A 55,670-nucleotide genomic window follows, 5' to 3' on the forward strand; every position below is an offset into this window, starting at 1 on the left:
CGCTGCCGGGACGGGAAGAGCCCTTGCCGACCGCCACGCATCACTTCGTCAACGGCAATCCGCTGAAGGGCTCGTATCCTGACCATCTCCATGTGGCCTATCTGGGCATGGGCTGCTTCTGGGGTGCCGAGCGGCTGTTCTGGAAAATCCCGGGCGTTTGGGTGACGGCTGTTGGTTATCAGGGCGGCATTACCAAAAACCCCACCTATCACGAGACCACAACCGGCATGACCGGACATGCCGAAATTGTGAAGGTCGTCTTCGACCCCTCCGTGGTGAGCTACGAGACCCTGTTGAAAACCTTCTTCGAGGAGCATGATCCGACCCAGGGCATGCGCCAGGGCAATGACATCGGCACCACCTATCGTTCGGCGATCTACACGACCACGCCGGAGCAGCTCGAAACCGCCAGAGCCACAAGGGATCGCTTCCAGCAAGCGCTGCAAGCCGCCGGTAAAACCTCCAAAATTACGACGGAGATCGCTCCTGCCGAGGAGTTCTATTATGCGGAGGATTACCATCAGCAGTATCTGGCCAAGAATCCGGGCGGATATTGTGGTCTGCGCGGCACCGGCGTTTCGTGCCCGGTGGGTGCTTAACCGGCACGATGCTGAAGCGGGTGCCGCCCTCTTGTGCAGTGCTGAACAATAGTTTGCGCAGCATTTCTTCAAGTCGGGCCTTTTTTACCAGATGAAAAATTTCTGGTGAATTTCGATTGAAGCCATGCAAGGATAAGGCCTCGCCAGGCATAATGAAAAACGCTGGCATCCGCAGAAAGGCCCTGATGGGCGTGCGGGGGGACCCATGATGAACTGTAAAAATAATAGGGCTGCACGATGAAGAAATCGCTTCTTACTCTCCTTGCGATGGCCGCGCTTTCCACCACGGCACTGGCTGCCGATGTGAAGCCGGCGCTGGTTTATGGCACCGGCGGCAAGTTCGACAAATCCTTCAACGAGGCGGCCTATCAGGGTGCCGAGAAGTTCAAGAAGGAAACCGGCACCGATTATCGCGATTTCGAACCGACCAGCGATACGCAGGGCGAGCAGGCTATCCGTAACTTTGCCTCCAAGGGTTTCAACCCGGTTGTGGCTGTCTCCTTTGCCTGGACATCGGCCATGGAGAAGGTTGCCGGAGAATTCCCTGACACCAAGTTCGTAATCGTGGATTCCGTCGTGAACCTGCCGAATGTTCGCTCCGTCGTCTACAAGGAAGAAGAAGGCTCCTACCTCGTTGGCGTTCTGGCGGGCATGGCATCTAAATCCGGCAAGGTTGGTTTTGTCGGCGGCATGGACATTCCGTTGATCCGCAAGTTCGCCTGCGGCTATGCGCAGGGTGCGAAGGCGGCCAATCCGAAGATCGAATATCTTCAGAACATGATCGGCACCACGGGCGCTGCATGGAACGATCCGGTGCGCGGCGGTGAGCTGACGAAGAACCAGATCGACCAGGGTGCAGACGTGATCTACGCGGCAGCGGGCGCAAGCGGCCTCGGTGTGCTGCAGACCGCAGCCGACAACAAGAAATACTCCATCGGCGTCGATTCCAACCAGAACCACCTGCATCCGGGTTCGGTTCTGACCTCCATGGTCAAGCGCGTCGATCTGGCTGTTTACAATGCCTACAAGGACACGGCTGACGGCAAGTTCTCCGGCGGCATCCAGAGCAATGGTGTGAAGGAAGACGGCGTTGCCTACGCCCTCGACGACAACAATGGCAAGCTGATCACACCTGAAATGAAGACTGCGGTTGAAAAGGCCAAGGCGGACATCATTTCCGGCGCCGTCAAGGTTCACGACTATATGTCGGACAACAGCTGCCCGATGTAAGAGAGAACAAGGGGCGTATGGTGTCATTTGCATCATACGCCCTCTTCATGTCCGGTTTCCGGGAAGAAAGGCAGTGCGCGTGAGCCAGCATCCAGCGATCGAACTGGTGGGCATCGACAAGAGTTTCGGTGCCGTTCATGCCAACAGGAACATCAATCTGAAGGTGGAGAAGGGGACGATCCACGGCATCATCGGCGAGAACGGTGCCGGGAAATCCACGCTCATGTCCATCCTCTACGGATTCTATCAGGCCGATAGCGGTGAAATCCGCATCAATGGCCAGCCGCAAACCATTCGCGATAGCCAGGCAGCCATTGCCACGGGCATTGGCATGGTGCACCAGCACTTCATGCTCGTCGAAAATTTCACCGTGCTGGAAAACATCATGCTGGGCGCCGAGGGCGGTCAGTTGCTGGCCAAAGGTGTTACGGCAGCGCGCAAGGAATTGAAGCGCCTTGAGGACGAATACGACCTGAAGGTGAACCCGGACGCGGTTGTCGAGGATCTGCCGGTTGGAACTCAGCAGCGTGTGGAGATCCTGAAGGCGCTCTATCGTGGCGCGGATATTCTGATCCTCGATGAGCCGACCGGCGTTCTGACACCGGCCGAAGCCGATCACCTGTTCAAAGTGCTGAAGGTGCTGCGCGACCAGGGCAAGACGATCATTCTCATCACGCACAAGCTGCGCGAGATCATGGCCATCACCGATGAGGTCTCCGTCATGCGGCGCGGCGAGATGGTTGCCACCTGCAAGACCGCTGAAACGACCGTGGAAGAGCTGGCAGAGCTGATGGTGGGCCGTCGTGTTCTTCTGCGCGTGGAGAAGGGCGAAGCCAAACCCGGCAAGGTGCTCTTGTCAGTCAGGAACCTGACGGTGAAGGACAGCCGCGGCGTCATCATGGTCGATAATGTTTCCTTCGATGTGCGGGAAGGGGAGATTGTCGGCATTGCGGGCGTGGCCGGAAATGGTCAGTCGGAACTTTTGGAGGCCATAGCCGGAATTCGAAAACCCTCTTCCGGGGAAATCCTGATCGATGGCAAACCCATAGCCGGGTCCGATCCGGCGCGTCTTCGGGAGCTGGGTCTTGCCCACATTCCGGAAGACCGGCACCACATGGGCCTCGTCTTGAAATTCGAAGAATATGAAAACGCGGTGCTCGGCTATCACCGCGATCCGAAATACGGCAAAGGTGCGCTGCTCGATCTGAAGGCCATTGAAGCCGAGGCCGTGGAGAAGATCGAGAAATACGATATTCGCCCGCCGAACCCGCATTTGAAAACGGCCAACTTCTCTGGCGGTAACCAGCAGAAGATCGTGGTGGCGCGCGAGATCGAGCGCGACCCGAAGGCACTGATCATTGGCCAGCCGACACGCGGTGTCGATATCGGCGCTATCGAATTCATTCATCGCCGTATCGTGGATATGCGCGATGCCGGGAAAGCCGTTCTTCTGGTTTCTGTCGAGCTTGACGAAATCCGCTCCCTGTCCGACCGCATCATTGTGATGTTTGCAGGCAAGGTTGTGGGCGAGAAGACCGCCGATACGGGCGAGCAGACGCTGGGCCTGATGATGGCAGGGATTGCCGCATGAGCGGGAAAAGCCGTTTTTCGGAGCCTGGCTCCATCACAATTTTCATTTTCAGCAATGAGCCGTCGGGCGCGGACGTGACTTCCCACGGGCTTTTGCTTTTCAGGACAAACTGCCCATGAGCACCGCGTCGGTACCTCTGCCTAACTGGATCACCTTCGGATTGATGCCGCTGCTCAATCTGATCGTGGCCCTTTTCATTTCCGGCGTCGTTGTCTGGTGGATTGGCGAGAACCCGATCGAGGCGCTGAGGCTTCTCGTCGAAGGCGCGCTCGGCCGTGGCGATGCGATCGGCTTCACGCTGTTCTACACCACAAGCTTTATCTTCACCGGCCTCTCCGTGGCGGTGGCCTTCCACGCAGGTCTGTTCAATATCGGTTCCGAGGGGCAGGCCTATATTGGGGGTCTGGGTGCAGCACTCGTAGCGCTTTCGCTCGATCATTATGTGCCCTGGTATGTAACCATGCCGTTTGCCGTGATCGGCGCTGCGGTTTTTGGTGCCGGTTGGGCCTTTATTCCCGCCTGGCTTCAGGCCAAGCGCGGCAGCCATGTCGTCATCACTACCATCATGTTCAACTTCATCGCTGCGGCCCTGATGGTGTATCTGCTGGTGAATGTGTTCATCGTTCCGGGCAAGATGGCGCCGGAAACACGCACCTTCCTGCCGGGCGGGCAATTGCCGAAGCTGGACTGGCTGATGGCGCTCTTTGGGGCGAAGCTCGGCCCTGCGCCCTTCAATGTCTCCTTCATCATTGCACTGGTGATGTGCTTCCTCGTCTGGCTGCTGATCTGGCGCACCAAGCTTGGCTATGAAATGCGTACGCTCGGCATCAGCCCCTCGGCGGCCGTCTATGCGGGCATTCCCTATTCGCGCACGGTCATCATCGCCATGCTCATTTCCGGCGGTCTCGCGGGCATGATGGCGCTCAATCCGGTCATGGGAGCCTCGGCCCGTCTTCAGGTGGAATTCGTCGGCGGGGCAGGCTTTGTCGGCATCGCGGTGTCACTCATGGGCCGTAGTCATCCGGTGGGGATCATCTTTGCGGCGCTGTTGTTCGGCATTCTCTATCAGGGGGGCGCCGATCTTTCTTTCGAGATGCCCAATATTACCCGTGAAATGATCGTGGTGATCCAGGGTTTGGTGATCCTTTTCGCCGGTGCTCTGGAATATATGTTCCGGCCGGCCATGGTAACGCTGTACCAGCGTTTCAAACGAGCCTGAGGAGGACGTCATGGATTTCTTCGATATCGTCGTCAGTATCCTCGGCTCGACAGTGCGTCTGTCGATCCCCTTGCTGTTCACCGCCCTTGCGGGTCTGTTTTCCGAGCGTGCGGGTGTCTTCGACATCGGCCTGGAAGGAAAAATGCTGGCTGCGGCCTTTGCCTCCGCCTGTGTTGCCTATGTGACCGGAAACCCCTGGCTCGGCCTTCTGGGCGGCATTGGCGTTTCCATCTTCTTTTCGCTGATCCACGGCTTTGCCTCGATCACCAATCGCGGCAACCAGATCGTTTCCGGCGTGGCGCTGAACTTCGTGGCAGCGGGCCTGACCATCGTTCTGGGGCAAGCCTGGTTCGGACAGGGCGGCCGAACGCCCCAGCTTGCGGGTGACGCACGCTTTTCGCCGATCATCCTGCCCTTTGCAGATGCCATGCGAGATGTGCCCTTCATTGGACCGCTCTATGCCAATGTCATTTCCGGCAACAATATTCTGACCTATCTTGCCTTTGCGGCCGTGCCGATTTCCTGGTGGGTTCTCTTCCGCACCCGGTTCGGCCTGCGCCTGCGTGCCGTGGGGGAAAATCCCGGCGCCGTCGATACGGCAGGCATTTCCGTCACCTGGCTTCGCTATCGCGCGGTCATCGTCGCAGGCTTCCTCTGCGGCTTCTCCGGTGCCTATCTCGCGATTGCGCAGTCGGCTGCCTTCATCAAGGATATGTCGGCGGGCAAGGGCTATATCGCGCTTGCGGCCCTCATCTTTGCCAAGTGGAAGCCGGTTCCGGTGATGTTTGCCTGCCTCCTGTTCGGTTTCCTCGATGCTTTTGCCAACTTCATGCAGGGCAAGGCCGTGCCGGGAATCGGTGAAGTTCCGGTACAGATTTTCCAGGCGCTGCCCTACATCCTCACCTGCATTCTGCTGGCAGGTTTCATTGGCATCGCGCATCCGCCCAAGGCCGGTGGCGTGCCCTATACGAAGGAGCGTTGAGTTTTCATGTCCCACGATCTTTTCGAAGCGGCACGCGATGCAATGTCGAAGGCCTATGCGCCTTACTCCAAGTTTCCGGTCGGCGCGGCGATCCGCGCCGATGACGGCAAGGTCTATGTGGGCGCAAACATCGAGAACCTGTCCTTCCCGCAAGGCTGGTGCGCCGAGCCGACCGCCATTGGCAACATGGTCATGGGCGGCGGTCGCAAGATCGTGGAAATGGCCGTAATCGCGGAAAAGCTGGCACTATGCCCGCCCTGTGGCGGCTGTCGCCAGAAGATCGCAGAATTCGCCGGGCCCGACACGCGGGTTTACCTCTGCGATGAAGTGGGCGTTCAAAAGACCATGACGATGGAAGAACTGCTACCATTCTCCTTCAAGACAGAGATCCTCGGATGAAATCGGTTATCGATCTTCTGGTCGATCGCTTCGACGGCCTGATGCCGCGTCACGCCATTGTTCTAGGCTCCGGGCTTGGCTCGCTGGTCAGCGAAATCGCCGATCCGATCCGCCTCTCCTATTCGGAACTGCCCGGTTTCCCGATGAGCGGTGTGACGGGACATGCTGGCGAACTGGTGGCGGGCATTCTGGGGAAGCACCCTGTCATCATGCTGTCCGGTCGTGCCCATTACTATGAGTATGGCGATGCGGCGGCCATGCGCTTTCCCATCGAAGTGCTGCAGGGTTTGGGTGTTCAATCGCTCATCCTGACCAATTCCGCCGGATCGCTGCGTGAAGACATGCCGCCCGGCTCGGTGATGCAGCTGACCGACCATATCAACTTTTCCGGCATGAACCCGCTGATCGGGACCGGCGGGGATCGCCGCTTCGTGGGCATGACCAACGCCTATGACGAAGCGCTATCTCTCAGCATTCGCAACGCCTCGATCCGGGCGGGAACGCCCCTCTTCCAGGGCGTCTACATGTGGTTCTCTGGTCCCAGCTTCGAGACGCCCGCAGAGATCCGCATGGCCCGGCTTCTGGGCGCGGACGCCGTTGGCATGTCCACCGTGCCGGAGGTGATCCTGGCCCGGCATGTGGGCTTGCGGGTTGCTGCCTGCTCCGTCATCACCAATTATGGAGCGGGCATGACCGGAAACGAATTGTCGCATGAAGAGACAAAGGAAATGGCGCCGAAGGGTGGAAAGCGGCTGGCCGAAATTCTAAAACTGATGTTCGGACAGGAACAACTCGCCTGAACTGTGACTTCGCTGACTGAGTGAAGTCGTCTTAGTCCCCAAGCGCACCGGGTTGCGCGCCTAATCGATTAAAGGTTAAAAATGCATTCTCCGACGAAGCCGGGAGGGATCACCATGGAACTGCTGAGCCCGCGTGAGGTTGCCGCTTTTGCGCTGTCACTACTTGATCTGACCAACCTGCGCGATGACTGCGATTCCGGCGCGATTGAAACGCTGTGCAAACGCGCACAGGGACCGAACGGCCATAGCGCGGCCATCTGCATTTGGCCGCGCTTTGTGGCGCAGGCGCGTGGCATTCTTGGCAGCTCCAGCCCTGTCCGCATCGCAACCGTGGTGAATTTCCCCTCCGGCAATCTTGCCGTGGAGACTGTCGTTGCGGAAACCCGCAAGGCGATTGAAGACGGTGCGGACGAGATCGATCTCGTGATCCCCTACCAGAAGTTCATGGCCGGCGATGAGGCAAGCGTGAGCGAGATGGTGCGTGCCGTGCGCGCAGCCTGCCCCAAGGCGTGCCTGAAGGTCATTCTGGAAACCGGCGAGCTGAAAGAGGCTGGTCTGATCCGTCGGGCCTCGGAGCTGGCAATTGCCGAGGGCGCGGATTTCATCAAGACTTCCACCGGCAAGGTGCAGGTCAATGCCACTCTGGAGGCCGCGGATATCATGCTGCAAGCCATTCGCGACAGTCGCCGGAAGGTTGGTTTCAAGCCCGCCGGAGGCATATCCACCGTTGCGGATGCCGATCTTTACCTCAGGCTTGCCGAGACAATCATGGGCGCAAACTGGTTGATGCCGTCCACCTTCCGCTTTGGCGCATCCGGCCTTCTGGACGATATTCAGGCGGTGCTCAACGGATCGAGCGCTCCACGCCCATCGAGCGGATACTAAGCCCATGCTGATGCAGGAAATCATTCGTCGCAAGCGTGACGGCCAAACCCTTTCCGTCGAGGAAATCCGCGAACTCATCGCAGCGCTGACGAACGAGACCATGACCGAAGGGCAGGTTGCTGCCTTCGCCATGGCTGTGTTTTTTCAGGGAATGAGCCGTGAGGAAACCATTGCGCTGACGCTTGCCATGCGCGATTCCGGTGAGATTCTGCAATGGGAACGCACAAGACCGCTGTGTGACAAGCATTCGACAGGCGGCGTGGGCGACAATGTGTCCCTGATGCTGGCCCCCATTGCCGCGGCCTGTGGCCTTTCCGTGCCGATGATTTCCGGGCGGGGGCTCGGCCATACGGGCGGCACGCTGGACAAGCTGCAATCCATCCCCGGCTACCAGATCATGCCCAGCACGGAGATGCTGCAAAAGACGATCAAGGATGTCGGATGCGCCATCATCGGCCAGACGAGCAGTCTGGCGCCTGCCGATCGCCGCCTTTATGCCGTTCGCGATGTGACGGCCACGGTGGACTCCATCCCCTTGATTACCGCGTCCATCCTTTCCAAGAAGCTGGCGGAAGGGCTGGATAGCCTGGTGCTGGATGTGAAGTTTGGCAATGGCGCCTTCATGCAGAAACCCGATGACGCCGAGGCGCTGGCCAAGGCGCTGGTGGAAGTGGCCAACGGCGCCGGGGTCAGGGCGTCCGCCATGCTGACCGATATGAACGAACCTCTCGCCGATGCGGCGGGCAATGCGCTGGAAGTGGTTCACTGCGTCGAGTTCCTGGAAGGCAAGAAGGAAGGCACGCGGATTGAGACCGTAACACTTGCCTTTGCAGCGGAAATGCTTCTGCAGGTGGGTGTGGTGGATAGCCTTGAAGCAGGCCGCGAAAAGGCGAAGAAAGCCGTGACCACCGGTCGCGCATTGGAGAGCTTCGCGCGCATGGTGCATGCGCTGGGCGGCCCGATGGATTTCGTGCGTCACCCGCAGGATCACATGTTCCGCGCTCCCTTCATCACCGCCGTGACCGCCCCGGAAGCGGGGTACCTCGCAGCCTGCGACACACGCGGCATTGGCCTTGCCATCGTCGAGCTGGGTGGCGGACGTCTTCGCCCCTCCGACGAGATCGATCACCGCGTCGGGCTGGATCGCATTCTTCCGCTCGGAACAAGGGTCGAGAAGGGCGAGCCCATTGCCTATGTTCATGCGGCCGATCAGGAATCCGCTGACCGCGCAGCCGCACGGGTTGCCGGTCTTTACACGCTGAGTGATGTTCCGGTGCTGGCGCGTCCTGTCGTTGCGAAGAAGATAAGCTGAGTGAGAGCATTTACCTGAGAAAAGTGTGCAGCGGTTTTCCGACCGGGAACGCGTCATAACAAAGAGTTAGAGCATTTTCAGGAAAAGTGTGCGGCGGTTTTCCGTCCGGAAATGCGTCATAACAAAGAGTAGTTGTGTTCTGTTCTGTTCGATACGGCAACGCTCTATGGTGTGAGGCGCATGGATGAGCCTTCGACCTGAAAGGCGGAGAGCCGTTTCAGGAAGGTCATGCCGATCAGCGTGCCAGACAGGGATTCGTCCTTCAGCACCATGGCGTCCACATTACGGACGCGAATCGCGCCAATCTCGACCCGCTCAAGCCTGACGAGGGCGGCCTTGGTCGTGCCATTCGCTGTACCAATCGAATGGCGGTAATCCAGCGCATTTCCGGTGAAGCCGAGGCGGCGGGCCGTGGTTTCGTTGATGGCGATGGAACTGGCGCCGGTATCGATCATGCCCTCCACCGTTTTGCCGTTCAGCTTGAAATTTCCCCGGAAATGGCCGCGTGCATCTGCGCTGAGCAGAACCGATCCGCCACCAGCCTTTCCGGGCGCGACGGAAATCTCCATGGTCTGCTGCGGGGCGTCCACGATGTCGGGCGAAGCGGTTTCATATCGCATCAGGTAGGGGACCTGGGAGGCGACTATGGCGATGCAGACGAAAAACAGGAGAGGGCGCAGCATGAGACATCCGGATGAAGATGCTGCCAGAATGTCGCGGAAAGGCTGAATGGAAAATGCCCGGCCGCTTACGCGCCGGGCATCCTTGGCAATAGGGTTAAGGCAGGCTTACTTTGTGCCGTACATCCGGTCGCCAGCATCGCCGAGACCAGGCATGATATAGCCCTTCTCGTTCAGATGGCTGTCGATGGAGGCCGTGAAGATCGGTACATCCGGATGGGCTTCACGGAAATTGCGAATGCCTTCGGGCGCTGCCAGCAAGCAGAGGAAGCGAATATTCTTCGCTCCGCGCTCCTTCAGTTTCTCGATGGCTGCAATGGACGAGTTGCCGGTGGCCAGCATGGGATCCACAACGATGACCAGACGTTCCGACAGCGCTTCCGGCGCCTTGAAATAATATTCGACCGCCTGCAGCGTTTCATGATCGCGATAGACGCCCACATGCGCCACGCGCGCGGCTGGCACCAGTTCCAGCATGCCTTCCAGCAGGCCGTTTCCGGCACGCAGAATGGAGGCGAAGACCAGCTTCTTGCCTTCCAGAATGGGAGACTGCATTTCGGTGAGCGGTGTTTCGATGGTTTCCATCGTCAGCTCGAGATCACGCGTGACCTCGTAGCACAGCAGGGTGGAAATTTCCCGCAGCAGGCGACGGAAGCTCGATGTCGAGGTTTCCTTGCGCCGCATGATGGTCAGCTTGTGCTGCACCAGCGGATGATCGATCACTGTCACGCCGTCCATGAGAACCTGCCTTCGCTCTTCTTATTTCTCTTATTCTCTCTTCATCTACGGAAACGCGGCATACCGCAAGCGCTCAAGGCGCCCTCAGGCCAGGTTTGTGTCACGATCCCCAACCGCATCAACTGCTTTGTCGAACCGGGCAAGCAGAGCCTGCCGTGTCGCTTCATCCACGAAGGCACTTTCAAGCGCGGTTCGCGTCATCCGGTTAATCTGAGCGGTGGAGAAGTTCATGATCGAGGCCGCCACTTCATATTCGCGTGCAAGCGAAGTGCGGAAGAAGGGTGGATCATCGGAATTGATGCAGACGCGCACGCCAGCCGCCACCAGCTGCGCCAGCGGGTGGCTTTCGAAATCCGGGAAGACATTCAGTGCGACGTTGGAGCCGGGGCAGACTTCCAGAACCACCTTTTCCTCCACCAGCCGCTGCACGAGTTCTGAATCCTCAATGCAGCGAACGCCATGACCGATGCGCGCCGGACGCACCAGATCGAGAGCATCGCGCACGCTGAAGGCACCGCACACTTCCCCCGCATGAATGGTGAGACCAAGGCCCGCATCCCGCGCGATATCGAAGGCTGGCGCATAATCTGCTACCCGGTTCATCCGCTCTTCGCCGGCCAGATTGAAGCCCGTGACCAGAGGGTTTCGGCATTTGGCGGCATAGCGTGCAGCATTGATGACGCTTTCCGGGCCGAAATGCCGCTCGCCCGTCACGATGATGCGGGTCACGATGCCATGCTTCTCTTCGGCGGCGTGAATGCCTTCACAGATACCGTCCAGATAGGCATCCGCGCCCAGGTCGATCCGGTCGCCATGGTCCGGCGAGATGATGATTTCGCTATAGATCGTGTTGGCGGCGGCGAGTTCCGCCAGATAGGTTTCGGTGAGAAGAGCGTAGTCCTGACGCGTCCGGAACAGTGCGGCCACGCGATCATAGGCTTCGATGAATTCGGCAAAATCCGTCCAGGCATAGCCATCGCCCTGCATGAAGCTTGCCGGATCGACGCCGTAGCGTTGCGCCTGCGCCAGCGCCAGCGCGGGCGGGGCTGCACCTTCAATATGGCAGTGAATTTCGGCTTTCAGCAGATTTGCCGTCAAAGGAAGCTCCGTCCGTGCTTTCCCGGAGCAATGCCGAGATGGTTTGCAATTGTTTCGCCAATATCGGCAAATGTGCTGCGAAGGCCGATGGAGCGCGGTGGAATGCCCGGCCCGAATGCGAGAACCGGCACGCGCTCGCGGGTGTGGTCCGTGCCCCTCCAGGTCGGGTCGCAGCCGTGATCGGCAGTCATCACGAGAAGGTCACCCGGGCGAAGCTTGCGGCTGACCTCGCCGAGCCGCCGGTCGAATGCCTCCAAGGCGGCGGCATAGCCTGCCACATCGCGCCTATGGCCGTAAATCATGTCGAAATCGACGAAATTGGTGAAGACCAGATCGCCATCTTCCGCTTCATCCATAGCCTGCAGCGTTGCATCCATGAGCGCCATATTGCCATTGGCTTTGATGACGCGGGTTACGCCTTGATGCGCGAAGATGTCGCCCACTTTGCCGACGGCGTGGACCTTTCGCCCGGACGAGACGAGCCGGTCCAGCAGGGTGGGTTCCGGCGGCAATACCGAATAATCGCGCCGGTTGCCTGTACGTTCAAAGGTTTGCGGTGTTTCACCGAGGAAGGGACGGGCGATAACACGCCCGATGTTCAGCGGATCGAGGAGCCGACGAACGATCTCGCAGAGTTTCAGCAGGCGCTCCAGCCCGAAATGCGTCTCATGCGCGGCAATCTGAAAGACGGAATCGGTGGAGGTGTAGCAAATCGGCTTGCCGCTGCGAATATGCTCTTCACCCAGCCGGGCGATAATATCGGTGCCGGAGGCATGACAATTGCCCAGAATGCCGGGAAGTTCGGCTTCCTGGCAGATCGCCTCGACGAGATCTGGCGGGAAGGCATCCCCTTGTGCGGGGAAATAACCCCAATCGAAGCTGACCGGGACGCCTGCCAGTTCCCAATGGCCGGAAGGCGTATCCTTGCCGCGCGATATCTCGTTCGCGGCACCGTAAAGGCCGAAGGTCTTGCCTGGGACCGGCATGCCCGCGGGAAATTCTCCCGTGGCAAGCTTTGCCGCATGGACAAGCCCCAGCGCTGACATATTGGGCAAGCTCAGCGGCCCCTGGCGAAGACCGGGGCGATCTGCCGCGCCAGCCGCACAGAATTCCGCGATGTGACCGAGCGTGTTGGACCCGAGATCATTGTAGTTTTCCGCGTCACGCGCGCCACCAATGCCGAAAGAATCCAAAACGAACAGGAAGGCTCTTGCCATTCATCTACCCAGATCTGACCCGGAGGGAGGTTGCCATCTCAGCACAGCTTCACCCATGGGTGGATGTGTGCAGTTCCCTCATATAATCGGCAGGGTGTTTCGGTAAAGCGTAATTGCGCAGCGAGCCCCTTCGGGCAGGGCCCGATCCGGCCTCAGCAATCGACACAATCGATAGAGTCACCCAGGCGTTGACGGTAGAAATAACTGCGCGAAATGGTGATTGACCGCGTTTCGCTGGAGAGCACGCCGGGCAGAACCATGAAAAGCTCGTGCGGCACGGAAAGCTCTGCACGCACGAGAAATGAATTGGCGGTCTTCAGATCAGCCGGCACATCTGTGACGCTGGTGCCAGCCGCGTAAGGTCGTGAGCCCGTCTGGTCCCAGGACCATTTCACCTTCGGGTTTCCACCGGAATCGATGCTGATGCCGGTGATCTTCAGCGATATCTTGGCGCCATTTGTATTGTAGGGGACGAAGATTGCCTTCGATACATTGAGCATGCCCGAGAGATAGGCCTTGTTGACGCTGGTTTGCTGTGTGACCAGATCGGCAACCGTGCCGGTTGCCTTTGTCACGCGCTTGGCAACACTCAGTCCGATGGTAAGCTCGAAGCAGCTTATGTAGATCGCAATCAGGATCGGCGCGATGATGGCAAATTCCACCCCACCAATGCCGGAACGATCCGCAAGATAGCGTCGTATCGGCATAAAAATGCCGCGATAGAGGCGGCCCGCAGATGAAGGAGAGCGTGCCATCACGGATAGTCCTCATTCTGCCAGGCAGATGTGCCGACGATCAGGAAGTCGCTCGGCATGGAGCCGTCCGGTCGGATATTGGTGATGTAGGGGCGAATGAGATCGGTGATGATCTGCCAGCGATAATAGGCCCGCATCATGTTGATCGACTTTGGCCCGCCGGGACTGTAGCCGAGCGAGGTCGTATCGATGTCCGCGTATGGTGAATTGGATTTCCGAGGGATCGTGGTCGGAATGGCGGCGAATGTGCTGAAGCTGCGTATATCCAGATACAGAAGCTTCGGCGTCTTGATCTCCTCCGGCGAGCATTTGATCATGATGGAGACCTCGTCGCAGAAGAGCTGACGGAATTCTTCCTTCGTCTTATCCGTCGAGCGGCCGAGCCCCACGGTGATCTGGCCCGTGCGCAACTGCCTGGATAGCGTATCCGTCGCGTTGGTGACCAGCTGTTCCGCTGTATAGGCAACGAAGGTCTCAATGATTGCAAAGACAATCATAAAGTAGGGAATGGCCAGAATAGCAAATTCGATTGCCGCAGCCCCGTCCTGGGAGCGCCAAAGGCTACGGCCCGGCCTCTTCGAAGCGGTCAGGGCTGAACCTGCGGATTGAGATCCGGCGTTCTGGCACATCGTTCATCAGTCTCCATGAGAGACCTGGACGCTAGGCGGATTATGTTGAGATTCCGTTTCCAGACTCGTTCCATTTGCACCAGACCGACACATCCTGATGCGGTCATGAAGATGGACGGGTCTCTACAACCTGCAATGATTAACGGCCGGAGGGCTGCTGTGCGGCGGCACTTGTATCGGCATGCAGCTCGCAATTGGGTGTGCAGGACAGAACGGATCGATCCGTCTGGCGGAAAACGCGCACAGTGTTTCCTTCATCAATGGAAACGAGAATGCGTTCATCTGCGATGGCATTGCCTTCCGCATCCAGCAATACCAGATTGGTTGCGCCGAATGCGCGACCTGTCAGCACGATGGTTTTGGGATCGGCAACTGTTGCATCGGCGACCTGCGCGTTGCCGATGATGACCTTGCTGACTGGGCGGTCCAGTTTCAGGATGCGCGCCTGATTCATATAGACGCGCAAGATTCCCGCCGTCTCCTGCGCCGTTGCGGCAAGCGGCATGAGGAAAAGCAAAGCAGCGGTGAGCCGGACCAGCAAAGTGGATGGCATGAATAGCGCCTTCTGAATCGGTGTTCTGTTTCTGAGCATGACGATTATTGGTGAATGAAGTCTTAATGTGCCGAATTCGGCGTGAATTTCAAATTGAGACAGTGGCGCCAAGAGATTTGTGTATCGTTTTGGAGTGATCGTTGATATGCGCTGCATCTAAAAACCCTTGTATTGCGGGCGAAATGCAACCGTTGGCTTCAAGGAATCGCGTTAGAACGCATTTTAGACTTTATATTTATTCACCGTTTACTCTGTGGTTGCTAACCTTCTCTTAACCGGATGGTAACCTCGTTTTTTAAGCGCTTGGAAATGCACTGCTCGTAATTTGGGGCCACCGAACAGCGGAAAACAGTTGTCGGCAGTGCTGAGTTCTACGATCCCCGGAGTTAGGAGAGACGAATGTCCAAGATTTTTGCGCGTTTCGCGAAGGAAGAATCGGGTGCCACGGCTATCGAATATGGCCTGATCGCTGCGCTGATCTCCGTCGCTCTGATCGCCGGTGCAACAACGCTCGGCAACAACCTCAATAACGTCTTCCAGAATATCTCTACGAAGATGAGTACAGCTGCAACGGCTGCTGCAAAGTAATTACGGCAGTCGGAAAATCGAGACCGTATTCCGCCAAGAGCCTTTGGTGTGACAGGAGTATTCGATGGAAGCGGCTTTCCAATTGGCTTTCATTTTTCTCCTGATTACGGCGGCCATCAGCGATCTTCTGACCATGAAGATTCCGAACTGGCTCTCACTGGCGCTTGGGCTGCTTTTCTTTCCGGCGGCATTTCTTGCTGGCCTGCATATCACCGCGATCGGCCTTTCGGCCGTCGCGGCGCTTTGCGTATTCGTCGCTTGCTTTGCTCTTTTCGCATTGAACGTCATGGGCGGCGGTGACGCGAAGCTGTTGACGGCCTCAGCGCTCTGGTTCGGCCTTGGCCAGGGCCTGATCGTGTTTCTGGTCAATGTTGCGTTTTGCGGTGGGCTGCTGACCCTGCTCATTCTCCTCATCCGGTGGAAGTCCTGCTGGGCGACGGATCGCGGTATCCGGTTGCCGCCTTCGCTTTCGACAGCCAAGAAAATCCCCTATGGCATTGCTATTGCGGCGGGCGCTTTACTCGCCATGCCCCAACTTGTTATTGTGGCCTGACTATTTTTACGTATATTATTTGATAATCATGCAGTAGGCAGCGCGGATTAATCTCTCTTTAACTATCCCTGTAAGTTCTACGTTAACCATAATTATACCATTGCCAGTCCATTGTCGGCGCAAACGTACCGACTCCTCAAGGATTGGCCATGAAACCCGCCCGTGTCATCATTCTCACCGTTGCAGTTGTCGCGGCAGGTCTTGCCGGCCTGTTGGCAATGAAGCTTTCGGGTGGGCAGACGGTCGTGCAATCGGCTGAGGCGGTCATCCGCAAGGAGCCCACGATCAACGTTCTTGTGTCGGCGGAAAATTTACCCGTTGGCGCACGTCTGAATGAAAAGTCCCTCCAGTGGATGGCCTGGCCGGAAGGCGGTGTGGTGGAGGGCTTCATCACGCAAACCAGCCGCCCCCAGGCCGTGGAGGAACTGACAGGCGCCGTTGTGCGCCTTCCGCTGTTTAATGGTGAACCGGTGCGTGCGGAGAAGGTGGCGGATTCCTCCAACCGGATCATGTCCTCCATCCTGCCAAGCGGAAAGCGGGCCGTCGCCACGGAGATTTCCGTTGCCACGGGCGCCGGTGGCTTTGTTCTGCCTAACGATAGGGTGGACGTGATCATGGTGCGCAAGAGGGAACAGGGCGGCTACAGCACCGAAAATGTCCTCAACAATATCCGTGTCCTCGCCATCGACCAGCGCATCGAGCAAAACGAAGATGGTACGCAATCGGTCATTGGAACGACTGCGACGCTGGAGCTGACGCCCGATCAGGCGCGCGTGATCGCCGTGGCGCAGCAGATGGCGGACAGATTGACACTTGCATTGCGCTCCGTTGCCGATGTGCAGGAGCCGGATACTCAATTTGCTGATTACCTGCTGGCTGGCGGCGGCAAGGGCGAAGTCCAGGTCATCAAGTCCGGGACGATCGTCGATGGCGCAAGCAGCACCACCGGCTCGGTTCAGCGCTAAGACTTTTTAGAGGAGCGGTCCCTGTGACATCTTGGAAGAAAACATTTCGCGCCTCTGCCGCAGCCGGTCTGAGCTTGTGCCTTGTCCTGTCGGATATTCCGGGAATTCTGGCAGTTGGTCCCGCCTTTGCAAGCTCCGATAATCTGGTACGCATCAACGAAGCAGGTCGCGGCGTTCACAAGAGGCTCAAGCTCGGTCTCAACAAGGCGCTGGTGGTCGACCTTCCAGCCGATGCCCACGATATTCTGGTGGCCGATCCCAGCATGGCGGATGCCGTGACGCGCACCTCGCGCCGGATCTATCTCTTTGGCAAGACAGTCGGTCAAACCAACATCTTCATCTTCGGGCCGGGCGGCGAAGAAATCGTGAGCCTTGACCTGGAAGTGGAACGCGACATTGACGGCCTGCAGGCCAATCTTCGCCGGTTTCTGCCGGAATCGGACATCAAGGTTGAAATCGTATCGGACAATATCGTGCTGACGGGCACAGTGCGCACGCCGCAGGATGCCGCCCAGGCCGAGAAGCTCGCCCGTGCCTTTCTGCAGGGTGGTGAGGCGACCACGCGTAATTCCACTGCAACGGGTGGTGCAACCTATGGTGGCGTTGCGATCTACGCGGAAGAGCGTCAGAGATCGCAGATCGTCAACCTCCTGACCATCGAGGGCGAAGACCAGGTAACGCTGAAGGTCACGGTCGCAGAGGTGAGCAGGCAGGTTCTCAAACAGCTCGGTTTCAATGGAAGCGTTTCTACCAATGGTAGATCCGCAAGCGGCGGCATTTCCTTCGCCAACCCCACCAATCTCGGGACCGCAGCCGCTGTTGGCGGGCTGGGCGGCGTGGTTGGCTCCATCGGCACCACGAGCCTTGCATCCTACGTCAATGCCATGGAGCAGGCCGGTGTCATGCGCACTTTGGCCGAACCGAGCCTCACCGCCATTTCCGGTCAACAGGCCAAGTTCTATGTGGGCGGCGAGTATCGTCTGGCAGGCCAGCAGGATGTGACGGTTGACGATACCACCAACCGGCCGACGGTCTCCCGTACGATACAGACAGTAAATTATGGCGTGGAGCTGAATTTCAAGCCCGTGGTCCTGTCTGCCGGGCGCATCAGCCTGAACATTGAAACCAACGTGTCCGAGCCGACCTATGAGGGCTCCGTCACGACCGGCAACGGCACGTCACCGCGGGTGCCGGGCGGCACCTACCTTTCACTGCGCAAGCGCGAAGCCTCCACGTCGGTGGAACTGCCCTCCGGTGGCTCCATCGTGATTGCCGGCCTGGTGCAGGATAATGTTCGTCAGGCCATGTCAGGTCTTCCCGGTATTTCGAAAGTTCCGGTTTTCGGCACGCTTTTCCGCAGCAAGGACTTCATCCGCAACGAGACGGAGCTGGTCATCATCGCGACGCCCTATCTTGTGAGGCCTGTGGCCCGCAACCAGCTCTCGCGCCCGGATGATAACTTCAATCCGGAAAACGATGCCGCAATGTATTTTCTCAATCGCGTCAACAAGCTTTACGGTCGCCAGGAGCAGCCGGCCCCATCCGGCCGCTATCACGGTGCGGTCGGCTTTATTTACAAGTAAGAGGCAAACGAGAATGATCCGCACACCGTATGCTTCGGCCCTTTTGCTTCTTTCTGCTGCCCTGCTGTCCAGTTGCGGCAATAGCCAGCTTGCGGCGAACGCGCCGCTGGACTATCGCCAGCGCCACCCCATTGTTTTGACCGATGCGGAAACTACGCTCGACATTCCGGTCGGAGCAAATGATTCGCGCCTGACGATCGGCATGCGTGACACGATCAAGGGCTTTGCCCAGAATTTCAGAAATTCTTCCGCCGGTTTCATGCAGATCCAGCTGCCGCAGGGCTCCGTGAATGCGGCTGCAGCCGCCCAATTGGCGGGCGATATCCGCAAGACCTTGCAGAGTGCAGGCATTCGCGGACAGCGCATCATCATGACCAAATATGCCGCTGGCGGTCCCGGTGATGCGGCCCCGATACGGCTGGCTTTCGTAGCGACCAAGGCAGTAGCTGGACCTTGCGGCGAATGGCCTGAAGATCTTTCCGACAACACCTTCGGCAACCGTAACTGGTATAATTTTGGCTGTGCCTCGCAAAGCAATCTTGCCGCACAGATCGATAATCCGACAGATCTTCTTGGTCCTCGGGCTCAGACGCCGATCGACGCGGCCCAGCGCGCGAACGTCATCAACACATATCGCACCAACGCGACTTCTGGCAGATAAGGGGACAGGGCATGGCTCCGATCCAGTACGACATCAGGATGTCCGCCGAGCAAGACGATACGGTGGAAGAGCAGGGACGCGTTGCCGACCTCGATTCCCTGCGTCCCTTGCCGCGAATTTCCATCCATGCCTTCTGCAACAGCGATGTCATGCACCGGATCATGGAGCGCCTGGGACAGGATCGCCGCATGTCCAAGGTCAATATGCGGGTGACCAGCGGCGGCGTCGATGCCGCTGCCAACATGTTTTCGGCGGCGCCGACACCGAACCTGCTGATTCTGGAGACGGAAGCGGAGCCGCAAAATCTTTTGAATGAGCTTGCCCCGCTGGCCGAGGTTTGCGACCCGTCGACGAGGGTCATCCTGATCGGCAAGCACAATGATATCACGCTTTATCGCGAACTGATCCGCAACGGGATTTCCGAATATCTGGTTGGTCCGGTGAAGATGCAGGATCTGCTGGGGGCCATCGCCTCCATCTTCGTGGATCCTGAAGCCGAACCGCTTGGCCGTTCCATTGCCTTCATCGGGGCAAAGGGCGGCGTCGGATCCTCCACCATTGCGCATAACTGCGCGTTCGGCATCTCCTCTCTGTTCTCCACCGAGACCATTCTCGCCGATCTCGATCTTGCCTACGGAACGGCCAATATCGATTTCGATCAGGACCCGGCGCAGGGAATAGCGGAAGCCGTCTACGCGCCGGATCGGCTTGATGAGGTGTTTCTGGATCGCCTTCTGACCAAGTGCTCGGAGCATCTGTCGCTTCTGGCCGCACCCTCACTGCTGGACCGCGCCTATGATTTCGAGCGCACCTCTTTCCAGCCGGTGGTCGAAGTGCTGCAGCGAAGCGCGCCGGTGGCCGTTCTCGATGTTCCGCACGCCTGGTGCGAATGGACACGAAGCGTGCTTGCGGAAGCCGATGAGGTGGTCATCACGGCGGTGCCGGACCTCGCCAATTTGCGCAATACGAAGAACATGCTGGATGCGCTAAAAAAGCTTCGTCCCAACGACAAGGCTCCGCATCTCATCCTCAATCAGGTCGGACTTCCCAAGCGTCCGGAAATTGCACCCGCCGACTTTCTGGAGCCGCTTGAGATCGATCCAATCGCCATCATTCCCTTCGATGGGCAGCTTTTCGGCAATGCCGCCAATAGCGGCCGCATGATCAGCGAGATGGATGCAAAATCGCCGACAGCCGAGATTTTCTCGCAAATCTCGCATGTCGTGACGGGACGAACCACGATGAAGAAGGCGAAGAAGGGCGGGCTTGGCATGGTGCTGGGGCTGCTTGGACGCAAGTAAGCAAGCTTAACTGAGAACTGGGTTGCAGGATGTTTGGCAAACGCGGACAAGATGGTTTTGGCAAGGCGGGGTCGCCCACGCCTGTCCATGCGCCGGCGCACGCCCCTCCCGCTTCCAGCAGCACGATGGGGCGCACGGAGCCGGACACGATACTGGATGTCGGCTCTGCGCCGCCGCAGCTGGGCCCCAGACAGCCGATTGCGCCACCGCCACTCAGCCCCACAACCGCAGGCGCCAAGCGGCGCACGCTTCGCGACGATGGCTATTACGACACCAAGGCCCAGGTCTTCTCTGCGCTGATCGATACGATCGACCTGTCCCAGCTTGCCAAGCTGGACGGTGAAAGCGCCCGCGAGGAAATCCGCGATATCGTCAACGATATCATCACCATCAAGAATTTCGCCATGTCCATTGCCGAGCAGGAGGAACTGCTCGAAGACATCTGCAATGACGTTCTGGGATACGGCCCGCTGGAGCCACTTCTGGCACGCGATGACATTGCCGACATCATGGTCAATGGTGCGGGGCAGACCTTTATCGAAGTGGGCGGCAAGACAATCGAGTCCGAAATCCGCTTTCGCGACAATGCGCAGCTTCTTTCCATCTGCCAGCGCATTGTGAGCCAGGTGGGCCGACGTGTCGACGAATCCTCGCCCATTTGCGATGCGCGCCTGCCGGACGGTTCGCGTGTGAACGTCATCGCGCCACCCTTGTCGCTCGATGGACCGGCTCTGACGATTCGAAAGTTCAGGAAGGACAAGCTGACGCTGGACCAGCTGGTCAAGTATGGCTCCATCACGCCGGAAGGTGCAGCGGTCCTGCAAATCATTGGCCGCGTTCGCTGCAATGTCGTGATTTCCGGCGGTACCGGCTCGGGTAAAACCACGCTGTTGAACTGCCTGACACGCTATATCGATGCAAATGAACGCATCATTACCTGCGAAGACACGGCGGAACTTCAGTTGCAGCAGCCGCATGTCGTGCGTCTGGAAACACGTCCCCCCAATATCGAGGGGGAGGGCGAAATCACCATGCGCGATCTCGTCAAGAACTGCCTTCGTATGCGCCCGGAGCGGATCATCGTTGGCGAAGTGCGCGGACCGGAAGTGTTCGACCTCCTGCAGGCCATGAACACCGGCCATGACGGTTCCATGGGCACGATCCACGCCAATACGCCGCGTGAATGCCTGTCGCGTATGGAATCCATGATTGCCATGGGCGGCTTCAATCTTCCCTCAAAGACGGTGCGCGAGATCATTTCCACCTCCGTGGACGTCATCGTGCAGGCCGCCCGCCTTCGCGATGGTTCGCGCCGGATTACCCACATCACCGAAGTCATTGGCATGGAAGGCGATGTGATCGTGACCCAGGATCTGGTTCGTTTCGAAATCGAAGGCGAAGATGCTGCGGGCCGTCTCATCGGCCGCCATGTCTCGACGGGCATTGCCAAACCGAATTTCTGGGATCGCGCCCGCTACTACAATGAAGAGCGCCGCCTGGCGGCAGCACTCGACCAGATGGAAATCAAGACCAACTAAAAAGGACCCGGGAATGGATCTGACTGTCGTCGCCCTCGCGGTCCTCGTTGCGATTGCTGCATCCGGTATTGCCTATGCGCTTCTTTTCTCGCGCATCGAGGTGGAAAAGAAAACCACAAGCCGCGTGACACGCCTGTCTTCCGGCGCAACCGATGGCACCCAGCTGAAGGCTGCACGTGACCGCGTGCAGGAACTGTCCAAGCGGCGCAAATCCGTACAGGACAGCCTCAAGGATCTTGAGAAGAAGCAGCAGGAAAAGAGCAGGAAATTCGGCGATCAAAGCCTGAAAGCGCGTCTGGCGCGCTCCGGTCTGCCGTTGACGCCTGGGCGGTTTTACACCTTCAGCGCCGGTTTTGCAGTGCTGATGGTGCTCGTCTGCCTGTTGGCCGGCATGCCTTTGATGGTGCTCGCCGGAACCGCGATTGTCTGCGGGATCGGCATCCCGCGCTGGGTGATCGGCTTCTTCATCCGCAGGCGTCAGGAAAAATTTCTGGAAGAACTGCCGAATGCCCTGGAAGTCATGGTGCGTTCGATCCGGTCCGGCCTGCCGCTCAACGATGCCATGCGGCTGATTGCCTCCGATGGCCAGGAGCCGGTCAAGAGCGAGTTCAGGCGGATCGTCGAGTCGCAGCAGGTGGGGCTAAGTACGCCAGAGGCCTGCGCCCGCATGATGTTGACCATGCCCCTGCCGGAGGTGAACTTCTTCTCGATTGTTATTGCCATTCAGAGCCAGGCGGGTGGAAATCTCTCGGAAGCTCTGGGCAATCTTGCCAAGGTTTTGCGTGACCGGCGCAAAATGAAGGCCAAGGTGCAGGCGCTTTCCATGGAAGCAAAGGCGTCCGCCGTCATCATCGGTTCCTTGCCCTTTATCGTCGCAACGCTCGTTTATCTCACATCTCCGCAGTACATCTCGGTGCTGTTCACCGATGCGCGTGGACACTTCATCCTGATGGCTGCCGGCGTCTGGATGGCTTTGGGTGTCTTCGTCATGCGGCAAATGATCAACTTCGATATTTGAGGGCGCTGAATGACCGAAGAACTCGCCCAGACCCTCACCAATCCTTCGACACTGGTTGCACTGCTGGTGGCGCTGGCGGTTTTCGCAACCTTCTACACGCTTGTCCTTCCCATGATCGAAGGGCGTGAGCTTAACAAGCGAATGCGTGCAGTCTCCACCGAACGCGATCAGATCCGCTCTCGCGAACGGGCGCGGATGAACAGTGATGCCAGCAAAGCCTCGTTGAGAACCCAGAAAAACCAGCCCGCGAGCCAGATCGTTGAACGTTTCAACCTGCGTGAAGCGCTGGTGGATGGCAATACCGTCAACAAGCTCAAGGCTGCTGGCCTGCGCACACAGAACGCCCTCAACGTGTTTCTGGTGTGCCGTTTTCTTCTACCATTTCTTTTTCTCGGGGCGGCTGCCTTCTGGATCTTCGGTCTTGGCAACCTGTCTTCCCGCCCGCTGCCGATCCGCCTGCTGATTACCATTGCCACGGCCTATATCGGTTTCTACGCGCCGAATATCTATGTCAGCAACCGCGTCAGCAAGCGTCAGGCGTCCATCAAACGGGCCTGGCCCGATGCGCTGGATCTCATGCTCATCTGCGTCGAGGCGGGTATCTCGCTGGAGGCTGCCATGCGGCGTGCGGCGGAAGAGATCGGGCAACAATCGCCGGAACTGGCGGAAGAACTGGTGCTGACAACGGCGGAACTTTCCTTCCTGCCGGATCGAAAGGTCGCCTTGGAAAACCTTGCCATTCGCACGCAGCTCGACATCGTCAAGGCCGTGACGACAGCTCTCATACAGGCCGACCGCTACGGTACGCCGGTGGCACAGGCGCTGCGTGTTCTGGCGCAGGAAGGTCGCGATGAGCGCATGAATGAGGCAGAGAAGAAGGCGGCGGCCCTTCCACCGAAGCTGACCGTGCCGATGATCGTCTTCTTTCTGCCCGTGCTGATTGCCGTCATTCTGGGACCCGCGATCATTCAGGTTTCGGATCGCTTCTGAACAACGCAAAGAAAAAGCTCACCCCGGAATGCAGGGCGAGCCTTTTTGCATGTGCGCTTTTGCGCAAAATCAGTTCGTGGCGTTCGTCGATCTGCCGTTCTTCTTGTCGGCGAGCTTTGCCCAGGTATTCTGCTGCGATAGCATGGAGCGCAGATAGGCCACATTGGCATCGGCCTGTGTGGGGTTGAGTTCGCGGCGGGCAATCTGTTCCGCTTCCTGGAAACGGCCCTGAAGACCAACCACAAGCGCCAGATTCTGGCGAACGCGGCTATCGGCGGTGGGCAGGTTTGCTGCCTTGCGCAGATAGGTTTCCGCCGTCTTCAAGTCGCCGGACAGAACATAGGACATGCCGAGGTTGGACATGACGCTCGGCTCGCCAGGCTGCGTGTCGAGTGCCAAACGGTATTTCTGCCGTGCCTCGTCCGCGCGGCCGAGTTGATCCAGAACAGCGCCTTCGGCGGAATAAAGCCGCCAATCGGGACGATCCGGCGTCTGCGCGCGATTGATCGTCTGCAGGGCCTGTTCCAACTGGCCAGCGGCAGCCTGGGCTTTGCCATAGGCGGCAAGCACGGTGCGATCGGCAGGATTTGCAATGGCGACCTGCTGCATGACCGCCAGCGCCTGCGTATTCTTGCCATTCATGCGCAGAATGCTGGCATAGTTCAGGCCGATCGTGCGATCCTTCGGATTGCGATCATAGGCCGAACCTGCCACCTTCTCTGCCTGCTCCAGTTCGGCTGCATTCATCTGCTCCAGGGGCTTGCCGAAGTTCATCGATGCGCTGGGAATGGACCCGGTCGTGATTCGGTCTGCGCGCTGCTGATTCGTGGTGCATGAGCCGAGCGTCAGCGGCAACAGAAGCCCACAAGCGACACTCATCCAGAGGCGGCGCTTGGTGGAAGGAGAAGAAAATGCGGTCATCATGGCTGTTTGCCCCAGTCCCTGAGACGCCAGCCGCTTGCAAAGCCAAGAAAGGGTGGCGTCTTCCTGCCTCAAGCAATAATCTGTTAACCCTAACAGTTCGTTAAATCGCCTTCCTGAAAGCATCCCATGGCTCCCTTCCAGTTCATCGAAAGACTTGTCCCGTTTCGTCCCATGAGCGCAGACGCGCTTTCCGTTTACGCAGTCACGCCCGCTGAGCTGGAGGCGGGACTGGCCGGATCGGCCGCCAGCAGCTGGGCGAAGGCGGCAGGCTTCAAGGCCGATGCAGGCAATCTCCTGCTCCTTCCCGGTGAGGGCGGCACTCTGGCGGGCGCAATCTTCGGCCTGGGCGCAAATCCGTCCGATCAGCCTTTCATCTGCGGAAAGCTTGCCCGCCAATTGCCAGCCGGGGAATGGAGGCTGGAAATTCAGGCTCTTGCCTTCGAAAAGGCGGCGCTGGGCTTCGGTCTTGGCACCTACAGCTTCGATAGTTATCGCACACCAAAGGCTGTGGAAGCATTCCTTTGCGTTCCAGATACGATTGATATTGCTGGTCTGGAGCGCACGCTCTCGGCCGTTTTTCTGGCGCGCGATCTGGTCAATACGCCGACCAACGATATGGGGCCGGACCGATTGGACGCGGTCTTCTCGTCCATCGCAGCCCATTATGGCGCTACGCTTTCAAAGATCATTGGCGAGGAACTGCTGGCCCGGAACTTTCCTCTGATCCACACGGTCGGTCGCGCCAGCGCGCAGGCGCCACGGCTTCTCGAAATGCGCTGGGGCCGCAAGGGCACGCGCAAGGTCACCTTGGTTGGCAAGGGTGTGTGTTTCGATACCGGAGGACTGGATATCAAGCCGGCATCGTCCATGCTATTGATGAAGAAGGATATGGGCGGTGCCGCCAATGTTCTGGCGCTTGCCTCTATGATCATGGATGCAGAGCTGGATCTCGATCTGCGTGTTCTGGTTCCTGCCGTGGAAAACTCCATCTCCGCCGATGCCTTCCGCCCAGGCGATATCTATCGCAGCCGCAAGGGCTTGACGGTTCAGATCGACAATACCGATGCGGAAGGGCGCCTCATTCTGGCCGATGCCCTGGCCTTCGCGGATGAGGATGCGCCGGATCTGATCATCGACATGGCGACCTTGACGGGCGCTGCCCGCGTTGCGCTCGGTCCCGATCTGCCGCCATTCTTCACCGATGACGAAGCGCTTGCCGCAAGTCTCGCCCTGGCGGCCATTGCGGAAGACGATCCGCTGTGGCGATTGCCCCTTTTCAAGGGTTATGAGAAGGATGTGCGTGCACGCGTGGCAGATCTGACGAATGCGCCTTCGGGTGGCATGGCGGGTGCCATTACGGCGGCCTTGTTCCTCAAACGCTTCGTGGGTGAAGCAACATGCTGGGCGCATTTCGATATTTATGCCTGGTCGCCAGCGGAAAAGCCGCATGCGGCAATCGGAGGTGAGGCGCAGGCCATTCGCGCCCTTTTCCGCCATATTGCTACGCTTTCTTGAGGTCCATCAAGGCACGGATGGTATGGAGTAGAAATGCCTGCGGAATTGAGCGCAACCGAAGCCCTCGGCCTCTGGCACAGGGTTTGTCTCAATCAGGTTCGCTATCAGGGGCAGGATTTCACGCTGCGCCAGATGGCTGTTCTGCTGCATATCTATCTCGTGCCGCCGCCGCACACAGTGCGGGGGCTGGCCTCCGCATTGGGCGTTACCAAGCCGGTGATTACGCGGGCGCTGGACAGTCTTGGCGCCATGCAGCTGGTGGACCGCACGCGCGATGTGGAGGACCGCCGCAATGTGATCATCAAACGCACGCTTGACGGTGCACTGTTTCTCGAAAAACTGGGCGATCAGATACGCGACGAAGCGCGTCGATCCTCACCATAAGGACTGGCCATGACCGATATTCTCGACCGCCGTTTGAATGCCTTCCGCCCTGATCTGGCCGATGAGCGGTTGGCGGAGCGCGTGCAGGCAGAACGCTATGTCGGCGGTGAGCCTGCCTCCATTGCCGTGCCGCTTGCCAATATCCGCCCTGAGGCCGACCGGGCACGCAATATCGACACGCAGTTCCTGTTCGGTGAACCTGTTCGCATTTTCGAGCGGCGAGATGGCTGGGCCTGGGTGCAGGCCGAAGAGGATGGTTATGTCGGCTATCTGCCGGAAGCGGAGCTGACCGCGCCGACAGCCCCGACGCATTGGATCAGCGTGCCGCGAAGCTTTGTCTATCCCGATGCAGAACTGCGCAAGGTGCCGCTTCATGCCCTCTCCATGGGAAGCCGCATCGAAGTCGTCGGCGAGGCCGAAACGCGCGGAACCCGCTATTTTCTGCTCAAGTCCGGCGGCGCCATCATTGCAAGGCATTGCGTGCCGGTTTCAGACTACGTGCACTCCGATTATGTGGCTATCGCCGCTGAATTTCTGAATACGCCCTATCTGTGGGGTGGAAGGTCCGGCTTCGGGATCGATTGCTCGGGCCTCGTCCAGCTGGCGATGATGATGGCAGGCATCAAGGCGCCACGCGATTCCGATATGCAGGCTGCCTTCGGCCGCGAAATCGAGCGCCATGACGTGAAGCGCGGCGATCTCGTTTTCTGGAAAGGGCACGTCGCCATCATGGAGGATCGTGAAACGATGCTCCATGCAAATGGGAACACCATGACAGTGGCACGGGAAACCCTTGAGGCAGCGATTGAGCGAATCGGCTGGCTTTACGGTCAGCCTACGGGCTTTCGCACGCCTTATTGATCAGCGCTTGCGCAATACTTCGTGGTAGAAGCATTCATCGCTTCCCATATGAAGCGAAATGGTTTGGAGCATTGCGATGATCGGACGCTGGCAAATTCTTGGTCTGGCCTTTCTGGTGGGCGTCACGGCGAATCCGGCCTTTTCGAAAGACAAGGCGCCGATGCGGGACATGCCGCGCAACGGCGAGTTCTACAAGGATCTGCCGGGCGTGAAGCCCATGGAAAGCCTTGTGCAAAAGGGCGACGGCCTTGATTGCGAGACCGTCACCGTCTACCGCCGCTGGAGCGAGCGCGACATTTTCCGCGACTTCCCCGTCAGCGCTTACCGCTGCGAAAAGAACGGCGTCACCTATACCGGCACGCAAATGCCGAACCGTCCCTGGGTTCCGGGCCTCAACCCTCAAACCCTGCCTGAGTAAGTCATTGCTAATTGATGTCCCTTTTATGGGATATTCCTCTGCTCGCGCTCATCGCCTTTGGATTCTCTGTCGCTGAAAACAAATGGGGTGTCGTAATCCCGAGCGTTTCGGCGCCGCTCAAGTGTTTTGCTGACATACCAAAAACTTTACGTTGCGAGATGAGGAAGATCTCGCTGTTAAGCGGGCGGGCGGCTGCGGTCAGGCGGACGACAAGTGTCGATCAACTGCCTTTCCCTGCCTCGCAGGACTGACACATGGACCCGATAAGGTGCCCAGTGAACCGGACATGATCTCGGAGGAGTGACCGAGTATCGATGTTTAACCATGGAGGAGATGGAAATGAGCAGGAATAGAGGCGTCGTTTATATGCGGCCCGGCAAGGTCGAGGTGCGCGACATCGATGACCCGAAGCTCGAAGCGCCGGATGGGCGGCGTATTGAGCACGGCGTCATCCTCAAGGTTATTTCCACCAATATCTGTGGTTCCGATCAGCACATGGTCCGTGGCCGCACAACAGCCATGCCTGGCCTCGTGCTCGGCCATGAGATCACCGGCGAGGTGATCGAGAAGGGCATCGATGTCGAGATGCTGCAGATCGGGGATATCGTCTCCGTCCCCTTCAACGTTGCCTGCGGACGCTGCCGCTGCTGCAAATCGCAGGATACAGGCGTCTGCCTCACGGTTAATCCGGCCCGCGCTGGCGGTGCCTATGGCTATGTCGACATGGGCGGCTGGATCGGCGGCCAGGCGAAATATGTCACCGTTCCCTATGCAGATTTCAACCTGTTGAAATTCCCGGATCGTGATCGCGCGATGTCGAAAATCCGCGACCTCACGATGCTTTCCGATATTCTGCCGACCGGCTTCCATGGCGCGGTCAAGGCAGGCGTCGGCGTTGGCTCCACCGTTTACGTTGCAGGTGCGGGTCCGGTCGGTCTTGCTGCTGCGGCATCGGCACGCATTCTTGGTGCAGCCGTCGTCATGGTGGGTGACTTTAACAAGGAACGCCTCGCACACGTGTCCAAGATGGGTTTTGAGGCTGTCGATCTCTCCCAGAGCGACCGGCTGGGTGATATGATTGCCCAGATCATCGGAACCAACGAAGTGGATAGCGCCATTGACGCTGTGGGCTTCGAGGCCCGCGGTCATTCCGGCGGCGAACAACCGGCCATCGTTCTCAACCAGATGATGGAAATCACCCGTGCAGCAGGCAATATCGGTATTCCGGGCCTCTATGTCACGGAAGATCCGGGTGCCGTGGATGATGCGGCCAAGCAGGGCAGCCTCTCCATGCGCTTCGGTCTTGGCTGGGCAAAGGCTCAATCCTTCCACACCGGCCAGACACCAGTTCTCAAATATAACCGTCAGTTGATGCAGGCGATCCTGCATGACCGTCTGCCGATTGCCGATATCGTCAATGCGAAGATCATCTCGCTTGAGGATGCGGTGCAGGGCTATGAGAGCTTCGACCAAGGCGCGGCAACCAAGTTCGTGCTCGACCCGCACGGCGACCTTCTCAAGGCCGCTTGATCGACACAAGATCCGCTAATCTCCCGAGCGCCTGCGGCAGCCTCTGCCGCGGGCGTTTCTCTGTGCGGCTTGTACCAGTGAAGCACAGGATCATGGGGCGTGGCTGCAAGGGCGATTCCGGCGGAGGCGGAAGCGCCTGGAATGCTCTATCTCTTTTGTTTTGATGCAGGCTGGATGCACAACCACTGACGCCTTTGCAGGATGGTCTCCAATACGGCCAAGAGAGCAGCCATTGTCGCACTGCGCAGTGCATGGGTTTGCGGGGCCATTTGATGCGCATGAATCGTCGCATCCCCCGGAGGGGAGCGTTACGATTTAAAACTTTTGAGGAGTCTTAAGCTTTTGATCTGGCTAGCGATCAAAATGGAATGGTGCCCAGAAGAGGACTCGAACCTCCACACCCTTGCGAGTACCAGCACCTGAAGCTGGCGCGTCTACCAATTCCGCCATCTGGGCGACGAGGAGCGATGTACTGGTCTGAGGGGGTCCTGTCAACGGCCCTTTTTGAACTTTCTGTGTCAGAGGCAAAATTTCTTCAGGCGGCATGTGGATGAGTGGCCGAACCGACCCATCCATCAGTCGGTCTGGCTGCTATCCTCCTTGTTTTTCTTGGACGATCGGTCGATATGCCCGAGATCGCGGTCAGGCTCGATGATATCGCGCACACGCTGTTTCAGCTCCTTGGGGCCGGGAAAACCGCCATCCCTGGCTCTTTCCCAAATCAGGGCGCCGTTTACGCTTATCTCGAAGATCCCGCCCGTGCCCGGCACAAGCGCCACCTCGCCCAAGCTGTCGCCGAAGGTGTGGAGAAGCTCTTGCGCCATCCAGGCAGAACGCAGCATCCAGTTGCACTGCGTGCAGTAATGGATGGCGATTCGGGGTTTGTCGGCCATCTGCATGTCTCCGCGTCTGATCGTGATCACAGTGATTTTATGTTGCGTGTCGACGCAGCAGCAAGACCTATTGCGTGCTCGCCGTAAGCCACGAAGGCAGCAAGCGGTGATTTAGATCATAGTGATTGAGCTTTCACTTGAATAAAAAACGGAGCGTTTCTAGACTTGTTACTGTTCAACCACCCTGGAGGATCTGGCATGGCGAAGTTCGAGCTGTATAAAGACAAAGCCGGTGAGTTTCGCTTTCGGTACAAAGCTTCCAATGGCGAGACGATGTTTTCGTCGGAAGGTTATAAGGCCAAGGCTTCGGCCGTGAAAGCAATCGAATCAATTCAAAAAAACGCCTCAGAAGCAAAAGTGGACGATCAGACGGTATAGGGAAAAGCCTGAACTTTCACCATGGTCGCCCAGGAGCCGCAGCGCGATCTGCGGTTCCTCCTGTTCAAGAAGATCGGAACATCGCGTGCTTTCCCCCGTTCGTTGATTACACCCATCGACAAGGAGAAAACCGATGACAAAGAAACTGATCGCAGCGCTTGCCCTTTCCACTGTTCTGCCTTTCGCGGCCATGGCGCAAACCACCACAGCCCCGGTGACGCCAGAGCAGGGGCAGGCGACGAACCAGAATAATGCCCGTGGTGGCATGGCGGATGTGCCACGCAGCGCCGAGGCGACGACGGAAGGCCCGTTCGTGACGGTGCCGGGACAGGGTGCCTGGAAGGTGAGCGACCTGCGCGGTAAATCCGTTTACACCACAGGCGGCGAGAGCATTGGAAGCATCAGCGATGTGCTCGTGAGCCAGGATGGCAGCGTTAATGCCGTGATTCTTGGCGTGGGTGGTTTTCTCGGCATCAATGAAAAGGATGTGGCGGTGGATATGAGCGCACTACAGCTCGGCCCCGGCATGACCCAGAAAGAGGCCGATCAGGCCGCTGCCAACACGCCTGCGGTATCGGGCGAAACCACGGCTTCTACCGCCAATAACACGTCCAACCCGGTTCCCTCAGCCAACACGACCAATGGCGTTGGCATGGGCGCACAGCAGCAGAACACCGCTGCGGGGCAGGGCACGGCCGCACCGGCACGGAATGAGCAGATGGCTGCCAATAATTCCGGCTCTTCTGCGGACGCAAAAATCGGCGAAGATGGCCTGCCGGAGCGGATCGTGTTGAACGTGACGCGTGAGCAGCTGGATCAAGCGCCTGCCTTTCAGGGTATGACGCCTGCGCGCTAGAGCATGGCGCGCAAAAGTGTGCAGCGGTTTTGCGATAACGACATGCGTTAAAACAAAGACTTAAAGCGTTAGGAGCGAATCTGAAAGATCGCGACACGCTTTAATACCGCCATCAAAATGAACAAAGCCCTGCGGTGATGTCCACTGCAGGGCTTTGTTATGAAATGTCGCCTGATTACTCGTCGTTCATCTTCAGAGCGGCGATGAAGGCCTCCTGCGGTATCTCCACCTTGCCGAACTGGCGCATGCGCTTCTTGCCTTCCTTCTGCTTTTCCAGAAGTTTGCGCTTACGGGTTGCGTCGCCACCATAGCACTTGGCCGTCACATCCTTGCGCAGGGCGCGAACCGTTTCACGCGCAATGACCTTGCCGCCGATAGCGGCCTGGATCGGGATCTGGAACATGTGCGGCGGAATGAGTTCCTTCAGCTTTTCGCACATGCCGCGTCCACGCCGGTCGGCTGCCGAGCGGTGCACCAGCATGGAGAGCGCGTCGACGGGATCGCCGTTGACCAGAAGCGACATCTTGACGAGATCGCCCGCACGGTAATCGATGATCTGGTAGTCGAACGAGGCATAACCCTTGGAAATCGACTTCAGGCGGTCATAGAAATCGAACACCACTTCATTGAGCGGCAGTTCGTAGGTCACCATGGCGCGGGTGCCGACATAGGTGAGTTCCGTCTGGATGCCGCGACGGTCCTGGCAGAGCTTCAGGACAGAGCCGAGATATTCATCGGGTGTCAGAATGGTCGCCTTGATCCACGGCTCGCGGATCTCGTCGATCTTCACCACATCGGGCATATCTGCCGGGTTGTGCAGTTCTTTCACGGAACCATCGGTCAGGGTCATCTGATAGACGACGGAGGGTGCCGTTGCGACAAGATCGAGATTGAACTCGCGCTCAAGGCGCTCCTGAATGATTTCAAGGTGCAGCAGCCCAAGGAAACCGCATCGGAAGCCAAAACCAAGCGCGGCCGAGCTTTCCATTTCGAACGAGAAGGAGGCATCGTTGAGACGCAGCTTGCCCATGGCAGCGCGCAGATCTTCGAAGTCGGCCGCATCAACGGGGAAGAGACCGCAGAACACAACCGGCTGTGCGGGCTTGAAGCCGGGCAGGGCCTTTTCCGTCGGGCGCTTGTCATCGGTGATGGTATCGCCAACGCGGGTATCGGCCACTTCCTTGATGGAGGCGGTGATGAAGCCGATTTCGCCGGGGCCTAGGCTGTCGACATTGACCATCTTGGGGGTCAGAACGCCGACCCGTTCCACGCCGTATTTGGCGCCCGTGCCCATCATGCGGATCTGCTGGCCCTTGGTGAGTACGCCATCGATGACGCGCACCAGAACCATGACGCCGAGATAGGTGTCATACCAGCTATCGACCAGAAGCGCCTTCAGCGGAGCCTTTTCGCCCCCTTCGCTCTTCGGCGGCGGAAGCTTGTGCACGATGGCTTCCAGCACATCGGGAATGCCAAGGCCGGTCTTCGCGGAAATCAGAACCGCGTCGGACGCATCGATGCCGATAACTTCCTCGATCTGCTCCTTGATGCGGTCAGGCTCGGCGGCGGGCAGGTCGATCTTGTTGAGAACAGTGACCAGCTCATGATTGTTGTCGATGGCCTGATAGACGTTGGCGAGCGTCTGCGCTTCCACGCCCTGCGACGCATCGACCACCAGCAGCGAGCCTTCGCAGGCCGAAAGCGAGCGTGAAACTTCATAGGCAAAGTCCACGTGGCCAGGCGTGTCGATGAGGTTCAACACGTAGGTTTCGCCGTTTTTCGCCTTGTAGTGAAGGCGAACCGTCTGCGCCTTGATGGTAATGCCGCGCTCGCGCTCGATATCCATCGAATCGAGAACCTGCTCCGACATCTCGCGCTCGGCCAATCCGCCGGTCGATTGGATCAGGCGGTCAGCCAGCGTGGATTTGCCATGGTCGATATGCGCGACGATGGAAAAGTTGCGGATATGGTCAAGGGGCGTACGATCGGTGCTCATGGCTGGCGCATATAGCAGCGAGCCGTTTCAACGCCTAGCGGGAAATTGCGTCAAAGCCTATAAAACAGGGCTTCCTCAGCGAAATTGCTCGGGCCAGTCACGCCGTGTTGCCACCTGACCTTCCGTTCGCAAACGTGCAACCTCGGAAAGATCGATCCGAGTGATCAGCCAGTGGCTTTCCTGCACGTCATCCGATGCGCTTTCCGCAAAGATACCGCTTGGCGGCATGCCGTAATCGGAGGGCACGTAAAGGGCGGCTCGTCCCTTGTTTTCATCGAGCGCCGGAGACCAGGGTGCATCCCCCGCTGTCGGCGATGAGAGCACCGCATACTGGTTTTCCAAGGCACGCGCCTGGGCACCGATGCGAACCCGGTAGCTGCCGGCCAAGGTATCGGTGCAACTGGGGGCGAGAACCAGTTCCACACCCATGTCCGCGAGTTTGCGCCCCAGCATGGGGAATTCATTGTCGTAGCAGATGAGAATGCCTACCCTTCCAACCGGTGTGTCGAAGGCTGAAAGCCCATCGGTTCCCGCAGAGATGTGCCAGCTCTCACGCTCGAAACGTGTCATGATCTGCTTGTCCTGATGGCCGATAAAGCCCTGCGGACCGAACAGCGGCGCACGATTGCGGAACTGGCTATCAGGATCGAGAACCGGCATGGAGCCGGGCTGAAAGGTGATGCCATGCCTGCGGGCGAGCCTCTCGCAAAGATCCATCCAGTCCTTGATTAAGGGCTGAATGCCCCGAATGGATGCATGCAGATCGGATCGGATTTCTGGAGGCAGCTGTCCGGACAGCACCAGCCCGGCATATTCCGGCAATAGCAGCAATTGCGCGCCCTGACTTGCTGCCCGCTCCACCAGCAGGCTCAGATGTGTCTCGTAGTCGTCCCAGCGCTCGATCAGTTCGATCCTGTACTGGCAGGCAGCAAGCGTGATGGTCATGCGGCAATACTCTTGATCCAGAAGGAGAGGGGCTTGGGGCTTTCACAATCCTCATCCAGATCGCGCCAGGAAAAGGTGGTTCGCAGATCCGGATGATGACGATAGCCGCGCTTTTCCCAGAAGCGGGTGAGGGGGGTGTAATCCAAGGGCCGCCGTGGATGATTTTCCGGGCGCTCCACCGCGCAGAAGGTGCAGTTGGCGAGGCCAAGCCTTCTTGCCTGCGCCTCCCGCTGCTCGAAAAAGGCAAGGCCTATACCTCTGCCCCGATAGGACGGCAGAAGGACGCTTTCGCCGAAGTAGAAGAAGTTTTGCGGATCCAGCATCTTTGCCACGAAGGGAGCCTTCACCTCATCCGTTTCCGTCACCATCGGGGTTCCGGTTGCAGCGCCCACCACCGTCTCGCCATCGAAAGCCAGCACGAAGACGGATCCTTCCGACCGCGCATAGGTGGCCAGATACTTTTGCTCGTATTCAGGGTCGCCATCGTAAAGATAGGGAAAATCGCGGAACACCGCGATGCGCAGCCGCGCCACGTCGTTGAAATAGGGGGCGGCGTCGCTGCCGGAAAAGGATTTGACCGTGAGGACCATAGATTGTTTTCACTTGTTGATTGGCGCGTTATACCGTCGCGCAACGATCATTTGAAGCTGCCAGAAAGAGGGACAATCCGCATGCACGCCAGCGACATCATCCGCGCCTATTACGATGCCTTTAACGCGCAGGATATGGACGCGTTTCTTGCCCTGCTGACAGATGATGTGGTGCATGACATCAATCAGGGAGAACGGCAGGAAGGCAAGGCTGCTTTCGCAAAGTTCATGGAACATATGAACCGCTGCTATAAGGAAAACTTGACGGACATGGTGATCATGGCGAGCGAGACCGGAACCCGCGCCGCCGCCGAATTTATCGTGAACGGCGAGTATCTGGCGACCGATGAGGGACTGCCAGAGGCCAAGGGCCAGACCTACAGACTGCCGGCTGGTGCCTTCTTCGACATTCGCGATGGCAAAGTGGCTCGCGTGACCAACTACTACAACCTCAACGACTGGATCACCCAGGTCGGCGGCTGATTTCTCATATAAGAGAACTTGATTCCCTCATAATAGAATTATAGTGTCGCCTGTATGAGCGATACGATGCACCATTTCGAGCAAGCAACGGGGGCGAGATTAAAGACCCTGCGGCAAGGACATGGCCTGACGCTGGATGAACTGGCGAGGGCCTCAGGTGTCAGCCGCGCCATGATTTCCCGCGTTGAGCGGGGCGAGGTCAGCCCGACGGCCGCGCTTCTGGCGCGATTATGCGAAGCGCTAGGCATGAGCCTTTCACAATTCTTTACACCCGACGATGCACCGAACAGCCCCTTCATTCGCCGCGATGATCAATACCTGTGGCGCGATCCGGTCACCGGCTATCTGCGCCGTTCCGTATCGCCGCCCGGCACGGGCAGCGGTGTCGATATTGTTGAGGTCGAGTTTCCTCCCGGTGCACGGGTATCCTTTCCGCCACGTGCCGAAAGTCGCGACATGACGCAGCATGTCTGGCTGTTCGAAGGGCGGCTCGACATGATCCTGCCGGATAAGACTCATGCGCTGCATGCGGGCGATTGCCTGTTCATGCACATTGGCGACGCTTTCGAATTCCACAATCCATCCGATGCGCCTGCGCGCTACGCCGTCATCCTCGACCGCGGGCGGCGTTGATAAGGTATTTCTCATGGTGACGATCCATCTTCTGACTGCCGAAGACATGACCTTCTGGCTCGACGATCTTTGTGAGGTTCTGGCGGATTGCATCAATGGCGGTGCCTCACTCGGTTTCATGCTGCCTTTCGAACCCAAAGATGCAATGCCCTACTGGAGGGACGTGCAGAGCCATGTCGCATTGGGCCAGACATTGTTCGCCGTGGCGAAGCGTGACGGGAAAGTTGTCGGCACGGTTCAGGTGGGGCTGGCACAAAAGCCCAATCAGCCGCACCGCGGCGATGTCATGAAGCTGCTGGTGCATCGTGCAGCAAGGGGGCTTGGCCTGTCTCGAAAGTTGATGGCCTGTGTTGAAGCCGAAGCGGCCCTACAGGGACGTTCGCTGCTGGTTCTGGATACCGCAACGGGTAGCGAGGCGGAGGCAATTTACCCCCGTCTCGGTTGGCAGAAGGTTGGCGTCGTTCCCGACTATGCACTTTGGCCTCAGGGTGGTTTTTGCGATACCACCATTTTTTATAAGCGCATTGGAATCTGAAGCCTCACTTCAAAGACGTGTTGAACGCATCGAGGATCAACTTGGCCGCTTCTTCGTGAACAGTAGCGCGATCTCGAACCCCTTCACCATCGCAAATGGGGTCCTTCTCGCCAGCCTCACTTAGGATTTCCAAGGCATCCGCCTTGCACACAGGCAGGAAGCTGAAGTGGTTGGAACCTGGTATCTGGTGATAATGCGCGCCTGGAAGCTGGGAGGAGAGCATCCTTGCATCAACGGCAACAGGAATCTTATCCGCATCTCCCAGATTGATGACAGTCGTTGCAGCCTCGATGGTCTTCAGGCTTTGCGGCCGGAATGCAGTTGCCAAACCCGGATCGACAATGACGGCGGAGATTACGCGCGGATCGAGATTGGACTGCTCGAAATGCGCCTTATCGAAGTCCCGCAGCTTGACGACGGGGGAGGCCACCCGTTTGCCATCCACAAAGCCGAAGCCGCCTGCATACCACTGGCAATCCATCATCATCGAATAGTGGTCGCAGTAATCGGCATAGGCGTTCAAGTTCGCGCGGGCGCCAATCAGTTCCAGCGCCGTGCTGCCGCCCAGAGAAAAGCCGATGACACCGATTCTGGAAGCATCGACGGACGCCTTCCAACGTGCCTCACCCGTCATCCAGGTAATGATGTTGGAGAGGTCCTGCGTCCGCTCCCAGATGCGTGGGGTGGCAATAGGGGTGGAATCGCCACTGGTGGTGCCGGGGTGGTCGGGACCGGCAACGATGAATCCTTTTTCGGCCAGACGCGCGGCAATCCACGTCATGCCCTGCGCTTTGGAGCCGGAGCCATGCGACAGGAGAATAAGGGGAAATTTGCCGGGATTGATTGCCGCATCGCGCTTCGCCGGGGCACCAGTAAAGATGCGGTTATCACCCACCGGCGTTTCCGGCGCTTTGGCATCAGACGGATACCAGACATCCACCATGAGCGGCTTCCCGCGTTGTGGTGATGGGACGGAAATGGTGGTTGCGCCGATGAATGTTTCGGCAAGCGCTGCCGCAGGCGCAAGTGCGCTGCCGAGAAGGAGGGTGATGGTGAGGAGTGTTTTCATGGTCCGCTCTTTCGTAATGGAGACGGGCCACACATCACCGATCAGTGCACGAACGTGCGACCTTGAACCTGTTGAAGGCCGTTCTCGAACATGATCTTGGACATGAAATGAGGGAACCGTTGCGCGCGGCAGGGGTTGGAAAGCTGTTACCCCGCTCAAAACGGAGGAAGAAAAATGAGTAAGACGGATATCAAGGCTGCGCAGGAGCGCGCAGAGGCGCAAGTTGCCAACACCAGCGCCGGCGGCCACCTTGGCGGCACCTATTATGGCCAGCAGCCAGACGGAAAGACAGCCACGATGAAGGAGCAATCCGGTGGCAAGGCACGTCCGAACGACGGTTCGAACTGATCAGGTTTTTAAGGGACGCGGCGGTGACGCCGCGTCCTCATCCTTTTTGACGATTACAGCGTGCCCTTGCGCTGCTGCATCATCATGAAGGTATCGAAGCTGTAGTCTGCAATCTGCAGCCACAGGTAACCGTCCTTCTTGAAAGCCTGCTGGCTATCGTAGATCTTCTTGAAATTCTCATTCTTGGCGGAAATCTCGGCATAGACTTCCTGTGCAGCCTTATAGCAGACATCCATGATGTCCTGGCTGAAAGGCTTCAGAATCGCACCTTGAGCGACCAGTTCGCGCAGCGCCTTGGCGTTCAACGCATCGTAGCGCTCCAGCATCAGTGCGTTTACACGGGCGCAGGCATCGGTGAGAACTCGCTGATAGCTCTTCGGCAGCGCGTTGAACTTCTCGCGGTTGAAGAAGGCGTGAACCGCCGGGCCACCCTCCCAGAAGGCCGGGTAGTAGTAGTACTTGGCGACCTTGTAGAAGCCGAGCTTGTGATCGTCATAAGGGCCGACGAATTCCGTCGCGTCGATCGTGCCCTTTTCGAGCGCAGCATAGACATCGCCACCGGCGATCTGCTGCGGCGTGACACCAACCTTGCTTAAGACCTGACCGGCCAGACCGGCAATGCGCATCTTCAGACCCTTGAGATCGTCAACGGTCTTGATTTCCTTGCGGAACCAGCCGCCCATCTGCGCGCCGGTATTGCCTGCGGGCAGCGCATAGAGGTTATGCTGCTCGAGGAATGCGTTGAGCAAGTCGTTGCCGCCGCCAACCGTGAACCAGGAATTAGTGAGGCGGGCATTGAGGCCGAAAGGAACAGCGGTGCCCAGCGCAAAGGTCGGGTCTTTTCCGACATAGTAATAGGCGCAGGTATGCGCCATTTCCACCGTACCAGCGGAAACAGCGTCCGCTGCCTGGAGTGGCGGAACGATTTCGCCGGCTGCATAGGTCTGGATCTTGAACTTGCCACCCGTGGCTTCGGACACGCTTTTTGCAATTTCCGTCGCGCTGTCAAAGAGCACATCAAGGCTCTTCGGGAATGAGGAGGTCAAACGCCAGGTGATCTCCGGGTTTTCCTGGGCGACAGCCGGGGCTGCCAGTGCGGTTGCTGCTGCGGCGCCGACACCGGCGACCCCAGCCTGACGGAAGAATGCTCTGCGATCCATTTCTATCATGCCTTCGGTTTGGGCCTCTTCAGGAGGCGTATCTCTTCCGAGGCTAAATCATTTTGTTGCCGATACTGCAAGCCTGAGAGGCAAAATGTTGCTGGCGTGCAAAGCCTGTGGCGGGGATCGTTGCCAAAGCTCTCTGGCAGCGCATGTCTGCCATGCATTCAAGAAGACTTGCAGCACAGAACCAACTCGCCTAGATTAGAATCATTCTAAAAGGAGCGACCGCTGATGTTGGATTTTTTGCGTGGTTCTAGTCGTCGGCCATTCGAGAGCCTCAGCGAGGAGGAAATTCTCGCGCTGGCCATCTCTTCCGAAGAAGAGGATTCGCGCATCTACATGTCCTATGCGCGTGCCCTCCAGGAAGCAGCGCCTGACTCTGCCAAGATCTTCCGCGACATGGCGGAAGTGGAGCAGACGCATCGCAACATGTTGATTTCCCAGTTTCGCCAAAGGTTCGGAGAAGACATTCCGCTGATCCGCCGCGAGCATGTGCGTGGCTTCTACCAGCGCAAGCCGGACTGGCTGGTGAAGAACCTGTCTCTGGAGACCATCCGCGCCCAAGCGGAGCTGATGGAGAAGCAGGCCTATAACTTCTACATGGAAGCGCAGAAGCGGGTGACGGATGCCTCCACGCGGCAATTGCTGGGTGATCTGGCACTTGCGGAGCAGGGGCATAGCGACATTGCCCATATGTTGGGCGACAAACATACGCCAGAAGATGTGCGCGAGGAGGAGGCAGCAACCGAGCGGCGGCAGTTCATCCTCACCTATGTTCAGCCCGGTCTGGCAGGGTTGATGGATGGTTCGGTTTCCACGCTTGCGCCCATTTTCGCCGCAGCCTTTGCCACGCAGGATACCTGGCAGACATTTCTGGTCGGTCTTTCGGCTTCTGTCGGTGCCGGTATCTCCATGGGCTTTACCGAAGCCTCGCATGATGACGGCAAGCTTTCCGGACGTGGCTCGCCGCTGAAGCGTGGACTTGCTTGCGGCATCATGACCACGGTTGGCGGTCTCGGCCACGCACTGCCCTACCTCATTCCGCACTTCTGGACCGCCACAATTGTTGCAGCCATCATCGTGTTTGTTGAGCTTTGGGCGATTGCCTTCATCCAGAACAGATATATGGAGACGCCGTTCATGCGAGCCGTCTTCCAGGTCGTGTTCGGCGGCTCGCTCGTTCTGGCTGCCGGTATCCTGATCGGAAATTCGTAGGCGGCTTACGGCGACTGGCGAAGTTACAATAAAAAAGGCCCGCTTTCGCGAGCCTTTTCCCATTCAGTCAATAGCAGTTTACCGCACTGAGCCAACAACCAGTTCGCGGCCATCTTCGATGGAAACCCAACGGCCCGTGTTGAAGGACGCCTGACGCTTCAAATAGGTATAGTCGGTCTCGCTCCAGAGCTTTACCTGATCGGTAAGGTTGTCGAGGATGTAATCCCCTTCCGATGTGCGAACCGTGAGAACGGCATGACCCTCGCCATCAGGCTTGCGAACGACGGTGATCAGCAGGTCGGCAAGCGAGAACCCCTTTTCCTTGAGTTCCTTGCGCTTTTCCAAGGCGTAGTCTTCGCAATCGCCAGCGGTGGTGGGATAGGCCCAATATTCCTCACGGCCATAGACGTCCATATCTGTGCGCGCCTCGATCCGGTGGTTCACCGAAGCATTGATCTGCTGGATCATCTCCCAGCCATATTCGGTAACCTTGGGCGGCAGGGTCGATGCAAAGCGCTGATTGCACTCGTCCGGAAGGCGCTGACAGAATTCGTAGTGGCCGATCGGCTGGGAGGTGATGCCACCCACGATCATGTTCAGCGAATTGGTGCGCGGCGCAGGAATGGCTGCGGAGGCAGACGCGAGCAGAGTTGTAAGGATCACGGCAAAGTGCCGTGCCTTCAGGGCATTCATCATGGACCCGTCCCTTTAAATCCTAACGAAAGGTTAAGATCGACAGGGGCCGGGTGTCAATTATGAACGAAAGATTAACAAAGCCTCTTGCGATTTATGGTTAAGATCGATGCATTTTAGCAGCAGTTTAACTAAATCGCCTTCAGTCCATGGCGCTGATCGCGGCGCGCATCCGTTCGATATCCTGCGGGCGCGACAGCCGATGATCACCATCACGGATGAGGGTGAGAACCACATCGTCTGCGGGCAGGAACTCCACGAGTTTCAGCGCATGGGCAAAGGGCACGTCCGGATCCTTCATGCCCTGTAATATATGGACGGGGCAGCCGGTCTCGATCATGCCGGTCAGTACCCGGTTTTCGCGACCGTCCTCGAGAAGCGCCCTGGTGAAGATGTTGGGTTCGGGGCTGTATTCGGAAGGCTCTTCAAAATAGCCCTTTTCCTCCAGCTGGCGGCGTTCTGCGTCCGACAGCGCGGGTTCAATCAGCTCATGGGTGAAATCGGGCGCGGGGGCGATGAGTACGAGCCCGGTCACCTTCGACGTGCCGCGTTTTCGCAATTCCTGCACCGCGCGCAGGGCAATCCAGCCACCCATGGAAGAGCCGACAAGGATAACATTTGAATGAGGATGGGCCTCCACGACGGCAAGGGATTCCTCGAGCCATCGGGAAATGGTGCCCTCGCGAAATGCGCCGCCCGACTGGCCGTGGCCAGAATAGTCGAAGCGCAGAGTGGAAAGGCCAAGCTCGATGCCGAGCTTCTCCATCTCCAGTGCCTTGGTTCCCTCCATATCGGAGCGATAGCCGCCGAGCCAGACCAGAAGCGGTTTGTCGGCTGATGTGCCGGGCCGGTAGATCAAGGCAATCTCGCGGGCATCCAGGCCCTGGCCGACTGTCAGGTGGCGGATCGTTCCTTGCGCAGCTGCATTTTCCATGGCGCGAATCTCCTCATGTTGGGTGCGATATAGAACAATTTGGGAATTTCCAGCCACTCGTGGAATGAATTTGACAGCTGATACCCAGTTGCCGCACCAGGCGCTACAATGAAAAATCCCAAAAATTCTAATGGAAACACACAGTTAATTGGTGGGCATTGTGATCGTAACATTCCCTCTCGAGGGTGCAGAAGGCGACAGCAAATCTTACGATCAGACCACTAGGTGATTTCCTGGCTTTAATATGCTATTGACTTCCGGGCAGTGTTGACGAAATTGCCGTTTCGTCGCGTGCGCGAAGCAACGCCGCTGCGACCCAGAAATTATTCGAGGAGAATACGACCATTCGCAGACCATTCAAAGCCGACGCTCCTGTAAAGGACGGTCCGCGCTCCAACCGGGAAATCCGCATCCCTCGCGTTCAGCTGATCGACGCAGAGGGCCAGAACCTCGGCATCGTGCCGACAGATCAGGCGCTGAGGATGGCAGAGGAAGCGGGGTTGGACCTCGTCGAGATCTCTCCGAACACCGAGCCGCCGGTCTGCAAAATTCTCGATCTCGGCAAGCTGAAATACGCCAACCAGAAGAAGGCGGCTGAAGCGCGCAAGAAGCAGAAGATCGTTGAAATCAAAGAAATCAAGATGCGCCCGAACATCGACACCCATGACTATGAGGTGAAGATGAAGGCAATCAACCGCTTCTTTGAAGATGGCGACAAGGTGCGTGTGACGCTGCGTTTCCGTGGTCGTGAAATGGCGCACCAGGAACTTGGCATGAAGCTTCTGCTCCAGGTCAAGGAAGATACGGCTGCGATTGCCAAGGTTGAGGCCGAGCCCAAGCTCGAAGGCCGCCAGATGATGATGGTTCTGGCGCCGAGGTAATTCGGGGCCGATCCATCTCTGTCGCTCGATCCGTTCGGGCACGAATCACCTGTAACACCCATTGCGCTTTTGCCCGTTGGTGGTATAAGCGCGCGTCCGAACGGTCCGGCAGGGCATGCCGTGGCCGTTCTTGAATAGCTTGAAACTGACCTCATCAGTCGGTTTCGATACAAGAACACGGAGTAGCAAAATGCCCAAGATGAAGACGAAGTCGTCCGCCAAGAAGCGGTTCAAGGTAACCGCGACTGGTAAGGTCGTTGCAGCTGCTGCTGGCAAGCGCCACGGCATGATCAAGCGGTCCAACAAGTTCATCCGCGATGCACGCGGTACGATGATCCTTGCCGAGCCTGATGGCAAGAAGGTTATCAAGAACTACCTGCCGAACGGTCTCTGAGACCCTTTCGCTTTTGGATCACTAAGGAGATCATGACATGTCACGCGTAAAACGGGGTACAACCTCCCACGCCAAGCACAAGAAGACACTCAAGGCAGCCAAGGGTTTCTACGGCCGTCGCAAGAACACGATCCGCGCTGCAAAGGCTGCGGTTGACCGTTCGCGCCAGATGGCGACACGCGACCGTCGCGTGAAGAAGCGGAATTTCCGCGCTCTTTGGATTCAGCGTATCAACGCTGCTGTTCGCGAATTCGGCCTGACCTATGGCCGCTTCATCGACGGCCTGAACAAGGCTGGCATCGAAGTGGACCGCAAGGTTCTGTCGGACATGGCAATCCATGAGCCTGCAGCATTCGGCGCTCTGGTCGATGCATCCAAGAAGGCTCTTGCGTATCTGAAGGATGCTGGAACGGCCAACGAGTTTGAAAGCGCGGTTCGTTAACCAGCGCTTCCCAAGCTAATCTAGCTTCATTGAATTGGGAAACCCGCGCTGGTTTGGGCTGGCGCGGGTTTTTCATTTTGTCTACTGGGCCATATGGCACGATCACATGTCACGACCGTAGGTCAGCAAAGCTGATTTCGCCGCGAGCATCACACGGAAAAAACCATGTCCGATCTGGAAAATTTGAAGACCTCGCTTCTGACGGAAATCGCTAATGCGCAGGATGAAGCGGCATTGGAAGCCGTTCGTGTCGCAGCGCTGGGCAAGAAGGGCTCTGTCTCCGAGCTTCTGAAGACACTGGGCGCCATGAGCCCGGAAGAGCGGCAGACACGCGGCGCTGCGATCAATGCCCTGAAAAACGACGTCAACGAGGCGCTTGCCGGGCGCAAAACGGTTCTGCGCGATGCCGCAATCAATGCGCGTCTTGCGGCGGAAACCGTCGATGTCTCCCTGCCCGTGCGCTCTTCGCCTGCCGAACGCGGCCGCATCCATCCGATCAGCCAGATTATCGATGAGATCACGGCGATCTTCGCTGACATGGGTTTCTCCATCGCGGAAGGCCCGGATATCGAGACCGACTATTATAACTTCACGGCGTTGAACTTCCCGGAAGGTCATCCCGCGCGCGAAATGCACGATACCTTTTTCTTCCAGCCGGATGAGAAGGGTGAGCGCAAGGTTCTGCGCACGCACACCTCTCCGGTTCAGATCCGCACCATGGAAGCGCAAAAGCCGCCGATCCGCATCATCATTCCTGGCAAGACCTATCGCCAGGATTCGGACGCCACCCATTCGCCGATGTTCCATCAGGTGGAGGGGCTCGTTGTCGACAAGAAGAGCCACGTCGGCAATATGCGCTGGATTCTGGAGGAATTCTGCAAGGCATTTTTCGAAGTGGACAGCGTCACCATGCGCTTCCGCCCGTCCTTCTTCCCCTTCACCGAGCCGAGCTTTGAGGTGGACATCCAGTGCGACCGCTCGTCAGGCCCCATCGTCAAGTTCGGGGAAGGCACCGACTGGATGGAAATCCTCGGCTGCGGCATGGTGCATCCGAACGTGCTGCGCGCCGGCGGGCTCGATCCGGATGAATACCAGGGCTTTGCCTGGGGCATGGGATTGGACCGCATCGCCATGCTGAAATACGGCATGCCGGACCTGCGCGACTTCTTCAATGCCGATGTCCGCTGGATGAACCATTATGGTTTCCGCCCACTCGACATGCCGACGCTGTTCGGCGGTTTGAGCCAGTAAACAGCCAAGGAGGATAGACCCATGAAATTCACGCTCTCCTGGCTGAAGGAACATCTGGAAACTGACGCGACGCTCGAGCAGATCTGCGAGCGCCTGACGGCGATCGGGCTTGAAGTCGAGGATGTTGATGACCGGGCGGCCTACAAGCCATTCGTCATTGCCAAGGTTCTATCCGCTGAAAAGCACCCCTCCGCCGACCGGCTGAAGGTGCTGATGGTCGATACGGGCGATGGCAAGCCGGTGCAGGTGGTCTGCGGTGCGCCGAACGCACGCGCAGGTCTGGTTGGGGCCCTGGCGCGTCCGGGCACCTACGTTCCCGGCATCGATGTGACACTGGCGGTCGGTAATATTCGCGGCGTCGAAAGCCACGGCATGATGTGCTCCGAAAAGGAGCTGAACATCTCCGAAAATCACGATGGCATCATCGATCTGCCGGAAAATGCGCCGGTGGGAACGGCCTTCGCATCCTATGCCGGTCTGGATGATCCGGTCATCGAGATCAATCTGACGCCGAACCGCCCGGACTGCACCAGCATTTTCGGCATTGCACGCGATCTGGCGGCGTCCGGCCTCGGCACGCTGAAGCAGCCCAAGGCTCCGAGCTTCAAGGTGGACGGTGAAACGCCGGTCGAGGTGAATATCGACCTGGACGATGAGCGTCTCTGCCCCGGCTTTGCGCTGCGTCTCGTGCGAGGCGTGAAGAATGGCCCCAGCCCGGAATGGATGCAAAAGCGCCTGAAGGCCATCGGTCTTCGCCCCATCAATGCGCTGGTCGATATCACCAACTACATGACCTTTGATCAGGGTCGCCCGATGCACGTCTTCGATGCAGCCAAGGTCAAGGGTAACCTCACGGTTCGCCGGGCCAGGGATGGCGAAGAGATTGTTGCGCTTGATACGCGCACCTACAAGCTTGGCCAGAACAATGTGATCATTGCCGATGACAATGGTGTGGAATCCATCGGCGGCATCATGGGCGGCGAACATTCCGGCTGTGACGAGAACACGGTGGATGTTCTGATCGAATCGGCTCTGTGGGATCCGATCAACATTGCCAAGTCGGGTCGTGCGCTCGGTATCATTACCGATGCTCGCTACCGCTTCGAGCGTGGTGTCGATCCTGAATATATGATGCCGGGTCTTGAGCGGACCACGGAGCTTGTCATTGCGCTGTGCGGTGGCACGCCCGCCAAGGCGCGCGTTGCCGGATACAAGGGGCATGACCGCAAGGTCGTGGACTTCCCGTTCTCCGAAGTGAAGCGCCTGACGGGTCTCACCGTGTCAGTGGAGGAGAGCCGCCAGATCCTCACCGGTCTCGGCTTCGAAATTTTGTCCGGCGACGACAGCCAGGTTCAGGTTGCCGTTCCCTCATGGCGTCCAGATGTGGACGGCAAGGCGGACCTCGTTGAAGAGGTCATGCGCATTCACGGCGTCGATAACATCAAGCCTGAACCCCTGCCTGCAAAGGATACGGTTAACGCCCGTATCTTGACGACGCTGCAAGTTCGCACACGTACCGCCAAGCGGGCGCTCGCCTCCCGTGGCATGCTGGAAGCCGTGACCTGGTCCTTTATACCAGAGGATCAGGCTAAATTGTTTGGCGGCGGTCAGCCTGCCCTGAAGCTGGCAAACCCCATCGCTGCCGATATGTCGGACATGCGACCCTCGCTTCTGCCGGGTCTGCTGACTGCAGCCCAGCGCAATGCGGACAAGGGCTTCGGCGATGTCGCCATCTTCGAGGTCTCCGGCACATATGAAGGCGACACGCCGGATCAGCAGCGGCGCGTCGCTGGCGGCATTCGTCGCGGCACCGCTTCGCTGGCGGGCGCTGGCCGTCTGTGGTCGAATGCGGCCAAGGGTGGCGGAAAGCCTGTCGATGTCTTCGATGCCAAGGCTGATGCTCTGGCGGTTCTGGAAGCCTGCGGCATGCCGATGGCCAATGTGCAGATCGAGCAAGGCGGTCCTGCCTGGTATCATCCAGGCCGTTCAGGCACGATCAAGATGGGGCCGAAGGTCGTTCTCGGCCATTTCGGGGAATTCCACCCCAACACGCTGTCGGCTCTCGATGTATCGGGGGCTCTGTGCGGCTTCGAAGTCTATCTCGATGCCATGCCGGAACCGAAGAAGAAGTCGACACGCACCAAGCCCGCCCTGGAAATGTCACCCTTCCAGATGGTCAAGCGCGACTTCGCCTTCGTGGTGGAAAAGACCGTGGATGCCGCTGCCCTTATCAAGGCAGCAACCAGCGCGGATCGCAAGCTGATCACGGGCGTGAACGTCTTCGACGTGTTCGAAGGTGCATCGGTTGGCGAAGGCAAGAAGTCGGTTGCCATCGAAGTGTTGATCCAGCCTGTCGAAAAGACCCTGACGGACGAAGATTTCGATGCATTGACGAAGAAGATCGTCGGCAATGTCGAGAAGTCAACGGGAGGAGTGTTGCGGGCCTGATGCCCGCAATTGCTCCAGAGCACGTCAGGCAAGAATGCGTCGGTAGTTTTGCGTCCGGGCTGCGAAAAAGAGACCGAGCATTTCAGGTGATTCCGCTTTCACCGGAAATGCTCTGGACACATGAGAAAAAGGCCAGTGGCATCTACCACTGGCCTTTTTTCTTGGAGATGCCCTTGGGCTTGGATCTTATCCAGCAAAACCGCTGAAGCGCTTTTGCTGGAGGTGTTCTGCGAGGCCGTTAACGACCGTCAGGAGGCGCGGGCATAGCTCTGTTGTGCGCCCTGAGCATAGTTTCTCGAGGCACTGGTACGGAAGCGCTGGACCATGTCTGCCAGACGTTCGGTTTCGTGGGTAAGGCTCTGAGCTGCGGCAGTGGTTTCCTCAACCATGGCTGCGTTCTGCTGCGTTACCTTGTCCATGTTGTCACCAGCGGCCGTTACTTCCCGCAGGCTGCCTGCCTGTTCGCGGGCAGCGTCGGCAATCTGGGAGATGGTCTGGCTCATGGAGACGACCTGACCAACGATTTCCTCGAGTGATTTGCCAGATGCGCTGACGAGATCGACACCCGTTTGAACCTGCTGGCTGGAGGTGTTGATCAACTCCTTGATTTCGCGAGCGGCGGTTGCCGAACGCTGAGCCAGTTCACGGACTTCCTGTGCGACAACTGCAAAGCCCTTGCCTGCCTCTCCGGCGCGGGCCGCTTCGACGCCGGCATTCAGGGCAAGGAGGTTGGTCTGGAATGCGATTTCGTCGATCACGCCGATGATGCTGCTGATCCGCTCGGACGAGCTCTGGATTGCCGTCATCGCTTCGATGGCGCGGGCGACAATCTCTCCACCCTTCTCAGCATTGTCACGGGCGACGGATACCACGCCCTGTGCATTGGCGGCGCCTTCGGCAGTGTGGTTTACACCCTTGGACACTTCAGCAAGGGCAGCGATGGTTTCTTCCAGCGATGCGGCCTGCTGCTCCGTGCGGCGGGCAAGATCGTGAGAGGCATCGGAGATTTCACCAAGACCGGCCCGGATAGTCACGACCGTGGTGACAACACCGCCAACCGCCTCTTCAAGGGCAGCAACGGAAGTGTTGAAGTTCTGGCGAATTTCCTCGAATTCCGGCGCAACAGACTGGTTCATGCGTACCGTCAGGTCACCCTTGGCAAGAGCATTGAAGCCGGCCTGAACCTGGAAAACAAACTGGCGCAGATCTTCTGCCTTTGCGCTTTCCAGAGCCAGCTTTTCCCGGCGCTCTGCTTCAACGGAGGTGCGAAGCTGCTCCTGCTCCGCCTGCGCCTTAACACCATGCGCAAGATCGTGGCGGAACTTTTCGAGTGCCTTGGCAAGCGTACCAACTTCGTCGGTGCGCTCCTTCTGATTCACTTCCGTCTCGTAGTCGCCGTTGCTCAGTCCATTCACGCTGCGAAGCAGTGCGCCGAGCGGATTGCGAACCAGCTTGGAGGAGGCGATGTAGATGATGGATACGCAGGCCAGAAGGATCAGCAGGCCGCTAACGATCGCGCTTTTGATTGCCTCGGTGACGGGTGCGGAGAAGATGGCCTCCGGAACGTCGAGAACAAGCGCCCAGGTGGTGTTCATGCCGGCCGCATTGATGGGATAGACGATACGGACGCGACCGTCCTCGAAGCCCTTGATGACGCGGGCTTTGCCTTCCTGAAGCACGGCCTTCACATCATCGGTGCCAGGATCGGCATAGGCCTTCATCAGAAGGTCCTTGTTCGGGTGGGCCAGCCAGTTCGAGTTGCTTGCGAGAAGCATCACGCGACCGCCTTCGAATGGCTGAAGGCTGTCCAGAGATTTCACGAGGTCATCCAGCGTAATATCGACACCGGCAAGGCCGACCGTTGTGCCCTGGATCTGGATGGGAACCGATACCGACGTCAAAAGCTTGCCGCTGGTGGAGACATATGGTGCCGTAATCAGGCTCTTGCCGGATTGGAGCGGTGCCGCATACCACTGTTCGGTCGGGTTGATAATCCAGGTCGAAAATTCCCGCGATCCGCTGGCTGTCTTGGTCCAGTAGGGGGTGAAAACGCCTTCGGCATTGTTCCCTTCGGAGCCATTGAGCGTGAAATCAACCTTGTCATTCGGCACGCTGCACATCCAGGCGCCGAAGAGGTTGGGATAAGGGGCAGTGACAGGCTCAATCAGCGCAACAATGTCTTTCTTGTTGCGTCCACCCTTCTCAATATAGCCGGAAAGAGTGGCTGCCAGCGTCTTGCCCGCAGAGAGTGCCTCGGTGATCTGGGAAGTTACCTGCTGAGCGACGCCTTGAGCCTTTTCGTGAGCAAGCGCCATGACCTGCTTTTCTGTGTTGTCTTTTGCTTGCCAGCCGGTGTAGCCCGTATATAAGCAAATAACAATGGATGCTGCTACGCCCGTCGAGAGCATCAGCTTTCCAGAAATACTCGTCAGAATCTGTCGCACCTTAGTTCGCCCCGTTGTCTATTTGTTGGAGCATATTCTAAAGAAGATAAACAAACGACGAACGGATGACTGCAATCTTTGATATTTGATTTGAAGTGGTTTCTCCCTTAACGCTGCATTAGGAATTAGAAGTTCAAGAGAGCGCAGACGGATCCCTCTGCGCATCCCCTTGACCTGAGGCGAACTCAGCGGTTTGCCATCTTCGCGAAGCTTTCCGGGTAGCGTTCGCCCTTTACATTCATAGGCGACAGTCGATCTCCGATTTCTTTTAGCTCATCAGCTGTCAATACGAGGGTTGTTGCTGCGATATTCTTTTCCAGATTGGCGATCTTGGTCGTGCCGGGAATGGGAACGATGAAGTCTCCCTGCGCCAGTACCCAGGCGAGCGCGAGTTGACCTGCGGTGACGCCCTTCTTCTCGGCCATCTGCTCGAGCAGTTGAACGAGCGCGAGGTTTGCGTCGAAGTTCTCTTTCTGAAACCGAGGCAGGCTGCGGCGGAAATCGTTCTCGACCAGACCCTCCAGCGTTTTCAGGGTGCCCGTCAGTGCGCCGCGTCCAAGCGGCGAGAATGGCACGAAGCCAATGCCCAGTTCCTTGCAGGTATCCAGCACGCCGTTCTGTTCGGGATCGCGCGTCCAGAGCGAATATTCGCTTTGAATCGCGGCAATAGGGTGGACGGCATGGGCGCGGCGTAGTGTCTCGGCGCTGGCTTCGGAAAGGCCGAGAGCGCGAACCTTGCCTTCACTGACCAGATCGGCCATTGCCCCAACGGTATCTTCGATCGGCACATCAGGATCAACGCGGTGCTGGTAGAAGAGATCGATAACCTCGACGCCAAGGCGCTTGAGCGACGCTTCGGCAACAGCCCGAACATGCTCCGGGCGACTGTCGACGCCAGAGGGCCGCTCTGCCTTTGCTGCATCGCCAATGGTAAAGCCAAATTTTGTGGCGATCTGAACCTTGTCGCGGAATGGCCGCAGACACTTGCCCACGAGTTCTTCGTTAGTGAAGGGGCCGTAAACCTCTGCCGTGTCGAACAGGGTAATACCCAGTTCCACCGCGCGTGCCAGCGTTGCTGTGGCCGAAGCTTCATCGACGGCTGGACCATAGGCATGGGTCATGCCCATGCAACCCAAGCCCAGAGCCGAGGTTTCCAGTGAGCCGAGTTTTCGCGTTTGCATGATGACCTTCTCCTACAAAGCAGCCATTGCTCCAAACGCAGTGGCTTCCGGTATGATGATGTAGAGTTCCAGTCCAGGAGGTCAGCGTTGCTGCTGCCGTTTCAGACCGGTTGCACCCGAACGGATAGACAGATGGCGTCCGGTCATCTCGTTTCGGCTCCTAGCCGAACTGGATCCTGTAGCGCACATAGCCGTCCGATTGGACGAAGCTGTCGTATAATGCGCGCGCCGTCGCGTTGCTCTCGGCGGTATGCCAATAGAGGCGGGACCAGCCGTTCTGATTTGCGAGATCGACGAGATCGCGCACCAGAGCACGGCCCACGCCTTTTCCGCGCTGTGAGGCATCCACGAAGAGATCTTCCAGGTAGCAATGCTTGCCGAGTGTCCACGTGCCTTCATGGGTGAGGCAAAGCGCAAAACCTTCCATTCGCCCATCGACCTCTGCGACGCGCATGAAGATGGCGCTTTTCGGGTCGAGCGCCCTGGCCCAGGTACGACGCGTGATATCCGGTGAGACAGACGCCTGATAGAACGCGAGATAGGCGGCCCAGAGTTCAAGAAAACGGACCTCATCGCTCGCTGTTGCCGCGCGAACCCTCAATGCCATCAGCTCATATCTACCTTGTCACGAAGAGCGTACCAGCAGGCGAAGAAATGGCTGCTGCACGGTCATCCCCCGGATCGAGGAGGACAACGCTAATGCGGGGCCTGACGATACGCAATTCGATTTGATTATTAATTTGCTTTCGCGTGGCTGTTCAAATCGATTGCTTCGGTCGAACGGCCTTCGTAATGTGCGCAAAACATGAAGGAGGAATTGATGTTTCGTTTCGGTATTCTCTCAACCGCCCGCATTGGCCAGCAGGCGGTGGTTCCCGCCATTCAGGATGCGGAGAATGCCGTTGTTTCCGCCATTGCAAGCCGTGATCTTTCCCGCGCCCGCGAGATGGCGGATCGCTTTTCGGTGCCGCACGCCTTCGGCTCCTATGAAGAGATGCTCGCCTCCGATGTGATCGATGCGGTTTACATCCCCCTGCCGACAAGCCAGCACGTGGAATGGACCATCAAGGCGGCAGAGGCGGGCAAGCATGTTCTGTGCGAAAAGCCGATTTCTCTGAAAGCGGCAGAAATCGAACGGTTGATTGAGGCGCGGGACCGAAACAAGGTTCTGATTTCTGAAGCTTTTATGATTACCTATGCGCCCGTATGGCACAAGGTGCGCGATCTGCTGGCTGAAGGAGCCATTGGGCGGCTACGCCATGTGCAAGGGGCTTTCTCCTATTTTAACCGCGACCCTTCCAACATGCGCAACATTCCTGAACTGGGTGGCGGCGGTCTGCCGGATATCGGCGTCTATCCCACCATGGCGACCCGCTTTTCGACAGGGAAGGAGCCCCTACGGGTTCAGGCGACGACGGAGCGCGATCCCGAATTCAAAACGGACATCTATTCCAGCGTGAAGGCCGATTTCGGTGATTTCGACCTGACCTTCTATATCTCAACCCAGATGGCGGCGCGTCAGGTCATGGTGTTTCATGGAACCGAAGGCTTCATCGAGGTCAAGTCGCCCTTCAATGCCGACCGCTATGGTGCAGAAGAGGTTGAGTTGACCGATCAGAAGCGCGCCCGCTCGGAGATATTCCGCTTCCCGGATAGCCGCCAGTACAAGCGCCAGGCCGAAGCTTTCGCGAGTGCCGCGCAGGGCAATCGTTCAGAGGTGGTGACGCTGGAGAACTCGCTGGCGAACCAGCGTTTCATCGATGCAATCTATCGCGCCAGCGAAAAGGACGGCTGGGAAGCCGTTTAACGGCTTTCCTTGTTTCGGCTGTGATGCCGGAATACGAAGCGCGAATAGCCGAAGAAGGAATAGAAGGTCGCGGTTGCCGAGCCACAGATGACCGCGACCAGGGGCTGAAGCGAAGGCAGGCCCCGCATCAGCAGGGAGTAGACCGCATAATTGAGGACGGCCGAGGTAATCCCCACTACCCAGTAGCGAAACCCTTCCTTCGCCAGCGAATGGGGTGACCGTCCGAAAGTTCGGCTTCGATTGATGATGAAGGTCGCCGCCATCGCTGCCATGATGGCTGGAATGCGGGCGAAGAACGGACTGAAACCGGCTTTTGCGATCAGCAGATGCGTCAGCCCGGCATCGATGACGAAACCGATGCCCCCCGCAAGAAGAAACCATGCCATGCGCTTCAAGCTGCGGCGCTCCCGCTTCTGGGCCGTTCGACTATGACGGGATGGTCGGCACTCGGCGGCGAGACCGATTGAGCCGAGAACAACTGATCCGGCTGGGCAAGATAGTTCAGCCGCAGGAGCTCGTTGCGCCCGCGTGCCACCGAATCCAGAATGATGCCGGCAGTCAGCGAAACCGAGGACAGGCTGACCAGCATCAGTGACAGCATCCAGGTCGGCATGCGTGGAACAAGGCCGGTTTCCACGTATTCAATGAGAACGGGAACCGAGAAGGAAAAGCCCGCGGCGAGCAGGCACAAGGCAACGAAGCCGAAAAATGCAAAGGGCCGCGTTTCCTTCATCAGCATGGCAAACATGCGTAGAATGCGGAAGCCATCGCGGAAGGTCGAGAGCTTCGAGACAGACCCTTCCGGCCGTCGTCCATAATCGAGTTCCAGTTCTGCCACAGGCAGATTTAGCCGCGATGCGTGGACGGACATCTCTGTCTCGATCTCGAAACCTGCGGAGATGGCCGGGAAGCTCTTCACAAAGCGGCGGGTAAAAATGCGATAGCCGGAAAAGATATCGGTGAAACCCGTGCCGAACAGGCGGCGGTAGAGCAGATTGAAGAGCCTGTTACCGAAGGCGTGCCCTTGGCGACCGGCATTGGCATGAACGCCGCGCCGGGTGCCAACCACCATGTCGACCCGTTCTGTGAGCAGTGTGCGGACCAGCTCTTCGGCATCCTGCGGCGCATAGGTGCCGTCACCATCCGCCATGATGTACAGGTCCGCGTCGATATCGGCAAACATGCGCCGCACCACATGGCCTTTGCCTTGTCTGCGTTCCCGGCGAACTTCCGCGCCCGCCAACATGGCTGCGAGTGCCGTCCCATCGGTGGAGTTATTGTCGTAAACGAAGATGCGCGCCTGGGGCAGAGCCGCCCTGAACCCCCGAACCACGGCGGCAATGGTCGCAGCTTCGTTGTAGCACGGCAGGAGAACGGCAATTCTCATATTGCAAAAGGCAGCATCATCCATGGCGAACTCAATACAAAAGCGCTGTTCCGCCGGAAGACGGATGCTGAACGCAGCGGATTTTACTATTTCTTGAGAAGGTTAAAGCTAGGTTTCGAAACCATCCGCAGGCGAGGGAAGAGCTTTATGACCTATTCGATGAGCGGCCAGGCCTTTCCGGGGGATGAGCGCAAGGCACCTGCCGGCCTGTTCAGCCACCTGATTCCGAGTGTCGCCGTCTATGCTGTCATTCTGATCGTCGCCATCCTCGGCTTTTACCTGCCCACCACGACCGATTACATTGGCCCGGACAATGACGATGTCATGCGGCTTGTCGAAGTGCGTGATTTTCTCAATGGGCAGGGCTGGTTCGATCTCACCCAGTATAGGCTCGGGCTCGAGGGCGGCACCCTCATGCACTGGTCGCGGCTGGTAGACCTGCCGATTGCATCCCTCATCCTGTTGTTTTCCCTGTTTACTGATAGCCGGGCACAAGCCGAGGCGCTGGCTGCCATGGTTTGGCCGCTGGGGCTTGCTGTCGGGTTTCTCTTCTCGCTCGGCTTGGCATGCAGGCGTCTCGGTGGGGTTGCCACCATGCATATCGGCCTCGGTATTGGCGCGATCTACCTCTTTACGACGCTGCGCTTCTATCCGGGTGCGTTGGATCATCACAATATTCAGCTGACTGTGTTGATGTTCATTGCCGCCATGCTGGTGGATCGCCGGATGGGCGGCATGAGCCACGGTTTTGCAGGGTTTTCTGCTGCCTTTGCCATGGCAATCGGTGCCGAAACATTGCCTGTGGTTGCGATGGCCTGTGTGATCGTGGCGCTGCAATGGGCATGGCATGGAAAACAGTTTGAACGGGCAGCCCGCAGCTTCGGCTTGGCCCTCACGCTTGGCATTTCCTTCTTCTTCCTGGCCACCGTGCCGCCATCGCATTATGGCACGGTAACATGCGATAACCTGTCCCTTGGCTTTTATGCGCTTGCAGCGATTGGTGGCACAGGCTTGTTCCTGGCCGCGCGGTTTGGTTCGGCATTGGATCTGAGACTGCGCATTGCGTCGCTGGCCGGGCTCGGCCTTATCGTGGGCCTTGCCGCATTGCTGATTGCGCCGCAGTGCCTTGGCAATCCGCTTGGCGATCTCGATCCGTTGCTTGTTTCGCTCTGGCTCAATGCTGTGGTG

58 protein-coding genes and 1 tRNA gene (2 of these 59 cut by a window edge) are annotated in these 55,670 nt (G+C 58.2%); 37 read left to right on the forward strand and 22 right to left on the reverse strand.

Annotated elements, in window-relative coordinates:
• The 9 genes from msrA to deoA form a co-directional block, all read left to right on the forward strand.
• Positions 1-599: the 3' portion of a peptide-methionine (S)-S-oxide reductase MsrA gene (msrA, locus tag ACFSE1_RS03895; RefSeq protein ID WP_377396795.1), read on the forward strand. 55 nt of this gene lie to the left of the window's left edge; only the last 599 of its 654 coding nucleotides appear in the window; its start codon lies beyond the left edge, outside the window; it ends in the stop codon at positions 597-599.
• 237 nt (positions 600-836) lie between these two features.
• On the forward strand, positions 837-1,829 hold the full coding sequence (locus ACFSE1_RS03900) for a BMP family lipoprotein (RefSeq protein WP_377396797.1): 993 nt from the start codon (positions 837-839) through the stop codon (positions 1,827-1,829).
• Between the two features lie 79 nt (positions 1,830-1,908).
• Positions 1,909-3,420 carry an ABC transporter ATP-binding protein gene (locus ACFSE1_RS03905; protein WP_377396799.1) on the forward strand — a complete coding sequence of 504 codons (1,512 nt, stop codon included), beginning with the start codon at positions 1,909-1,911 and terminating at the stop codon, positions 3,418-3,420.
• A gap of 115 nt (positions 3,421-3,535) precedes the next feature.
• On the forward strand, positions 3,536-4,639 hold the full coding sequence (locus ACFSE1_RS03910; protein WP_377396801.1) for an ABC transporter permease: 1,104 nt from the start codon (positions 3,536-3,538) through the stop codon (positions 4,637-4,639).
• 10 nt (positions 4,640-4,649) lie between these two features.
• Positions 4,650-5,621 carry an ABC transporter permease gene (locus tag ACFSE1_RS03915; RefSeq protein ID WP_377396803.1) on the forward strand — a complete coding sequence of 324 codons (972 nt, stop codon included), beginning with the start codon at positions 4,650-4,652 and terminating at the stop codon, positions 5,619-5,621.
• 6 nt (positions 5,622-5,627) lie between these two features.
• Entirely contained in the window at positions 5,628-6,020 is a 393-nt protein-coding gene (locus tag ACFSE1_RS03920; RefSeq protein WP_377396805.1) for a cytidine deaminase, read from the forward strand.
• Complete coding sequence (locus tag ACFSE1_RS03925; protein ID WP_377396807.1) at positions 6,017-6,820, forward strand: purine-nucleoside phosphorylase; 804 nt, start codon at positions 6,017-6,019, stop codon at positions 6,818-6,820. The genes ACFSE1_RS03920 and ACFSE1_RS03925 overlap by 4 nt, the downstream gene beginning before the upstream one ends.
• Before the next feature lie 114 nt (positions 6,821-6,934).
• Complete coding sequence (deoC, locus tag ACFSE1_RS03930; protein WP_377396809.1) at positions 6,935-7,705, forward strand: deoxyribose-phosphate aldolase; 771 nt, start codon at positions 6,935-6,937, stop codon at positions 7,703-7,705.
• 4 nt (positions 7,706-7,709) lie between these two features.
• The gene (gene deoA, locus ACFSE1_RS03935) at positions 7,710-9,017 is read left to right on the forward strand and encodes a thymidine phosphorylase (RefSeq protein ID WP_377396811.1); all 1,308 of its coding nucleotides are present in this window, start codon (positions 7,710-7,712) and stop codon (positions 9,015-9,017) included.
• Between the two features lie 164 nt (positions 9,018-9,181).
• On the opposite strand, the gene ACFSE1_RS03940 is transcribed toward deoA, so the two are convergent.
• The 7 genes from ACFSE1_RS03940 to ACFSE1_RS03970 form a co-directional block, all read right to left on the reverse strand.
• Positions 9,182-9,700 (reverse strand): TIGR02281 family clan AA aspartic protease, encoded by a 519-nt coding sequence (locus tag ACFSE1_RS03940; protein ID WP_377396813.1) that lies wholly within the window; start codon positions 9,698-9,700, stop codon positions 9,182-9,184.
• A 105-nt stretch (positions 9,701-9,805) separates the two neighbouring features.
• On the reverse strand, positions 9,806-10,435 hold the full coding sequence (upp, locus tag ACFSE1_RS03945; RefSeq protein ID WP_377396815.1) for a uracil phosphoribosyltransferase: 630 nt from the start codon (positions 10,433-10,435) through the stop codon (positions 9,806-9,808).
• Between the two features lie 84 nt (positions 10,436-10,519).
• The gene (locus ACFSE1_RS03950; protein WP_377396817.1) at positions 10,520-11,533 is read right to left on the reverse strand and encodes an adenosine deaminase; all 1,014 of its coding nucleotides are present in this window, start codon (positions 11,531-11,533) and stop codon (positions 10,520-10,522) included.
• The gene (locus ACFSE1_RS03955) at positions 11,530-12,750 is read right to left on the reverse strand and encodes a phosphopentomutase (protein ID WP_377396819.1); all 1,221 of its coding nucleotides are present in this window, start codon (positions 12,748-12,750) and stop codon (positions 11,530-11,532) included. The genes ACFSE1_RS03950 and ACFSE1_RS03955 overlap by 4 nt, the downstream gene beginning before the upstream one ends.
• A gap of 152 nt (positions 12,751-12,902) precedes the next feature.
• The gene (locus ACFSE1_RS03960; protein ID WP_377396821.1) at positions 12,903-13,505 is read right to left on the reverse strand and encodes a pilus assembly protein; all 603 of its coding nucleotides are present in this window, start codon (positions 13,503-13,505) and stop codon (positions 12,903-12,905) included.
• Entirely contained in the window at positions 13,505-14,134 is a 630-nt protein-coding gene (locus tag ACFSE1_RS03965) for a TadE/TadG family type IV pilus assembly protein (RefSeq protein ID WP_377396823.1), read from the reverse strand. The genes ACFSE1_RS03960 and ACFSE1_RS03965 overlap by 1 nt, the downstream gene beginning before the upstream one ends.
• 139 nt (positions 14,135-14,273) lie before the next feature.
• Positions 14,274-14,639 (reverse strand): pilus assembly protein N-terminal domain-containing protein, encoded by a 366-nt coding sequence (locus tag ACFSE1_RS03970; RefSeq protein ID WP_377397228.1) that lies wholly within the window; start codon positions 14,637-14,639, stop codon positions 14,274-14,276.
• Between the two features lie 447 nt (positions 14,640-15,086).
• Between ACFSE1_RS03970 and ACFSE1_RS03975 the strand changes: the two genes are divergently transcribed.
• From ACFSE1_RS03975 to ACFSE1_RS04015, 9 genes are all read left to right on the forward strand, one after another.
• Complete coding sequence (locus tag ACFSE1_RS03975) at positions 15,087-15,275, forward strand: Flp family type IVb pilin (protein WP_377396825.1); 189 nt, start codon at positions 15,087-15,089, stop codon at positions 15,273-15,275.
• Positions 15,276-15,339: 64 nt separating this feature from the next.
• A complete protein-coding gene (locus ACFSE1_RS03980; protein WP_377396827.1) occupies positions 15,340-15,828 on the forward strand; it encodes an A24 family peptidase in 489 nt (162 codons plus the stop codon).
• A 149-nt stretch (positions 15,829-15,977) separates the two neighbouring features.
• A complete protein-coding gene (gene cpaB / locus ACFSE1_RS03985) occupies positions 15,978-16,793 on the forward strand; it encodes a Flp pilus assembly protein CpaB (RefSeq protein ID WP_377396829.1) in 816 nt (271 codons plus the stop codon).
• A 23-nt stretch (positions 16,794-16,816) separates the two neighbouring features.
• Positions 16,817-18,376, forward strand: a complete 1,560-nt coding sequence (locus tag ACFSE1_RS03990; RefSeq protein ID WP_377396831.1) for a type II and III secretion system protein family protein — start codon at positions 16,817-16,819, stop codon at positions 18,374-18,376.
• A 13-nt stretch (positions 18,377-18,389) separates the two neighbouring features.
• Positions 18,390-19,037 (forward strand): CpaD family pilus assembly protein, encoded by a 648-nt coding sequence (locus tag ACFSE1_RS03995; RefSeq protein ID WP_377396833.1) that lies wholly within the window; start codon positions 18,390-18,392, stop codon positions 19,035-19,037.
• 11 nt (positions 19,038-19,048) lie between these two features.
• Complete coding sequence (locus ACFSE1_RS04000) at positions 19,049-20,338, forward strand: CpaE/TadZ family protein (RefSeq protein ID WP_377396835.1); 1,290 nt, start codon at positions 19,049-19,051, stop codon at positions 20,336-20,338.
• A 29-nt stretch (positions 20,339-20,367) separates the two neighbouring features.
• Complete coding sequence (locus ACFSE1_RS04005) at positions 20,368-21,876, forward strand: TadA family conjugal transfer-associated ATPase (RefSeq protein ID WP_377396837.1); 1,509 nt, start codon at positions 20,368-20,370, stop codon at positions 21,874-21,876.
• Positions 21,877-21,889: 13 nt separating this feature from the next.
• Positions 21,890-22,894, forward strand: coding sequence for a type II secretion system F family protein (locus ACFSE1_RS04010; protein WP_377396839.1), 1,005 nt, complete (start codon positions 21,890-21,892; stop codon positions 22,892-22,894).
• Positions 22,895-22,903: 9 nt separating this feature from the next.
• Positions 22,904-23,884: a type II secretion system F family protein gene (locus ACFSE1_RS04015; RefSeq protein WP_377396841.1), complete on the forward strand. Its 981-nt coding sequence runs from the start codon at positions 22,904-22,906 to the stop codon at positions 23,882-23,884.
• 69 nt (positions 23,885-23,953) lie between these two features.
• Here ACFSE1_RS04015 and ACFSE1_RS04020 read toward each other — a convergent pair whose 3' ends face one another.
• Positions 23,954-24,808: a tetratricopeptide repeat protein gene (locus ACFSE1_RS04020; protein ID WP_377396843.1), complete on the reverse strand. Its 855-nt coding sequence runs from the start codon at positions 24,806-24,808 to the stop codon at positions 23,954-23,956.
• 126 nt (positions 24,809-24,934) lie between these two features.
• On the opposite strand from ACFSE1_RS04020, the gene ACFSE1_RS04025 reads away from it, so the two are divergent.
• The 5 genes from ACFSE1_RS04025 to fdhA all read left to right on the forward strand — a co-directional run bounded on the left by ACFSE1_RS04025 (position 24,935) and on the right by fdhA (position 29,516).
• Positions 24,935-26,323: a leucyl aminopeptidase family protein gene (locus tag ACFSE1_RS04025; RefSeq protein ID WP_377396845.1), complete on the forward strand. Its 1,389-nt coding sequence runs from the start codon at positions 24,935-24,937 to the stop codon at positions 26,321-26,323.
• Between the two features lie 33 nt (positions 26,324-26,356).
• Entirely contained in the window at positions 26,357-26,707 is a 351-nt protein-coding gene (locus ACFSE1_RS04030) for a MarR family transcriptional regulator (RefSeq protein WP_377396847.1), read from the forward strand.
• A gap of 9 nt (positions 26,708-26,716) precedes the next feature.
• Complete coding sequence (locus tag ACFSE1_RS04035; RefSeq protein ID WP_377396849.1) at positions 26,717-27,568, forward strand: NlpC/P60 family protein; 852 nt, start codon at positions 26,717-26,719, stop codon at positions 27,566-27,568.
• Positions 27,569-27,644: 76 nt separating this feature from the next.
• Complete coding sequence (locus ACFSE1_RS04040) at positions 27,645-27,986, forward strand: hypothetical protein (RefSeq protein ID WP_377396851.1); 342 nt, start codon at positions 27,645-27,647, stop codon at positions 27,984-27,986.
• Between the two features lie 339 nt (positions 27,987-28,325).
• On the forward strand, positions 28,326-29,516 hold the full coding sequence (gene fdhA, locus ACFSE1_RS04045; RefSeq protein ID WP_377396853.1) for a formaldehyde dehydrogenase, glutathione-independent: 1,191 nt from the start codon (positions 28,326-28,328) through the stop codon (positions 29,514-29,516).
• 369 nt (positions 29,517-29,885) lie between these two features.
• Here fdhA and ACFSE1_RS04050 read toward each other — a convergent pair.
• Positions 29,886-29,972: transfer RNA gene (locus ACFSE1_RS04050), tRNA-Leu, on the reverse strand.
• 119 nt (positions 29,973-30,091) lie between these two features.
• On the reverse strand, positions 30,092-30,409 hold the full coding sequence (locus ACFSE1_RS04055; RefSeq protein ID WP_377396855.1) for an Rdx family protein: 318 nt from the start codon (positions 30,407-30,409) through the stop codon (positions 30,092-30,094).
• Between the two features lie 198 nt (positions 30,410-30,607).
• Here ACFSE1_RS04055 and ACFSE1_RS04060 point away from each other — a divergent pair, with 198 nt between their 5' ends.
• Together ACFSE1_RS04060 and ACFSE1_RS04065 are read left to right on the forward strand one after the other, a co-directional pair.
• On the forward strand, positions 30,608-30,787 hold the full coding sequence (locus ACFSE1_RS04060; RefSeq protein WP_377396857.1) for a YegP family protein: 180 nt from the start codon (positions 30,608-30,610) through the stop codon (positions 30,785-30,787).
• 133 nt (positions 30,788-30,920) lie between these two features.
• Positions 30,921-31,643: a PRC-barrel domain-containing protein gene (locus ACFSE1_RS04065; protein WP_377396859.1), complete on the forward strand. Its 723-nt coding sequence runs from the start codon at positions 30,921-30,923 to the stop codon at positions 31,641-31,643.
• 175 nt (positions 31,644-31,818) lie between these two features.
• On the opposite strand, the gene lepA is transcribed toward ACFSE1_RS04065, so the two are convergent.
• From lepA to ACFSE1_RS04080, 3 genes are all read right to left on the reverse strand, one after another.
• Complete coding sequence (lepA, locus tag ACFSE1_RS04070; RefSeq protein ID WP_377396861.1) at positions 31,819-33,639, reverse strand: translation elongation factor 4; 1,821 nt, start codon at positions 33,637-33,639, stop codon at positions 31,819-31,821.
• 75 nt (positions 33,640-33,714) lie between these two features.
• Positions 33,715-34,584, reverse strand: coding sequence for a carbon-nitrogen hydrolase family protein (locus tag ACFSE1_RS04075; RefSeq protein ID WP_377396863.1), 870 nt, complete (start codon positions 34,582-34,584; stop codon positions 33,715-33,717).
• Positions 34,581-35,174, reverse strand: coding sequence for a GNAT family N-acetyltransferase (locus ACFSE1_RS04080; RefSeq protein ID WP_377396865.1), 594 nt, complete (start codon positions 35,172-35,174; stop codon positions 34,581-34,583). The genes ACFSE1_RS04075 and ACFSE1_RS04080 overlap by 4 nt, the downstream gene beginning before the upstream one ends.
• A gap of 81 nt (positions 35,175-35,255) precedes the next feature.
• Between ACFSE1_RS04080 and ACFSE1_RS04085 the strand changes: the two genes are divergently transcribed.
• From ACFSE1_RS04085 to ACFSE1_RS04095, 3 genes are read left to right on the forward strand one after another with little or no spacing between them, the layout of a single operon-like run.
• Positions 35,256-35,657, forward strand: a complete 402-nt coding sequence (locus ACFSE1_RS04085; protein ID WP_377396867.1) for a ketosteroid isomerase-related protein — start codon at positions 35,256-35,258, stop codon at positions 35,655-35,657.
• 54 nt (positions 35,658-35,711) lie between these two features.
• Positions 35,712-36,290, forward strand: a complete 579-nt coding sequence (locus tag ACFSE1_RS04090) for a helix-turn-helix domain-containing protein (protein WP_377396869.1) — start codon at positions 35,712-35,714, stop codon at positions 36,288-36,290.
• A gap of 13 nt (positions 36,291-36,303) precedes the next feature.
• The gene (locus ACFSE1_RS04095; RefSeq protein WP_377396871.1) at positions 36,304-36,825 is read left to right on the forward strand and encodes a GNAT family N-acetyltransferase; all 522 of its coding nucleotides are present in this window, start codon (positions 36,304-36,306) and stop codon (positions 36,823-36,825) included.
• 4 nt (positions 36,826-36,829) lie between these two features.
• On the opposite strand, the gene ACFSE1_RS04100 is transcribed toward ACFSE1_RS04095, so the two are convergent.
• Positions 36,830-37,894: an alpha/beta hydrolase family protein gene (locus tag ACFSE1_RS04100; RefSeq protein ID WP_377396873.1), complete on the reverse strand. Its 1,065-nt coding sequence runs from the start codon at positions 37,892-37,894 to the stop codon at positions 36,830-36,832.
• A 174-nt stretch (positions 37,895-38,068) separates the two neighbouring features.
• Here ACFSE1_RS04100 and ACFSE1_RS04105 point away from each other — a divergent pair, with 174 nt between their 5' ends.
• Positions 38,069-38,242 carry a hypothetical protein gene (locus ACFSE1_RS04105; protein ID WP_377396875.1) on the forward strand — a complete coding sequence of 58 codons (174 nt, stop codon included), beginning with the start codon at positions 38,069-38,071 and terminating at the stop codon, positions 38,240-38,242.
• Positions 38,243-38,295: 53 nt separating this feature from the next.
• Here the strand turns inward: ACFSE1_RS04105 and ACFSE1_RS04110 are convergent, their stop codons facing one another.
• Complete coding sequence (locus tag ACFSE1_RS04110) at positions 38,296-39,402, reverse strand: TRAP transporter substrate-binding protein (protein WP_377396877.1); 1,107 nt, start codon at positions 39,400-39,402, stop codon at positions 38,296-38,298.
• Positions 39,403-39,636: 234 nt separating this feature from the next.
• Here ACFSE1_RS04110 and mbfA point away from each other — a divergent pair, with 234 nt between their 5' ends.
• Entirely contained in the window at positions 39,637-40,620 is a 984-nt protein-coding gene (mbfA, locus tag ACFSE1_RS04115) for an iron exporter MbfA (RefSeq protein WP_377396879.1), read from the forward strand.
• Positions 40,621-40,698: 78 nt separating this feature from the next.
• Here the strand turns inward: mbfA and ACFSE1_RS04120 are convergent, their stop codons facing one another.
• Both ACFSE1_RS04120 and ACFSE1_RS04125 read right to left on the reverse strand, forming a co-directional pair.
• Positions 40,699-41,316 (reverse strand): transglutaminase-like cysteine peptidase, encoded by a 618-nt coding sequence (locus tag ACFSE1_RS04120; RefSeq protein WP_377396881.1) that lies wholly within the window; start codon positions 41,314-41,316, stop codon positions 40,699-40,701.
• 139 nt (positions 41,317-41,455) lie between these two features.
• On the reverse strand, positions 41,456-42,247 hold the full coding sequence (locus ACFSE1_RS04125) for an alpha/beta hydrolase (protein ID WP_377396883.1): 792 nt from the start codon (positions 42,245-42,247) through the stop codon (positions 41,456-41,458).
• A 344-nt stretch (positions 42,248-42,591) separates the two neighbouring features.
• Between ACFSE1_RS04125 and infC the strand changes: the two genes are divergently transcribed.
• The 5 genes from infC to pheT all read left to right on the forward strand — a co-directional run bounded on the left by infC (position 42,592) and on the right by pheT (position 47,663).
• Positions 42,592-43,128, forward strand: coding sequence for a translation initiation factor IF-3 (infC, locus tag ACFSE1_RS04130; RefSeq protein ID WP_377397231.1), 537 nt, complete (start codon positions 42,592-42,594; stop codon positions 43,126-43,128).
• A 190-nt stretch (positions 43,129-43,318) separates the two neighbouring features.
• Positions 43,319-43,522 (forward strand): 50S ribosomal protein L35, encoded by a 204-nt coding sequence (rpmI, locus tag ACFSE1_RS04135; RefSeq protein WP_165216076.1) that lies wholly within the window; start codon positions 43,319-43,321, stop codon positions 43,520-43,522.
• 37 nt (positions 43,523-43,559) lie between these two features.
• Positions 43,560-43,964: a 50S ribosomal protein L20 gene (gene rplT, locus ACFSE1_RS04140; RefSeq protein ID WP_377396885.1), complete on the forward strand. Its 405-nt coding sequence runs from the start codon at positions 43,560-43,562 to the stop codon at positions 43,962-43,964.
• Between the two features lie 165 nt (positions 43,965-44,129).
• Positions 44,130-45,215: a phenylalanine--tRNA ligase subunit alpha gene (pheS, locus tag ACFSE1_RS04145; protein WP_377396887.1), complete on the forward strand. Its 1,086-nt coding sequence runs from the start codon at positions 44,130-44,132 to the stop codon at positions 45,213-45,215.
• Positions 45,216-45,236: 21 nt separating this feature from the next.
• Positions 45,237-47,663 (forward strand): phenylalanine--tRNA ligase subunit beta, encoded by a 2,427-nt coding sequence (gene pheT, locus ACFSE1_RS04150; RefSeq protein ID WP_377396889.1) that lies wholly within the window; start codon positions 45,237-45,239, stop codon positions 47,661-47,663.
• A gap of 248 nt (positions 47,664-47,911) precedes the next feature.
• Here pheT and ACFSE1_RS04155 read toward each other — a convergent pair whose 3' ends face one another.
• From ACFSE1_RS04155 to ACFSE1_RS04165, 3 genes are all read right to left on the reverse strand, one after another.
• Positions 47,912-49,978 (reverse strand): methyl-accepting chemotaxis protein, encoded by a 2,067-nt coding sequence (locus ACFSE1_RS04155; RefSeq protein ID WP_377396891.1) that lies wholly within the window; start codon positions 49,976-49,978, stop codon positions 47,912-47,914.
• A 314-nt stretch (positions 49,979-50,292) separates the two neighbouring features.
• Positions 50,293-51,288 carry an aldo/keto reductase gene (locus ACFSE1_RS04160; RefSeq protein WP_377396893.1) on the reverse strand — a complete coding sequence of 332 codons (996 nt, stop codon included), beginning with the start codon at positions 51,286-51,288 and terminating at the stop codon, positions 50,293-50,295.
• A gap of 160 nt (positions 51,289-51,448) precedes the next feature.
• Positions 51,449-51,895 (reverse strand): GNAT family N-acetyltransferase, encoded by a 447-nt coding sequence (locus tag ACFSE1_RS04165; protein WP_377396895.1) that lies wholly within the window; start codon positions 51,893-51,895, stop codon positions 51,449-51,451.
• Positions 51,896-52,108: 213 nt separating this feature from the next.
• Here ACFSE1_RS04165 and ACFSE1_RS04170 point away from each other — a divergent pair, with 213 nt between their 5' ends.
• A complete protein-coding gene (locus ACFSE1_RS04170; RefSeq protein WP_377396897.1) occupies positions 52,109-53,095 on the forward strand; it encodes a Gfo/Idh/MocA family protein in 987 nt (328 codons plus the stop codon).
• Here the strand turns inward: ACFSE1_RS04170 and ACFSE1_RS04175 are convergent.
• A complete protein-coding gene (locus ACFSE1_RS04175; protein ID WP_377396899.1) occupies positions 53,092-53,490 on the reverse strand; it encodes a GtrA family protein in 399 nt (132 codons plus the stop codon). The two genes, ACFSE1_RS04170 and ACFSE1_RS04175, sit on opposite strands and share 4 nt — an antisense overlap.
• A complete protein-coding gene (locus ACFSE1_RS04180) occupies positions 53,487-54,506 on the reverse strand; it encodes a glycosyltransferase (protein ID WP_377396901.1) in 1,020 nt (339 codons plus the stop codon). Before ACFSE1_RS04180 ends, ACFSE1_RS04175 begins: the two co-directional genes overlap by 4 nt.
• Positions 54,507-54,629: 123 nt before the next feature.
• Between ACFSE1_RS04180 and ACFSE1_RS04185 the strand changes: the two genes are divergently transcribed.
• Positions 54,630-55,670, forward strand: the 5' portion of a protein-coding gene (locus tag ACFSE1_RS04185; RefSeq protein WP_377396903.1) for a hypothetical protein. 810 nt of this gene lie beyond the right edge of the window; 1,041 of the gene's 1,851 nt are visible here — the first part of the coding sequence; it begins with the start codon at positions 54,630-54,632; its stop codon lies beyond the right edge, outside the window.

Source organism: Affinirhizobium helianthi (assembly GCF_042680945.1).
GTDB lineage: Bacteria > Pseudomonadota > Alphaproteobacteria > Rhizobiales > Rhizobiaceae > Neorhizobium > Neorhizobium helianthi.

Bases quoted from the DNA above. Each gene is read 5' to 3' on its own strand.
- ACFSE1_RS04165 (WP_377396895.1), bottom strand. From the start codon at position 51,895: ATGGCATTGAGGGTTCGCGCGGCAACAGCGAGCGATGAGGTCCGTTTT.
- ACFSE1_RS04090 (WP_377396869.1), top strand. From the start codon at position 35,712: ATGAGCGATACGATGCACCATTTCGAGCAAGCAACGGGGGCGAGATTA.
- lepA (WP_377396861.1), bottom strand. From the start codon at position 33,639: ATGAGCACCGATCGTACGCCCCTTGACCATATCCGCAACTTTTCCATC.
- mbfA (WP_377396879.1), top strand. From the start codon at position 39,637: ATGTTGGATTTTTTGCGTGGTTCTAGTCGTCGGCCATTCGAGAGCCTC.
- ACFSE1_RS04055 (WP_377396855.1), bottom strand. From the start codon at position 30,409: ATGGCCGACAAACCCCGAATCGCCATCCATTACTGCACGCAGTGCAAC.
- ACFSE1_RS03960 (WP_377396821.1), bottom strand. From the start codon at position 13,505: ATGGCACGCTCTCCTTCATCTGCGGGCCGCCTCTATCGCGGCATTTTT.
- ACFSE1_RS04155 (WP_377396891.1), bottom strand. From the start codon at position 49,978: ATGGCGCTTGCTCACGAAAAGGCTCAAGGCGTCGCTCAGCAGGTAACT.
- ACFSE1_RS04095 (WP_377396871.1), top strand. From the start codon at position 36,304: ATGGTGACGATCCATCTTCTGACTGCCGAAGACATGACCTTCTGGCTC.
- cpaB (WP_377396829.1), top strand. From the start codon at position 15,978: ATGAAACCCGCCCGTGTCATCATTCTCACCGTTGCAGTTGTCGCGGCA.
- ACFSE1_RS03970 (WP_377397228.1), bottom strand. From the start codon at position 14,639: ATGCCGCTTGCCGCAACGGCGCAGGAGACGGCGGGAATCTTGCGCGTC.
- ACFSE1_RS04105 (WP_377396875.1), top strand. From the start codon at position 38,069: ATGAGTAAGACGGATATCAAGGCTGCGCAGGAGCGCGCAGAGGCGCAA.
- ACFSE1_RS03915 (WP_377396803.1), top strand. From the start codon at position 4,650: ATGGATTTCTTCGATATCGTCGTCAGTATCCTCGGCTCGACAGTGCGT.
- ACFSE1_RS03965 (WP_377396823.1), bottom strand. From the start codon at position 14,134: ATGTGCCAGAACGCCGGATCTCAATCCGCAGGTTCAGCCCTGACCGCT.
- ACFSE1_RS04160 (WP_377396893.1), bottom strand. From the start codon at position 51,288: ATGCAAACGCGAAAACTCGGCTCACTGGAAACCTCGGCTCTGGGCTTG.
- ACFSE1_RS04040 (WP_377396851.1), top strand. From the start codon at position 27,645: ATGATCGGACGCTGGCAAATTCTTGGTCTGGCCTTTCTGGTGGGCGTC.
- rpmI (WP_165216076.1), top strand. From the start codon at position 43,319: ATGCCCAAGATGAAGACGAAGTCGTCCGCCAAGAAGCGGTTCAAGGTA.
- ACFSE1_RS03925 (WP_377396807.1), top strand. From the start codon at position 6,017: ATGAAATCGGTTATCGATCTTCTGGTCGATCGCTTCGACGGCCTGATG.
- rplT (WP_377396885.1), top strand. From the start codon at position 43,560: ATGTCACGCGTAAAACGGGGTACAACCTCCCACGCCAAGCACAAGAAG.
- ACFSE1_RS04010 (WP_377396839.1), top strand. From the start codon at position 21,890: ATGGATCTGACTGTCGTCGCCCTCGCGGTCCTCGTTGCGATTGCTGCA.
- ACFSE1_RS04075 (WP_377396863.1), bottom strand. From the start codon at position 34,584: ATGACCATCACGCTTGCTGCCTGCCAGTACAGGATCGAACTGATCGAG.
- ACFSE1_RS04120 (WP_377396881.1), bottom strand. From the start codon at position 41,316: ATGATGAATGCCCTGAAGGCACGGCACTTTGCCGTGATCCTTACAACT.
- ACFSE1_RS04015 (WP_377396841.1), top strand. From the start codon at position 22,904: ATGACCGAAGAACTCGCCCAGACCCTCACCAATCCTTCGACACTGGTT.
- ACFSE1_RS04110 (WP_377396877.1), bottom strand. From the start codon at position 39,402: ATGGATCGCAGAGCATTCTTCCGTCAGGCTGGGGTCGCCGGTGTCGGC.
- ACFSE1_RS04060 (WP_377396857.1), top strand. From the start codon at position 30,608: ATGGCGAAGTTCGAGCTGTATAAAGACAAAGCCGGTGAGTTTCGCTTT.
- pheS (WP_377396887.1), top strand. From the start codon at position 44,130: ATGTCCGATCTGGAAAATTTGAAGACCTCGCTTCTGACGGAAATCGCT.
- ACFSE1_RS03995 (WP_377396833.1), top strand. From the start codon at position 18,390: ATGATCCGCACACCGTATGCTTCGGCCCTTTTGCTTCTTTCTGCTGCC.
- deoA (WP_377396811.1), top strand. From the start codon at position 7,710: ATGCTGATGCAGGAAATCATTCGTCGCAAGCGTGACGGCCAAACCCTT.
- ACFSE1_RS04125 (WP_377396883.1), bottom strand. From the start codon at position 42,247: ATGGAAAATGCAGCTGCGCAAGGAACGATCCGCCACCTGACAGTCGGC.
- pheT (WP_377396889.1), top strand. From the start codon at position 45,237: ATGAAATTCACGCTCTCCTGGCTGAAGGAACATCTGGAAACTGACGCG.
- ACFSE1_RS04020 (WP_377396843.1), bottom strand. From the start codon at position 24,808: ATGATGACCGCATTTTCTTCTCCTTCCACCAAGCGCCGCCTCTGGATG.
- ACFSE1_RS04030 (WP_377396847.1), top strand. From the start codon at position 26,357: ATGCCTGCGGAATTGAGCGCAACCGAAGCCCTCGGCCTCTGGCACAGG.
- ACFSE1_RS04065 (WP_377396859.1), top strand. From the start codon at position 30,921: ATGACAAAGAAACTGATCGCAGCGCTTGCCCTTTCCACTGTTCTGCCT.
- ACFSE1_RS03940 (WP_377396813.1), bottom strand. From the start codon at position 9,700: ATGCTGCGCCCTCTCCTGTTTTTCGTCTGCATCGCCATAGTCGCCTCC.
- ACFSE1_RS03975 (WP_377396825.1), top strand. From the start codon at position 15,087: ATGTCCAAGATTTTTGCGCGTTTCGCGAAGGAAGAATCGGGTGCCACG.
- ACFSE1_RS04000 (WP_377396835.1), top strand. From the start codon at position 19,049: ATGGCTCCGATCCAGTACGACATCAGGATGTCCGCCGAGCAAGACGAT.
- ACFSE1_RS03980 (WP_377396827.1), top strand. From the start codon at position 15,340: ATGGAAGCGGCTTTCCAATTGGCTTTCATTTTTCTCCTGATTACGGCG.
- ACFSE1_RS04085 (WP_377396867.1), top strand. From the start codon at position 35,256: ATGCACGCCAGCGACATCATCCGCGCCTATTACGATGCCTTTAACGCG.
- ACFSE1_RS04180 (WP_377396901.1), bottom strand. From the start codon at position 54,506: ATGGATGATGCTGCCTTTTGCAATATGAGAATTGCCGTTCTCCTGCCG.
- deoC (WP_377396809.1), top strand. From the start codon at position 6,935: ATGGAACTGCTGAGCCCGCGTGAGGTTGCCGCTTTTGCGCTGTCACTA.
- ACFSE1_RS03955 (WP_377396819.1), bottom strand. From the start codon at position 12,750: ATGGCAAGAGCCTTCCTGTTCGTTTTGGATTCTTTCGGCATTGGTGGC.
- ACFSE1_RS04080 (WP_377396865.1), bottom strand. From the start codon at position 35,174: ATGGTCCTCACGGTCAAATCCTTTTCCGGCAGCGACGCCGCCCCCTAT.
- ACFSE1_RS04005 (WP_377396837.1), top strand. From the start codon at position 20,368: ATGTTTGGCAAACGCGGACAAGATGGTTTTGGCAAGGCGGGGTCGCCC.
- upp (WP_377396815.1), bottom strand. From the start codon at position 10,435: ATGGACGGCGTGACAGTGATCGATCATCCGCTGGTGCAGCACAAGCTG.
- ACFSE1_RS03920 (WP_377396805.1), top strand. From the start codon at position 5,628: ATGTCCCACGATCTTTTCGAAGCGGCACGCGATGCAATGTCGAAGGCC.
- ACFSE1_RS03910 (WP_377396801.1), top strand. From the start codon at position 3,536: ATGAGCACCGCGTCGGTACCTCTGCCTAACTGGATCACCTTCGGATTG.
- ACFSE1_RS04025 (WP_377396845.1), top strand. From the start codon at position 24,935: ATGGCTCCCTTCCAGTTCATCGAAAGACTTGTCCCGTTTCGTCCCATG.
- fdhA (WP_377396853.1), top strand. From the start codon at position 28,326: ATGAGCAGGAATAGAGGCGTCGTTTATATGCGGCCCGGCAAGGTCGAG.
- ACFSE1_RS04035 (WP_377396849.1), top strand. From the start codon at position 26,717: ATGACCGATATTCTCGACCGCCGTTTGAATGCCTTCCGCCCTGATCTG.
- ACFSE1_RS04170 (WP_377396897.1), top strand. From the start codon at position 52,109: ATGTTTCGTTTCGGTATTCTCTCAACCGCCCGCATTGGCCAGCAGGCG.
- ACFSE1_RS03900 (WP_377396797.1), top strand. From the start codon at position 837: ATGAAGAAATCGCTTCTTACTCTCCTTGCGATGGCCGCGCTTTCCACC.
- ACFSE1_RS04100 (WP_377396873.1), bottom strand. From the start codon at position 37,894: ATGAAAACACTCCTCACCATCACCCTCCTTCTCGGCAGCGCACTTGCG.